This window comes from Pseudomonas sp. 06C 126 (assembly GCF_001855215.1).
Taxonomy (GTDB): Bacteria; Pseudomonadota; Gammaproteobacteria; order Pseudomonadales; family Pseudomonadaceae; genus Aquipseudomonas; species Aquipseudomonas proteolytica.
This window is the reverse complement of the sequence record NZ_MIFU01000072.1, coordinates 57,672-113,845: the sequence shown is the minus strand read 5'-3', so window position 1 is coordinate 113,845 and position 56,174 is coordinate 57,672. Positions and strand designations below refer to the sequence as shown.

At 59.7% G+C, this 56,174-nt stretch carries 46 protein-coding genes, 1 other RNA gene and 2 pseudogenes (1 of these 49 only partly in view); 18 read left to right on the top strand and 31 right to left on the bottom strand.

Annotated features, from left to right (window positions below; translation table 11 throughout):
* Positions 1 to 52: 52 nt before the first annotated feature.
* Positions 53 to 1,513, bottom strand: coding sequence for a D-alanyl-D-alanine carboxypeptidase/D-alanyl-D-alanine-endopeptidase (gene dacB, locus BHC62_RS08355; RefSeq protein WP_029298225.1), 1,461 nt, complete (start codon positions 1,511 to 1,513; stop codon positions 53 to 55).
* A 237-nt stretch (positions 1,514 to 1,750) separates the two neighbouring features.
* On the opposite strand from dacB, the gene BHC62_RS08350 reads away from it, so the two are divergent.
* Positions 1,751 to 2,095 carry a YggL family protein gene (locus BHC62_RS08350; protein WP_003219101.1) on the top strand — a complete coding sequence of 115 codons (345 nt, stop codon included), beginning with the start codon at positions 1,751 to 1,753 and terminating at the stop codon, positions 2,093 to 2,095.
* 51 nt (positions 2,096 to 2,146) lie between these two features.
* On the opposite strand, the gene BHC62_RS08345 is transcribed toward BHC62_RS08350, so the two are convergent.
* Entirely contained in the window at positions 2,147 to 3,337 is a 1,191-nt protein-coding gene (locus BHC62_RS08345; RefSeq protein WP_029298221.1) for a benzoate/H(+) symporter BenE family transporter, read from the bottom strand.
* A 354-nt stretch (positions 3,338 to 3,691) separates the two neighbouring features.
* On the opposite strand from BHC62_RS08345, the gene BHC62_RS08340 reads away from it, so the two are divergent.
* Positions 3,692 to 4,456, top strand: coding sequence for a GntR family transcriptional regulator (locus BHC62_RS08340; RefSeq protein ID WP_029298219.1), 765 nt, complete (start codon positions 3,692 to 3,694; stop codon positions 4,454 to 4,456).
* A gap of 64 nt (positions 4,457 to 4,520) precedes the next feature.
* Here BHC62_RS08340 and guaD read toward each other — a convergent pair whose 3' ends face one another.
* The 4 genes from guaD to xdhA form a co-directional block, all read right to left on the bottom strand.
* On the bottom strand, positions 4,521 to 5,825 hold the full coding sequence (gene guaD, locus BHC62_RS08335; RefSeq protein WP_070994728.1) for a guanine deaminase: 1,305 nt from the start codon (positions 5,823 to 5,825) through the stop codon (positions 4,521 to 4,523).
* Positions 5,826 to 5,832: 7 nt separating this feature from the next.
* Positions 5,833 to 6,675 (bottom strand): xanthine dehydrogenase accessory protein XdhC, encoded by an 843-nt coding sequence (gene xdhC, locus BHC62_RS08330; RefSeq protein WP_070994727.1) that lies wholly within the window; start codon positions 6,673 to 6,675, stop codon positions 5,833 to 5,835.
* 115 nt (positions 6,676 to 6,790) lie between these two features.
* Positions 6,791 to 9,190, bottom strand: a complete 2,400-nt coding sequence (xdhB, locus tag BHC62_RS08325; protein WP_070994726.1) for a xanthine dehydrogenase molybdopterin binding subunit — start codon at positions 9,188 to 9,190, stop codon at positions 6,791 to 6,793.
* Positions 9,183 to 10,631: a xanthine dehydrogenase small subunit gene (gene xdhA / locus BHC62_RS08320; RefSeq protein WP_070994725.1), complete on the bottom strand. Its 1,449-nt coding sequence runs from the start codon at positions 10,629 to 10,631 to the stop codon at positions 9,183 to 9,185. Before xdhA ends, xdhB begins: the two co-directional genes overlap by 8 nt.
* Positions 10,632 to 10,898: 267 nt before the next feature.
* On the opposite strand from xdhA, the gene BHC62_RS08315 reads away from it, so the two are divergent.
* From BHC62_RS08315 to ffs, 6 genes are all read left to right on the top strand, one after another.
* Positions 10,899 to 11,558 carry a GntR family transcriptional regulator gene (locus BHC62_RS08315; protein WP_070994724.1) on the top strand — a complete coding sequence of 220 codons (660 nt, stop codon included), beginning with the start codon at positions 10,899 to 10,901 and terminating at the stop codon, positions 11,556 to 11,558.
* A 2-nt stretch (positions 11,559 to 11,560) separates the two neighbouring features.
* Complete coding sequence (gene smc, locus BHC62_RS08310) at positions 11,561 to 15,049, top strand: chromosome segregation protein SMC (protein ID WP_029298206.1); 3,489 nt, start codon at positions 11,561 to 11,563, stop codon at positions 15,047 to 15,049.
* Positions 15,050 to 15,302: 253 nt separating this feature from the next.
* Positions 15,303 to 16,166, top strand: a complete 864-nt coding sequence (gene zipA / locus BHC62_RS08305) for a cell division protein ZipA (protein ID WP_029298204.1) — start codon at positions 15,303 to 15,305, stop codon at positions 16,164 to 16,166.
* Positions 16,167 to 16,254: 88 nt separating this feature from the next.
* Complete coding sequence (gene ligA / locus BHC62_RS08300) at positions 16,255 to 18,612, top strand: NAD-dependent DNA ligase LigA (protein WP_070994723.1); 2,358 nt, start codon at positions 16,255 to 16,257, stop codon at positions 18,610 to 18,612.
* 192 nt (positions 18,613 to 18,804) lie between these two features.
* Positions 18,805 to 19,968 (top strand): putative zinc-binding metallopeptidase, encoded by a 1,164-nt coding sequence (locus BHC62_RS08295; protein ID WP_070994722.1) that lies wholly within the window; start codon positions 18,805 to 18,807, stop codon positions 19,966 to 19,968.
* Positions 19,969 to 20,196: 228 nt separating this feature from the next.
* Positions 20,197 to 20,293, top strand: an RNA gene (gene ffs, locus BHC62_RS08290) — signal recognition particle sRNA small type.
* 131 nt (positions 20,294 to 20,424) lie between these two features.
* Here ffs and BHC62_RS08285 read toward each other — a convergent pair.
* The gene (locus BHC62_RS08285; RefSeq protein WP_029298197.1) at positions 20,425 to 21,327 is read right to left on the bottom strand and encodes a DUF2167 domain-containing protein; all 903 of its coding nucleotides are present in this window, start codon (positions 21,325 to 21,327) and stop codon (positions 20,425 to 20,427) included.
* Between the two features lie 190 nt (positions 21,328 to 21,517).
* Positions 21,518 to 21,832, bottom strand: a complete 315-nt coding sequence (locus tag BHC62_RS08280) for a helix-turn-helix domain-containing protein (protein ID WP_029298195.1) — start codon at positions 21,830 to 21,832, stop codon at positions 21,518 to 21,520.
* A 458-nt stretch (positions 21,833 to 22,290) separates the two neighbouring features.
* Here BHC62_RS08280 and BHC62_RS29290 point away from each other — a divergent pair.
* The 3 genes and pseudogenes from BHC62_RS29290 to BHC62_RS08270 form a co-directional block, all read left to right on the top strand.
* Positions 22,291 to 22,572, top strand: a pseudogene (locus tag BHC62_RS29290) (PAS domain-containing protein); the annotation flags it as partial.
* A gap of 792 nt (positions 22,573 to 23,364) precedes the next feature.
* Positions 23,365 to 23,856 (top strand): annotated as a pseudogene (locus BHC62_RS29285) (methyl-accepting chemotaxis protein); the annotation flags it as partial.
* A gap of 18 nt (positions 23,857 to 23,874) precedes the next feature.
* Entirely contained in the window at positions 23,875 to 25,572 is a 1,698-nt protein-coding gene (locus BHC62_RS08270) for a bifunctional diguanylate cyclase/phosphodiesterase (protein ID WP_050492965.1), read from the top strand.
* Here BHC62_RS08270 and BHC62_RS08265 read toward each other — a convergent pair.
* Positions 25,545 to 26,312 carry an ABC transporter substrate-binding protein gene (locus BHC62_RS08265; protein WP_029298189.1) on the bottom strand — a complete coding sequence of 256 codons (768 nt, stop codon included), beginning with the start codon at positions 26,310 to 26,312 and terminating at the stop codon, positions 25,545 to 25,547. The genes BHC62_RS08270 and BHC62_RS08265 overlap by 28 nt on opposite strands.
* A 134-nt stretch (positions 26,313 to 26,446) precedes the next feature.
* Between BHC62_RS08265 and dnaX the strand changes: the two genes are divergently transcribed.
* The 5 genes from dnaX to BHC62_RS08240 all read left to right on the top strand — a co-directional run bounded on the left by dnaX (position 26,447) and on the right by BHC62_RS08240 (position 32,074).
* Positions 26,447 to 28,486, top strand: a complete 2,040-nt coding sequence (gene dnaX / locus BHC62_RS08260; protein WP_070994720.1) for a DNA polymerase III subunit gamma/tau — start codon at positions 26,447 to 26,449, stop codon at positions 28,484 to 28,486.
* Positions 28,487 to 28,552: 66 nt separating this feature from the next.
* Entirely contained in the window at positions 28,553 to 28,891 is a 339-nt protein-coding gene (locus tag BHC62_RS08255; RefSeq protein WP_003193199.1) for a YbaB/EbfC family nucleoid-associated protein, read from the top strand.
* Between the two features lie 139 nt (positions 28,892 to 29,030).
* Positions 29,031 to 30,056 (top strand): NADP-dependent oxidoreductase, encoded by a 1,026-nt coding sequence (locus BHC62_RS08250; protein WP_070994719.1) that lies wholly within the window; start codon positions 29,031 to 29,033, stop codon positions 30,054 to 30,056.
* Positions 30,057 to 30,115: 59 nt separating this feature from the next.
* Entirely contained in the window at positions 30,116 to 30,718 is a 603-nt protein-coding gene (gene recR / locus BHC62_RS08245) for a recombination mediator RecR (RefSeq protein ID WP_070994718.1), read from the top strand.
* Positions 30,719 to 30,925: 207 nt separating this feature from the next.
* Complete coding sequence (locus tag BHC62_RS08240) at positions 30,926 to 32,074, top strand: acyl-CoA dehydrogenase family protein (protein WP_070994717.1); 1,149 nt, start codon at positions 30,926 to 30,928, stop codon at positions 32,072 to 32,074.
* 104 nt (positions 32,075 to 32,178) lie between these two features.
* Here BHC62_RS08240 and BHC62_RS08235 read toward each other — a convergent pair whose 3' ends face one another.
* Together BHC62_RS08235 and fnr are read right to left on the bottom strand one after the other, a co-directional pair.
* A complete protein-coding gene (locus BHC62_RS08235; protein WP_029298174.1) occupies positions 32,179 to 32,727 on the bottom strand; it encodes an adenine phosphoribosyltransferase in 549 nt (182 codons plus the stop codon).
* Positions 32,728 to 32,817: 90 nt separating this feature from the next.
* Positions 32,818 to 33,552, bottom strand: coding sequence for a fumarate/nitrate reduction transcriptional regulator Fnr (fnr, locus tag BHC62_RS08230; protein ID WP_029298173.1), 735 nt, complete (start codon positions 33,550 to 33,552; stop codon positions 32,818 to 32,820).
* A 154-nt stretch (positions 33,553 to 33,706) separates the two neighbouring features.
* On the opposite strand from fnr, the gene BHC62_RS08225 reads away from it, so the two are divergent.
* The gene (locus BHC62_RS08225; protein WP_029298171.1) at positions 33,707 to 34,177 is read left to right on the top strand and encodes a hypothetical protein; all 471 of its coding nucleotides are present in this window, start codon (positions 33,707 to 33,709) and stop codon (positions 34,175 to 34,177) included.
* A gap of 6 nt (positions 34,178 to 34,183) precedes the next feature.
* Here the strand turns inward: BHC62_RS08225 and hemN are convergent, their stop codons facing one another.
* The 16 genes from hemN to ccoN (BHC62_RS08145) form a co-directional block, all read right to left on the bottom strand.
* Positions 34,184 to 35,566: an oxygen-independent coproporphyrinogen III oxidase gene (gene hemN, locus BHC62_RS08220; RefSeq protein ID WP_029298169.1), complete on the bottom strand. Its 1,383-nt coding sequence runs from the start codon at positions 35,564 to 35,566 to the stop codon at positions 34,184 to 34,186.
* Positions 35,567 to 35,668: 102 nt separating this feature from the next.
* Positions 35,669 to 36,352, bottom strand: coding sequence for a sulfite exporter TauE/SafE family protein (locus BHC62_RS08215; RefSeq protein ID WP_070994716.1), 684 nt, complete (start codon positions 36,350 to 36,352; stop codon positions 35,669 to 35,671).
* Positions 36,345 to 36,572, bottom strand: coding sequence for a cbb3-type cytochrome oxidase assembly protein CcoS (ccoS, locus tag BHC62_RS08210; protein WP_070994715.1), 228 nt, complete (start codon positions 36,570 to 36,572; stop codon positions 36,345 to 36,347). Before ccoS ends, BHC62_RS08215 begins: the two co-directional genes overlap by 8 nt.
* A 22-nt stretch (positions 36,573 to 36,594) precedes the next feature.
* Complete coding sequence (locus BHC62_RS08205; RefSeq protein ID WP_070994714.1) at positions 36,595 to 39,045, bottom strand: heavy metal translocating P-type ATPase; 2,451 nt, start codon at positions 39,043 to 39,045, stop codon at positions 36,595 to 36,597.
* Between the two features lie 114 nt (positions 39,046 to 39,159).
* Entirely contained in the window at positions 39,160 to 39,699 is a 540-nt protein-coding gene (locus BHC62_RS08200; protein WP_029300032.1) for a FixH family protein, read from the bottom strand.
* Positions 39,700 to 39,713: 14 nt separating this feature from the next.
* A complete protein-coding gene (ccoG, locus tag BHC62_RS08195) occupies positions 39,714 to 41,129 on the bottom strand; it encodes a cytochrome c oxidase accessory protein CcoG (protein WP_070994713.1) in 1,416 nt (471 codons plus the stop codon).
* Positions 41,130 to 41,336: 207 nt separating this feature from the next.
* On the bottom strand, positions 41,337 to 41,747 hold the full coding sequence (locus tag BHC62_RS08190) for a type II toxin-antitoxin system VapC family toxin (RefSeq protein WP_070994712.1): 411 nt from the start codon (positions 41,745 to 41,747) through the stop codon (positions 41,337 to 41,339).
* On the bottom strand, positions 41,747 to 42,001 hold the full coding sequence (locus tag BHC62_RS08185) for a type II toxin-antitoxin system Phd/YefM family antitoxin (RefSeq protein WP_029300038.1): 255 nt from the start codon (positions 41,999 to 42,001) through the stop codon (positions 41,747 to 41,749). The genes BHC62_RS08190 and BHC62_RS08185 overlap by 1 nt, the downstream gene beginning before the upstream one ends.
* A 157-nt stretch (positions 42,002 to 42,158) precedes the next feature.
* Entirely contained in the window at positions 42,159 to 43,142 is a 984-nt protein-coding gene (gene ccoP, locus BHC62_RS08180; RefSeq protein WP_070994711.1) for a cytochrome-c oxidase, cbb3-type subunit III, read from the bottom strand.
* The gene (locus BHC62_RS08175) at positions 43,139 to 43,324 is read right to left on the bottom strand and encodes a CcoQ/FixQ family Cbb3-type cytochrome c oxidase assembly chaperone (protein ID WP_003175465.1); all 186 of its coding nucleotides are present in this window, start codon (positions 43,322 to 43,324) and stop codon (positions 43,139 to 43,141) included. Before BHC62_RS08175 ends, ccoP (BHC62_RS08180) begins: the two co-directional genes overlap by 4 nt.
* 5 nt (positions 43,325 to 43,329) lie before the next feature.
* Positions 43,330 to 43,938: a cytochrome-c oxidase, cbb3-type subunit II gene (gene ccoO / locus BHC62_RS08170; protein ID WP_029300047.1), complete on the bottom strand. Its 609-nt coding sequence runs from the start codon at positions 43,936 to 43,938 to the stop codon at positions 43,330 to 43,332.
* Positions 43,938 to 45,380, bottom strand: coding sequence for a cytochrome-c oxidase, cbb3-type subunit I (gene ccoN / locus BHC62_RS08165; protein ID WP_057439486.1), 1,443 nt, complete (start codon positions 45,378 to 45,380; stop codon positions 43,938 to 43,940). Before ccoN (BHC62_RS08165) ends, ccoO (BHC62_RS08170) begins: the two co-directional genes overlap by 1 nt.
* 545 nt (positions 45,381 to 45,925) lie before the next feature.
* Positions 45,926 to 46,849, bottom strand: coding sequence for a cytochrome-c oxidase, cbb3-type subunit III (gene ccoP / locus BHC62_RS08160; protein WP_029300050.1), 924 nt, complete (start codon positions 46,847 to 46,849; stop codon positions 45,926 to 45,928).
* Complete coding sequence (locus BHC62_RS08155) at positions 46,846 to 47,064, bottom strand: cbb3-type cytochrome c oxidase subunit 3 (RefSeq protein WP_029300053.1); 219 nt, start codon at positions 47,062 to 47,064, stop codon at positions 46,846 to 46,848. The genes ccoP (BHC62_RS08160) and BHC62_RS08155 overlap by 4 nt, the downstream gene beginning before the upstream one ends.
* A 3-nt stretch (positions 47,065 to 47,067) precedes the next feature.
* The gene (gene ccoO / locus BHC62_RS08150) at positions 47,068 to 47,676 is read right to left on the bottom strand and encodes a cytochrome-c oxidase, cbb3-type subunit II (RefSeq protein ID WP_029300055.1); all 609 of its coding nucleotides are present in this window, start codon (positions 47,674 to 47,676) and stop codon (positions 47,068 to 47,070) included.
* 10 nt (positions 47,677 to 47,686) lie between these two features.
* Positions 47,687 to 49,111: a cytochrome-c oxidase, cbb3-type subunit I gene (gene ccoN, locus BHC62_RS08145; RefSeq protein WP_070994710.1), complete on the bottom strand. Its 1,425-nt coding sequence runs from the start codon at positions 49,109 to 49,111 to the stop codon at positions 47,687 to 47,689.
* 79 nt (positions 49,112 to 49,190) lie between these two features.
* Here ccoN (BHC62_RS08145) and BHC62_RS08140 point away from each other — a divergent pair, with 79 nt between their 5' ends.
* Positions 49,191 to 49,886, top strand: a complete 696-nt coding sequence (locus BHC62_RS08140) for an alpha/beta family hydrolase (protein ID WP_070994709.1) — start codon at positions 49,191 to 49,193, stop codon at positions 49,884 to 49,886.
* An 80-nt stretch (positions 49,887 to 49,966) separates the two neighbouring features.
* Here the strand turns inward: BHC62_RS08140 and BHC62_RS27310 are convergent, their stop codons facing one another.
* The 4 genes from BHC62_RS27310 to BHC62_RS08125 all read right to left on the bottom strand — a co-directional run.
* Positions 49,967 to 50,992, bottom strand: a complete 1,026-nt coding sequence (locus BHC62_RS27310; RefSeq protein WP_256324291.1) for an acyltransferase — start codon at positions 50,990 to 50,992, stop codon at positions 49,967 to 49,969.
* Positions 50,993 to 51,152: 160 nt separating this feature from the next.
* Positions 51,153 to 53,315 (bottom strand): hypothetical protein, encoded by a 2,163-nt coding sequence (locus tag BHC62_RS08135; RefSeq protein ID WP_143007512.1) that lies wholly within the window; start codon positions 53,313 to 53,315, stop codon positions 51,153 to 51,155.
* A gap of 663 nt (positions 53,316 to 53,978) precedes the next feature.
* Entirely contained in the window at positions 53,979 to 55,544 is a 1,566-nt protein-coding gene (locus tag BHC62_RS08130) for a PAS domain-containing methyl-accepting chemotaxis protein (RefSeq protein WP_070994707.1), read from the bottom strand.
* A 114-nt stretch (positions 55,545 to 55,658) separates the two neighbouring features.
* Positions 55,659 to 56,174 carry the 3' end of a glycosyltransferase family 4 protein gene (locus tag BHC62_RS08125; RefSeq protein WP_083335423.1) on the bottom strand. Its footprint extends 792 nt past the window's final position, so 516 of the gene's 1,308 nt are visible here — the last part of the coding sequence; the start codon falls outside the window, past its right edge — the gene reads right to left on this strand; it ends in the stop codon at positions 55,659 to 55,661.

Sequence of the window (56,174 nt, the reverse complement as noted above, 5' to 3'; positions counted from 1 at the left end):
GCCTGCTTGCCACAGTAAGCCCGCTGGCAAAGCCACAATCACAACAGGCTGTTTATAGGCCTGGCGCGGCAGCCGCCAGCTTCGGCTGGCGATACAGGTCCAGCAATACCTGGTCCAGCACCGATGATGCACCCCACGGCTTCGGATCGTTGAGGATCGCCACCACTGCCCAGGTATTGCCATTGTTGTCGCGGCTGAAGCCGGCAATGGCGCGCACGGTGTTCAGGGTGCCGGTCTTGACGTGGGCTTCGCCGCGCAGGGCCGTGGTTTTCAGGCGCTTGCGCATGGTGCCGTCACTGCCGGCAATCGGCATCGAGCTGATGAATTCTGCCGCGTACGGGCTTCTCCAGGCGGCTTGCAGCATGGTCGCCATTTCCCGGGCGCTCACGCGTTCGGCACGGGACAGGCCGGAGCCGTTTTCCATCACCAGGTGCGGTGCCGTTATGCCTTTTTTCGCCAGCCACTGACGGACCACGCGTTGCGCCGCCTTGGCATCGTCGCCGTCGGCATCGTTGCGGTATTGCGCGCCGAGGCTGAGGAACAGTTGCTGGGCCATGGTGTTGTTACTGTATTTATTGATGTCGCGAATGATCTCTGCCAGGTCCGGGGAGAACGCACGGGCCAGGACCTTGGCGGTTTTCGGCACCGGGGCCAGTACGTCGCGGCCCTGGATAGTGCCGCCCAGCTCTTTCCAGATCGCCCGCACGGCACCGGCGGTGTAGGTGGCATGGTCGAGCAGCGACAGATACGTCTGCGAGCTGCAGCCGTCGCCCAACTGGCCGCTGACCGTCACGGTGACGCTGCCATCGGCGGCGGTGACCGGGTTGTAGCGCACGTCACCGGTGCACTGCTTGGCGTTGGTGGCCTTGACCTGATTGTCGATCTGGATGCTGGCAATCGGCGGTTCGACCGAAACCAGCACCCGGCCCGAGTCATTGCGGGTGACGAAACGCAGGGCCTTGAGGTTGACCAGCAGGGCGTCCGGCTTGACCAGGAATGGTTTGTTGGCATCGTTGCCGTCGTCGTTGAATTCCGGCAATTGCGGCTGGATGAAGAAACCACGATCCAGTACCAGGTCGCCGGTCACTTGCTGTACGCCATTGGCGCGCAGGTCGCGCATCAGCAGCCAGAGTTTCTCCATGTTCAACTTGGGATCGCCACCGCCCTTGAGGTACAGGTTGCCCCGCAGGACGCCGCCGCTCAGGGTGCCGTCGGTATAGAACTCGGTCTTCCACTGATGGTTGGGGCCGAGCATTTCCAGGGCGGCATAGGTGGTGACCAGCTTCATGGTGGATGCCGGGTTGACCGAAACGTCAGCGTTGAACACCGTGGCGGTCCCGGGGCCATTGAGCGGAATCATCACCAGGGACAGCGCATTGTTCTGCAGCTTGGCTTTCTGCAGGGCTTCCTGGACTTTAGGTGGCAAGGTGGTATTGATCGGTGCGGCGGTGACGGAGAGGGCCAGGGGCAAGAGGAAACTGGCGAGTAACAATGGACGCAAGGATTTGATCATAAGAAGTAAGACCCTACTGCATAGGAGGGTGAATGTAGCGGGGGCTATGTAAGAAAATCCCCCAGTGGTCATGAAAGTGTCGGCATTATGCCCCAAGGTGGGGCTACTTGTGCCTCAACGATAGCTGCAAATGGCGGTTTTTTTTAGCCCTGACGTGCCACCCGTCTTGGATTGCCGGGCATTCAGCGCCTTAAACTGGTAGAGTGCCGGCCGTTAATACTTAAGAGGATTGTTCCAATGGCGACTAACCGTTCCCGGCGTCTGCGCAAAAAACTGTGCGTTGATGAATTTCAAGAGCTGGGTTTCGAACTGAACCTGGACTTCAAAGAAGGTTTGGACGATGAAGCGGTTGACGCTTTCCTCGAAGCATTCCTGACTGAAGCGATGGACGGCAATGGCCTGGACTACGTTGGCGGTGATGACTTCGGTCTGGTCTGCAAAGCCACCCGTGGTTCGGTCAACGAAGAACAGCGTGCCGCTGTTGAAGCGTGGTTGAAGGCTCGTCCAGAGCTGACCCGCGTTGAAGTCAGCGCACTGCTGGACGCCTGGCACCCAGAAAAGCCGATCAACCCGGCTGTCTGATGGCATGAAAAAGCGACCCGCCCGGGTCGCTTTTTCGTTTCAGGGTAATTATCAGGCCTTGCGCCAGTTCAGAATCACCAGCGTCAACACCCCCGCCACAATCCCCCAGAATGCCGAACCGATGGAGAACAGCGTCAGCCCCGACGCCGTGACCATAAAGGTGATCAGCGCTGCTTCCCGTTCCTTGGGCTCATTCATGGCAACGCTCAGGCCATTGATGATCGAGCCAAACAGCGCCAACGCCGCGATCGACAGCACCAGCTCCTTTGGCAGTGCGGCGAACAAGGCCGCCAACGTGGCGCCAAATACCCCGGCGACCCCGTAGAAAATCCCGCACCACACGGCGGCGGTGTAGCGCTTGTTGCGATCCTCATGGGCGTGGGGCCCGGTGCAGATGGCCGCACTGATGGCGGCCAGGTTGATACCGTGGGAACCAAACGGGGCCAGCACCAGCGAGGCCAGGCCGGTGGTGGTGATCAGCGGTGAGGCCGGCACGTCGTAGCCATCGGCACGCAGGACCGCGACCCCCGGCATGTTCTGCGAGGTCATCGCCACCACGAACAGCGGAATTCCGATGCTGATGGTCGCCGCCAGGGAGAAGTGCGGCGTGGTCCATACCGGCGTCGCTACTTCCAGGCTGAACCCGCTGAAGTCCAGCAGCCCCATCAGCCCGGACAAGGCAGTGCCGATCAACAGCGCGGCCAGCACCGCATAACGGGGCGACAGGCGCTTGATGATCAAGTAGGTAAAGAACATGCCCAGCACCAGGGCGGTGCGGTGCTGCGCGGCGACGAAAATTTCGCTGCCGATCTTGAACAGAATCCCGGCCAGCAGCGCGGCGGCCAGCGAAGCGGGAATCTTCTTGACCAGCTTTTCAAAGCTGCCGGTGAGGCCGCAGATCGTCACCAGCACCGCGCAGGTGATGTAGGCGCCGATAGCCTCGCCGTAACTGACCCCGCCCAGGCTGGTGATTAAAAGTGCCGCGCCGGGGGTCGACCAGGCGATGGTGATGGGCGTGCGGTAACGCAGGGACAAGCCGATGCTGCACACCGCCATGCCGATGGAGATCGCCCAGATCCATGAGGAGATTTGCCCGGTGGTCAGGCCGGCAGCCTGGCCGGCCTGGAACATCAGCACCAGCGAGCTGGTGTAGCCGGTCATCATGGCGATAAAGCCGGCAACGATGGCCGAGGGCGAAGTGTCGGCCAGTGGGCGCAGGGGCGCCTGGGTCGCGTCGGTCATGGAAAAGTCTTCCTTGTACCCGGCAACTTGTAGGCGCCGGCTTGCGGGCGAAGATCTTCAGGGATGGCGCGGGCATTCTGGTGGAAGGCGGCGCTCTTAGGTTCTTCGCGAGCAAGCTCGCTCCTACAGGGGCATCGGGGCAGCATTGATGGGTGGGGAAATCGTGGAATCAAGCCTAAACTCAAACGTAACTGACTGTTGCAATACAGCCGGCCGCGCAAACAGCCGTACAGTGTGTTGGCGCAACGGGTTGTGTACAATGTGCGCTGTTTTTACGCGATACTTGCCAGCGACCCGCTGTACCTTTATTACAGTCAACGTCAATTCGCCGCCGTTCTCCCGACCCGAGTGCCCATGAACGAACAGTTGCAGCCCCTCAAGAAACAGCCGCGAGCCGGTAAGGCCGGTCGCAGTGGAACCCAGGACGATATCGTTTACGCGCATATCTTCGAGGCCATCCTCGAACAACGCCTGGCGCCCGGTACCAAATTGAGTGAAGAAGCACTGGGCGAGATCTTTGGCGTCAGCCGCACCATCATCCGCCGCGCCTTGTCGCGCCTGGCCCATGAAGGCGTGGTGTTGCTGCGCCCCAATCGTGGTGCGGTCGTGGCAAGCCCTAGTGTCGAGGAAGCCCGCCAGGTGTTCCTGGCCCGGCGTCTGGTGGAGCGGGCAATCACCGAACTGGCGGTGCAGCATGCATCGACCGAAGAGCTGGCCGAACTGCGCCAGATGGTCAACGACGAGCGCGACAGCTTCTCCCGCGGGGACCGCGGCGCGGGTATCCGGCTATCCGGCGAGTTCCACCTGAAACTGGCCGAGGCGGCAAAGAATGCCCCGCTGATCAGCTTCCAGCGCAGCCTGGTGTCCCAGACCTCGCTGATCATCGCCCAGTATGAAAGCGGCAACCGCTCGCACTGTTCCTATGACGAACACACCCAGTTGATCGACGCGATCGAGGCCCGGGACTCGGCGTTGGCGGTGAACCTGATGATGCATCACATGGATCACATCGACAGCAAGCTCAACCTCGATGAGGAAAGCGCGTCGGATGATTTGCATGCGGTGTTCTCGCATCTGCTGCAAACCAAGAAGCCGGGCCGCTCCTCGATCAAGCTGTAAACCCGATCAAACTGTGTAGGCGCTGGCAAGCCAGCTCCTACAGGGTTTTGTGGTGTTCTTTGGGTCAGCGTTGGTGCACCAGATTGCCCGCTGCATAGGTCTGCATCACCGCCCGATCATCCCCCAGCGTCATCAGTACAAACAACGTCTCGGCAATGTTATTGGCCTGCTTCAAGCGATAGCTGAGCAGGGGCGTGGCGTTGTAGTCCAGTACCAGGAAATCTGCATCGGTGCCCGGCTGCAAGCTGCCGATCTTGTCTTCCAGGCGCAGCGCTTTTGCACCGCCCAAGGTCGCCAGGTACAGCGATTTGAACGGGCTCAACCGTGCGCCCTGCAATTGCATGACCTTGTAGGCTTCGTTCAGCGTCTGCAGCAGCGAGAAGCTGGTGCCGCCCCCTACATCTGTGCCCAGGCCTACGTTGAGTTTGTGCTTCTCGGCCATCGGCAGGTTGAACAAGCCGCTGCCCAGGAAGAAGTTCGACGTCGGGCAGAACGCCACGGCTGAACCGGCTTCGGCCAGCCGCGCGCACTCGTCGTCGCACAGGTGCACGCCGTGGGCGAATACCGAGCGTTCCCCCAGCAGCTTGTAGTGGTCGTACACATCCAGGTAGCCACTGCGCTCTGGGAACAACTCCTTGACCCATTGCACTTCCTGCAGGTTTTCACTGATGTGAGTCTGCATGTACAGGTCCGGGTATTCCCCCAGCAATTGGCCGGCGAGGGTCAGTTGTTCCGGTGTGCTGGTGGGGGCGAAGCGCGGTGTTACGGCGTAGTGCAAGCGGCCCTTGCCGTGCCAGCGCTCGATCAGCGCCTTGCTTTCCTGGTAGCCGGACTCGGCGGTGTCGGTCAGGTAGTCCGGTGCATTGCGGTCCATCATCACCTTGCCGGCGATCATGCGCAGGTCGAGCTTCTCGGCGGCTTCAAAGAATGAGTTCACCGATTGCGGATGCACGCTGCCGAACACCAGGGCAGTGGTGGTGCCGTTGCGCAGCAGTTCCTTGATAAAGATATCCGCGACTTCTTCGGCGTGGGCCTTGTCGGCGAACTGGCTTTCGCAAGGGAAGGTGTAGGTGTTCAGCCAATCCAGCAGTTGTTCGCCGTAGGCACCGACCATGCCGGTTTGCGGCAGGTGGATGTGGGTGTCGATCAGGCCGGGAGTGATCAGCGCATCCTGGTAATGGGTGATTTCGATGTCGGCGGGCAGCGTCGGCAGCAGGTCGCTGGCGTGCCCGAGGGCACTGATCTGGCCGTTGTCGATCACCAGCAGGCCGTCTTCGAAATACTCATAGGAGGCTTCGATCCCGACGATGGCCGGGTCGGCGAGGCTGTGCAGGATGGCGGCACGGTAGGCTTTGCGAGTCAAAGGCATGGTCGTCTCAATTGATAGCTTGGCTGCGGCGCGAAACCGGCAGCAGTTTGGCAATGGGTTCGGCACTCGCGGTGTGCTGGCCGAAGTTGGCGTTATAGGTGGCGATGATCTCGCCGGCGATGGAGATGGCGATTTCCACCGGCAGTTTGCCCTTCACCTCGGTGAGGCCCATGGGGCAGCGCATGCGTTGCAACTGTGTGGCCTCGAAGCCGCGCTCACGCAGGCGGTGTTCGAACTTGACGCGCTTGGTCTGCGAGCCGATCAGGCCAAAGTAGGCAAAGTCATTGCGCTTGAGCAGGGCGGCGGTCAGTTCCAGGTCTAGCTGATGATTGTGGGTCATGACGATGCAATAACTGCCGGCGGGCAGGTCGGAAATTTCATCCACCGGCTCTTCGCTGACGATTTTACGCACGCCCTGGGGGATATGCTCCGGGAATTCCTGCTCCCGCGAATCGATCCAGCGCACCCGGCACGGGAGGCTGGCCAGCAGCGGCACCAGCGCGCGGCCGACATGGCCGGCGCCGAATACGGCAATCTGCGCCTGCACCTGGCCCATGGGTTCGAACAGCAGCACGGTCACGCCGCCACAGCACTGGCCGAGGCTGGCGCCCAGACTGAAGCGCTCCAGGTGGGTGTTGTGCTGGCCACGCACGAGCATGTCGCGGGCGATCTGCATGGCCTTGTATTCCAGGTGGCCGCCGCCGATGGTGTCGAAGGTGTGGGTGGCGCTGACGACCATCTTGGAGCCTGAGTTGCGTGGCGTGGAGCCCAGCTCTTCGATGATGGTTACCAGCACGCAGGGCTCGCCCTGGGTTTGCAGGTTGGCGAGGGCACTGATCCAGTTGTTCATGTCTACCTCAACATTTCTGTTGTCAGTTCGGCCGTCATCGCGGGCAAGCCCGCTCCCACAGGGGAATGCATTCCAAATGTGGGAGCTGGCTTGCCTGCGATGGCAGCACCTCGGTCTAGAGCGAAGCCATCTCGGCCTGTGCCTCAACCGCCTTCGCCGCCTGCAACTGCCGCATCTGCTCACAGCCCCACAACACCCGCTCCGGCGTGGCCGGTGCATCGATCTTGGGTTGATGGCGATAGTCACCCAGGCTCGCTACGGCATCCTTGATCGCGCACCACGAGGCAATCCCGAGCATGAACGGCGGTTCACCCACGGCCTTGGAGTGGAACACCGTGTCTTCCGGGTTCTTGCGGTTTTCCACCAACTTCACCCGCAAATCCAGGGGCATGTCCGCCACTGCCGGGATCTTGTAGCTGGCCGGGCCATTGGTCATCAGCTTGCCCTTGTTGTTCCACACCAGCTCTTCCATGGTCAGCCAGCCCATGCCCTGGATAAAACCGCCCTCGACCTGGCCGATATCGATGGCCGGGTTCAGCGAGGCGCCCACATCGTGGAGGATGTCGGTGCGCAGCATCTTGTATTCGCCGGTCAGGGTATCGACGATCACTTCGCAGCAAGCCGCGCCGAAGGCGAAGTAGTAGAACGGTCGGCCCCGTGCCTGGCTGCGGTCGTAGAAGATTTTCGGGGTCTTGTAGAACCCGGTACTCGACAGCGAGACCTGGGCGAAATACGCCTGCTGGATCAGCTCCTCAAAGGTCAGGATCTGCTCGCGCACCCGCACATGGCCGTTGTGGAACTCAACGTCGGCCTCGCTGACGTCGTATTTGCGCGCGGCAAATTCCACCAGGCGTTGCTTGATGGTCTCGGCGGCGTTCTGCGCGGCCTTGCCGTTAAGGTCGGCACCGCTGGAGGCGGCGGTCGGCGAGGTGTTGGGCACCTTGTCGGTATTGGTCGCGGTGATCTGCACCCGGTCGATTTCCACCTGGAAAATCTCGGCCACCACCTGCGCGACCTTGATGTTCAAGCCCTGGCCCATTTCGGTGCCGCCGTGGTTCAGGTGGATGCTGCCGTCGGTGTAGATATGGATCAACGCGCCGGCCTGGTTGAGGAAGCTGGCGGTGAACGAAATGCCGAACTTGACCGGGGTCAGCGCCAGGCCTTTTTTCAGGATCGGGCTGTTGGCGTTATAGCGGCGAATGGCTTCGCGGCGCTCGGCGTATTGGCTGCTGGCTTCCAGTTCGGCGGTCATCTCTTCGAGCATGTTGTGCTCGACGGTCTGGTAGTAATGGGTGACGTTGCGCTCGGTCTTGCCATAGTAGTTGGCCTTGCGCACGGCCAGCGGGTCCAGCGCCAGATGGCGGGCGATGGCGTCCATCACTTCCTCGATCGCTACCATGCCTTGGGGGCCACCGAAGCCACGGTACGCGGTATTGGACGCGGTGTTGGTCTTGCAGCGATGGCCGTTGACCGTGGCGTCGCCCAGGTAATACGAATTGTCGGAGTGGAACATCGCACGGTCGACAATCGAGTTGGACAGGTCCGGTGAGCAACCACAGTTACCGGCCAGGTCCAGGTTGATCCCGTGCAGGCGCCCGGTGTCGTCGAAGCCCACGTCGTATTCGATATAGAAGGGGTGGCGCTTGCCGGTCATCAGCATGTCTTCGACACGCGGCAGGCGCATCTTGGTCGGCTGGCCGGTCAGGCGCGCAACCACCGCACACAGGCATGCCGGGCTGGCGGCCTGGGTTTCCTTGCCGCCGAAACCACCGCCCATGCGGCGCATATCGACGACGATCTTGTTCATCGACACGTCCAGCACTTCGGCCACCAGCTTCTGCACTTCGGTGGGGTTCTGGGTGGAGCAGTAGACGATCATGCCGCCGTCTTCGGTGGGCATCACCGAGGAGATCTGGGTTTCCAGGTAGAAGTGTTCCTGACCACCGATATGCAGGGTGCCCTGGATACGGTTTTTCGCGCTCGCCAGGGCGCCTGCCGAATCACCGCGCTGGTGGGTGTGGCTGTCCAGCACGAAGTGTTTTTTGCGAAAGGCCTCGACCACATCCAGCACCGGCTCCAGGTCTTCGTATTCGATCACCGCCGCCATGGCGGCCTTGCGCGCGGTCTCCAGGTCGCGGGCGGCGACGGCCAGCACCACCTGGCCGACAAACTGCACGGTATCGATGGCCAGCAACGGGTCGCCGGGCATCAGCGGGCCGATGTCTTTCAGGCCCGGCACGTCTTCGTGGGTGATGACGATCCGCACACCCTCGAAGGCGTAGCACGGCGCGGTGTCGATACTGAGAATACGGGCGTGGGCGCGGTCGGACATGCGCGCATACAGGTGCAACTGGTTGGGGAATTCCAGGCGGTCATCGATGTACTGCGCTTCGCCCGACACATGCTTGGCGGCGCTGTCATGCTTGACGCTACGCCCGACCCCGGACGTCAGGTCCTGAGCAAACAGCGTGGCCATTTCGGCTTGGGTTTTTACCACGGCGTGATGATTAGACATAAGCGGTCACCCGAGTCTCGATGTGCGGTGTTTGCAGCTCGATGAAGTATTTACGCAGCAGGTTCTGCGCGCTGAGCAGGCGGTATTCCTTGCTCGCACGGAAGTCCGACAGCGGGGTGAAATCTTCGGCCAGGGCGGCGCAGGCTTTCTCCACCGTGGCGCTGTTCCAGGTGGCGCCGATCAGTACCGCTTCGCAGTGTTGCGCACGTTTGGGCGTGGCGGCCATGCCGCCGAAAGCCACGCGGGCATCGCTGATCACGCCGTTGTCGAGCTTCAGGTTGAAGGCCGCGCATACCGCGGAAATGTCATCGTCCAGGCGCTTGGAAACCTTGTAGGCGCGGAACAGCGCATGGCCCTTGGGCACGATGATTTTCTCGATGAACTCGCTGTCCTGGCGGGCGGTGACGCGGTAGTCGATGAAATAGTCTTCCAGGGCCAGGGTACGGCGCACGTTGCCCTTGCATAGCACGATCTGCGCGCCAAGGGCGATCAGCAGCGGCGGCGAGTCACCGATGGGCGAGGCGTTGCCGATATTGCCACCGAGGGTGCCCTGGTTGCGGATTTGCAGAGACGCGAAGCGGTGCAGCAGGTCGCCGAAATCGGGGTATTCGTGGTGCAACGCGCTGTAGCAGTCGGAGAGGGCGGTGGCGGCGCCGATTTCCAGGCGGTCGTCAAAGGTCTCGATGCGTTTCATGGCTTCGATGTTGCCGACGTAAATCATCACCGGCAGTGTGCGGTGGAACTGGGTGACTTCCAGCGCCAGGTCGGTGCCGCCGGCCAGCAGTCGGGCTTGGGGATAGGCGTCGTAGAGGTCGGCCAGGTCGGCGACGGTCAAGGGCACCAGGCAGCGCTTGTCGCCGCTGTTCAGCTCGCCGGTTTGCGTCGGTGCGATGGACTTGAGGCGGGCAATGGTTTGCGCCTCACGGCTGTCGAACTGGTCCTGGGGCTTGTTGCAACAGGCTTGTTCGGCGGCGGCCAGGATCGGGCGGTAGCCGGTGCAGCGGCACAGGTTGCCGGCCAGGGCTTCGTGGGCCTTGGCGCTGTCCGGGGCGTCGCTGTTTTTTTGCAGGGCAAACAGCGACATCACAAAACCTGGGGTGCAAAAGCCGCATTGCGAGCCATGGCATTCGACCATCGCCTGTTGCACGCTGTGCAGTTGGCCCTGGTGCTTGAGGTCTTCGACAGTGATCAGTTGCTTGCCGTGCAGGGACGAGACAAAGGTCAGGCACGAATTGAGGCTGCGATAGCGAACCTGTTCGGCGCCTTGCTCGTCGGTCTGCAGCTCACCCACCACCACAGTGCAGGCGCCACAGTCGCCGCTGGCGCAGCCTTCCTTGGTTCCGGATTTGCCCAGGTGCTCACGCAGATAGTTGAGCACAGTCAGGTTCGGGTCCAGGGCATGCTCGCTACGGAGCTCCTGGTTTAGTAAAAACTGGATCACGGAAGGCCTCGCAGACTCATTATTGTTGTTAACCGCTTTGCGCCGAATCTAGTCATGTCTGACTTTTCGGTCAACGATTTTCTGACCGAAAGGTCAAGAAAGTGCGATTGCAACACCTTTGATTATGGTTCAGATCCTTGTAACCGCCGTTTCAAGCGGTGCCTGGGCTTTATCGTCTGCTTATTTCATGCCAAATTCGGCGTTGTCGGCCCAGCGATTGCGCTACACTGCCGCCCTTGTACCGATAGAAGATTTTGAAGGGAAAACATGACGTTCAAGGCGCCGGACAGTCTCGCCGAGCAAATCGCTCACCACCTTGCCGAGCGCATTATTCGCGGCGATCTCAAGCCTGGGGAGCGGATCCAGGAACAGAAAGTCACGCTGGCACTCAATGTCAGTCGTGGCTCAGTGCGCGAAGCGTTGCTGATCCTCGAGCGCCGGCACCTTATCGCCATCTTGCCGCGCCGTGGTGCACACGTCACCGAGCTCACCGCGCACAAGGTGCAGAGCCTGTGCACGCTGATGAGCGAGCTGTACATCCTGCTGGGCAACGCGGTCGCCGAAGGCTGGCAGACCCAGGCCGACATGGCGCCCTTCGTGCAGATCCAGCAACGGCTGGTGAGCAATTTCGAGCGCGAGGACATCCGCGCCTTCGTCGAAGAATGCTTCAACGTGATGCGCGCCGCGTACCCCTTCGCCCATAACCCGTACCTGCAGGAAACCGTCGAGAACCTGCAGCCGGCGATGAACCGCGCCTATTACCTGGCCCTGGATCAGCGCAAGGCCTCCATGAGCGAGTACCTGGCGCTGTTCGAGCAACTGCTCGCCGCCGTACTGGCCCGTGACCTGCCGCAAATTCGCCAGGTGCTGTCGGCCTACTGCCAGCGCAGCAGCTCGTTGGTTATCGCAGCCCTGGCGGACGCCTAAGCGTGCGGCTCAAGTGCATCAAACTGGCGGGGTTCAAATCCTTCGTCGACCCGACCACGGTGAACTTCCCCAGTAATATGGCGGCAGTGGTCGGGCCCAATGGTTGCGGCAAGTCGAACATCATCGACGCCGTCCGTTGGGTGATGGGCGAGAGCTCGGCAAAGAACCTGCGTGGCGAGTCGATGACCGATGTCATCTTCAACGGTTCCACCAGCCGCAAGCCGGTGAGCCAGGCCAGCATCGAACTGGTGTTCGACAACTCCGACGGCACGCTGATTGGCGAGTACGCGGCGTATGCGGAAATTTCCATCCGCCGCAAAGTCACGCGCGACAGCCAGAACAGTTACTTCCTCAATGGCACCAAGTGCCGGCGCCGGGACATTACCGATATTTTCCTCGGCACCGGCCTGGGCCCGCGCAGCTACTCGATCATCGAGCAGGGCATGATCTCCAAGCTGATCGAAGCCAAGCCCGAGGACCTGCGCAACTTTATCGAGGAAGCGGCCGGCATCTCCAAGTACAAGGAGCGCCGTCGCGAGACCGAAAACCGTATCCGCCGCACCCACGAAAACCTGGCACGCCTGACTGACCTGCGCGAAGAGCTGGAGCGCCAGTTGGAGCGCCTGCACCGCCAGGCCCAGGCTGCCGAGAAATACCAGGAATACAAAGGCGAAGAACGCCAGCTCAAGGCGCAACTCTCGGCGCTGCGCTGGCAGGCCTTGAATGACCAGGTGGGCCAGCGCGAAGCGATCATCGGCACCCAGGAAATCAGCTTCGAAGCCCTGGTGGCCGAACAACGCAACGCCGATGCGAGCATCGAACGCCTGCGCGACGGTCACCATGACCTGTCCGAGCGCTTCAACCTGGTGCAGGGCCGCTTCTATTCGGTGGGCGGCGACATTGCGCGGGTCGAGCAGAGCATCCAGCACGGCCAGCAGCGCTTGCGCCAGTTGCAGGATGACCTCAAGGAAGCGGAGCGGGCGCGGCTGGAAACCGAATCCCACCTGGGCCATGACCGCACCTTGCTGCTGACCCTCGGGGAGGAGCTGGACATGCTCACCCCCGAGCAGGAAATCACCAGCGCCGCCGCCGAAGAAGCCGCCGCCGCCCTGGAAGAATCCGAAACTACCATGCACGGCTGGCAGGAGCAGTGGGACGCTTTCAACCTGCGCTCCGCCGAACCGCGTCGCCAGGCTGAGGTGCAGCAATCACGCATCCAGCAACTGGAAACCAGCATGGAACGCTTGGCCGAGCGCCAGCGCCGGGTCCTGGAGGAGCGCGCGTTGCTCGCCTCTGCTCCGGAAGACGCGGCGATCATGGCGCTGAGCGAGCAGTTGGCCGAAAGCGAAATGACCCTGGAAGAGCTGGAGGCCAGCGAAGAACAGCAAGTTGAGCGCCTGGAACAATTGCGCCAGGAGCTGCAACAGGCGACCCAGGCGCAGCAGCAGGCCCAAGGTGATTTGCAGCGCCTCAATGGGCGCCTGGCCTCCCTCGAGGCCTTGCAGCAAGCCGCATTGGACCCAGGCACCGGCACCGCCGAATGGCTGCGCGACCAGCACTTGGCCGAGCGCCCGCGCCTGGCTGAAGGCTTGAAGGTTGAAGCCGGTTGGGAACTGGCCGTGGAAACCGTGCTGGGTGCGGACTTGCAGGCCGTGTTGGTGGACGATTTCGGCAGTTTTGATCTGGCGGGCTTTGCTCAAGGCGATTTGCGCCTGCTCAGCCCCGCAGCCGATGGCACCCGCGTGCCGGGCAGCCTGTTGGATAAAGTCGAGGCGCAGATTGATCTGTCGCCATGGCTGGGCCTGGTAAAACCGGTGGATTCCCTGGAGCAGGCCTTGGCGTTGCGAGGCCAATTGGCCTCTGGCGAAAGCCTGATCAGCCGCGACGGCTACTGGGTTGGCCGGCACTTTTTGCGGGTGCGTCGCGCCAGTGAAGCCGAAAGTGGCGTATTGGCCCGTGGCCAGGAAATCGTCAACCTGAGTGCCGAGCGCGAAGAGCGCGAGGCCACTCTTGAGGCCTTGGAAACCCAACTGCAAACCCTGCGCGCCACCCAGCGCCAACAAGAGACCGGCCGCGAACATTTGCGTCGCCTGTTGCAGGACGAAGCGCGCCAGCAGGGCGAATTGAAAGCCCAGCTTTCCGCCAGCAAGGCCAAGGCCGAACAATTGACCCTGCGTCGTACCCGGCTCGATGAAGAAGTGGCCGAGATGGGCGAGCAGCGCGCCCTTGAACACGAGCAAGTCGGTGAAGCGCGCCTGCAGTTGCAGGAGGCCCTCGACAGCATGGCCCTCGACACCGAGCAGCGCGAGCTGTTGCTGGCCCAGCGTGACAGCCTGCGCGAGCGCCTCGACCGGGTACGCCAGGAAGCGCGCCAGCACAAGGACCACGCCCATCAGTTGGCCGTGCGCCTCGGCTCGTTGCGCGCCCAGCACGACTCCACGCGCCAGGCTCTGGAACGCCTGGAGATGCAATCCGAACGGCTGACGGAAAAACGCGAGCAACTGAGCCTCAACCTGGAGGAGGGTGAAGCGCCGCTGGAAGAGCTGCGCTTGAAGCTCGAAGAGTTGCTCGACAAACGCATGAGCGTCGACGAAGAACTCAAGACTGCACAAATCGCCATGGAAGACGCCGACCGCGAACTGCGCGATGCAGAAAAGCGCCGGACCCAGGCCGAGCAGCAATCGCAATTGATCCGCGGCCAACTCGAGCAGCAGCGCATGGAATGGCAAGCCCTCACGGTGCGCCGCAAAACCTTGCAGGACCAATTGCTGGAAGATGGCTATGACCTGCACGGCGTACTCAATACCTTGACCGCCCAGGCCAACGAGAAAGAAGCCGAAGAAGAACTTGAGCGCATTGCTGCACGTATCCAACGACTCGGCGCGATCAACCTCGCGGCCATCGATGAATACCAGCAGCAGTCCGAGCGTAAACGTTATCTGGATGCCCAGGACGCCGATCTGGTGGAAGCCCTGGACACTTTGGAAAACGTCATTCGCAAGATCGACAAGGAAACCCGTAACCGCTTCAAAGATACCTTTGATCAGATTAATAGCGGTTTACAGGCCTTATTCCCAAAAGTTTTCGGTGGTGGCAGCGCTTACTTGGAACTGACGGGCGAAGATCTACTCGATACAGGGGTAACGATCATGGCGCGGCCTCCGGGCAAGAAGAACAGCACCATCCATTTGTTGTCCGGCGGCGAGAAGGCCCTGACTGCATTGGCGTTGGTATTTGCCATCTTCAAGTTGAACCCGGCGCCGTTCTGCATGCTCGATGAAGTTGACGCGCCGCTGGATGACGCTAACGTTGGACGGTATGCCCGCCTGGTTAAAGAGATGTCCCAGACGGTGCAGTTCATCTATATCACCCACAACAAGATCGCCATGGAAATGGCCGATCAATTGATGGGGGTGACCATGCATGAGCCGGGCTGTTCGAGACTGGTGGCAGTGGATGTCGAAGAGGCGATGGCGATGGTGGAAAGTTAGCCGCAAGTTGCTAGCTTCAAACGGCAATAGCGTCGGCTTGAAGCTTATGGTTTGTAGCTTAATTCCTGCGTCAGCCGACACATTTTGCGCCAACTGTGTAAAGTTATCTTTGGTCGTGCTAGTTTAATGTCAATTTTTCGTATGCGTGGGCAAAACGTCAGTCAGAACATAGAGTTGGCGCCACGTTTTAAAGCGGTTTGCACGGTGCTAAACCCCTTATTTTTCAGCATTTTTTATAGAGGCAAGGGATTACATGGAAATCGGTCTGCGCGAGTGGCTGATCGTCATCGGCATTATTGTAATAGCCGGTATTCTTTTTGATGGCTGGCGCCGTATGCGCGGCGGCAAGGGCAAGCTGAAATTTCGCCTGGACCGTAACCTGTCGAATTTGCCCGACGACGACGGCGCTGCCGAGCTGCTAGGGCCACCCCGTGTCCTGGATACCCATAAAGAGCCACAGCTTGACGAGCATGACTTGCCGTCGATGAGCGCGCCGGTGCGTGAAGCCCGCGAGCCGTCGTCCAAGCGCGGCAAGCGTGGCAGCGCTGCCGTGGCCGAGCCCCATCAGGGTGACCTGAACCTCGACGTCGACGAAGGCCCGAGCTTCAGCAGCCGTGACGGCGACTTCCCGGATGAAAGCCCGGCCAAGAGCGCGCCGCGTGAGTCCACCAAGGATCAGCCGGCAGCTGAAGAAGTGCTGGTAATCAGCGTGATCTGCCGCGACTCGGCCGGTTTCAAGGGCCCGGCGTTGTTGCAGAACATCCTGGAAAGCGGCCTGCGTTTTGGCGAGATGGATATTTTCCACCGTCATGAAAGCATGGCGGGCAATGGCGAAGTGCTGTTCTCCATGGCCAATGCGGTCAAGCCGGGCACCTTCGACCTGGACGATATCGACCTGTTCAGCACTCCGGCGGTGAGCTTCTTCCTTGGCCTGCCAGGCCCGCGTCATCCGAAACAGGCGTTCGACGTCATGGTCGCCGCAGCCCGCAAGCTGTCCCAGGAGCTCAACGGCGAGCTCAAGGACGACCAGCGCAGCGTGCTGACCGCCCAGACCATCGAGCACTACCGTCAGCGCATCGTCGAGTTCGAGCGTCGTGCTCTGACACAGAAACGCTGAGGATTGGTCTTCAGCGTTGTCAGTAGAATTAAGCGCACTAACATATTGAGCAGCTTCGGCTGCTCTTTTGCTTTCTGAGAGAACACCCATGACCGCCGCCCATACCCGCATCCTCGAACTGCGCGCTGAACTGGATCAGCACAACTACCGTTACCACGTACTCGACGAACCGAGCATCCCGGACGCCGAGTACGATCGGTTGTTCCACGAACTCAAGGCGCTGGAAGCCGAGCATCCGGACCTGGTGACCCGCGACTCGCCCACGCAGCGGGTCGGTAGCGCGGCGTTGTCTGCGTTTACCCAGGTGCGCCACGAGATCCCGATGCTCAGCCTGGGCAACGCCTTTGATGAAACCACCATGCTGGAGTTTGATCGCCGGGTCACCGAGGGCCTCGACCTGCCGGTGGGCGATCTGTTTGGCGGTGGGGCGGCGGTGGAATACAGTTGTGAGCCCAAGCTTGATGGCCTGGCGGTCAGCCTGCTGTATCAGGACGGCGAACTGGTGCGCGGCGCGACCCGCGGCGATGGCACCACCGGCGAAGACATCAGCGTGAATGTGCGCACCGTGCGCAATATCCCGTTGAAGCTACACGGCACAGGTTGGCCGGCGACCCTGGAAGTGCGCGGTGAAGTATTCATGTCCAAGGCCGGTTTCGAGCGCTTGAATGCCACGCAACTGGAAGTCGGCGGCAAGACCTTCGCCAACCCGCGTAACGCGGCGGCGGGCAGCCTGCGCCAACTCGATTCGAAGATTACCGCCAGCCGGCCCTTGGAGTTCTGCTGCTACGGCGTGACCACGGATATCAGCGACACCCATATCGGCAACCTGCAGCAGTTGCAGAAGTGGGGCATGCCTATCAGCCATGAGCTGAAGCTGGCCAAGGGCATCGAGGATTGCCTGGAGTACTACCGCGATATCGGTGAGCGGCGTAACAGCCTGCCCTATGAAATCGACGGGGTTGTGTTCAAGGTCAACAGCATTGCCTATCAGCGTGAACTGGGCTTCCGCGCCCGCGAGCCGCGCTGGGCCATCGCCCATAAGTTTCCGGCAATGGAAGAACTGACCGAGTTGCTGGACGTTGAATTCCAGGTCGGCCGCACCGGCGCCGTGACGCCGGTAGCGCGCTTGAAACCGGTCAAGGTGGCTGGCGTCACCGTGTCCAATGCGACGTTGCACAACATGGACGAAGTGGCGCGCCTGGGCCTGATGATCGGTGACACCGTGATCATCCGCCGCGCGGGGGATGTGATCCCACAAGTCGTGTCGGTGGTTGCCGAGCGTCGCCCGGAAAACGCCCGCGCCGTGCAGATCCCACACAATTGCCCGGTGTGTGGATCCCACGTGGAGCGCACGCAACTGGTCAAGCGCAGCAAGGGCAAGGAAACCGTCAGCGAAGGCGCGGTGTATCGCTGTGTCGGGCGCCTGGCCTGTGGTGCGCAGCTCAAGCAGGCGATTATCCATTTCGTTTCGCGACGGGCGATGGATATCGATGGCTTGGGCGACAAGACCATCGAGCAGTTGGTCGATGAAAAGCTTATTGGCTCGCCGGCTGACCTGTACAAGCTCAAGTACGAGCAGATCATCGACCTGGAAGGCTTTGCCGATGTTTCCAGCAAGAAGCTGATCGCCGCCATTGAAAACAGCAAGACCCCGACCCTGGCCCGGTTTATCTACGCCTTGGGCATTCCCGATGTAGGTGAGGAAACCGCCAAGGTACTGGCGCGCTCCCTGGCGTCCCTTGAGCGCGTGCAGCAAGCCTTGCCGGAAGTGCTGACGTACTTGCCGGATGTGGGCCTGGAAGTGGCTCACGAGATCCACAGCTTCTTTGAAGACAGTCACAACCAGCAGGTGATTGGCGCGCTGCTGTCGCCGGACGAATGCGCGCTGGTGTTGCAGGATCAGGGCGAACTGAGCGCCGAGTTTGCCGCCAGCACCACCTTGGGCGGCTTTCTTGACAAGTTGCATGTGCCTTCCGTGGGGCCGGGGGCAGCGCAGAAACTGGCGGACAAGTTCGGCTCCCTGGAGGGCGTTATCCAGGCCGACTGGCTGGACATGCGCCAGGCGCTGCCGGAGAAGCAGGCCAAGGCGGTGCGGGAGTTCTTCGATAATCCGGAGAATGCCCGCCGCGCGTTGGCCATCGAGCAGCAGCTCAAGGACTTCGGCATGCACTGGCAGAGCGAGAAGAGGGTGGTCGAGGGCTTGCCTGAGGCGGGTCATACCTGGGTGCTGACGGGCTCGCTGGAGTTGATGAGCCGCGACGTGGCCAAGGAAAAGCTCGAAAGCCTGGGCGCCAAGGTGGCGGGTTCGGTCTCGGCGAAAACCCATTGCGTGGTCGCAGGGCCGGGCGCCGGGTCGAAGCTGGCCAAGGCCAGTGAGCTGGGGTTGAAGGTCTTGGACGAGGAGGCTTTCGTCGCCTTCCTGGCCAAGCACCACATCACTGTCTGATACCGGCCCGATCTTGTAGGAGCGAGCTTGCTCGCGAAAAACCTCAACGATAACGCGGGGTATCTGGTTCCCCGTGGCGGTCTCAGGTTCTTCGCGAGCCAGCTCGCTCCTACAAGGGACTGATTGCATCCACTTTGAACGATCTTGCGTGGGGAATGATCTAGTCTTGGGCACGCCCCTGGAGAGATCGCCATGTTCCGCTACTTCGAGCAACTCAGTTCGCGCATTGCTGCGCCGTTCACGGCGGGCCCGTCGCGCAACAGCAAGGTGTGGCAGTGCCGTTGCGGGCAGTCGCTGTTCTTTCGCAACAGCCAGTGCCTGGCCTGCTCGGCGCTGCTGGGCTACTTGCCCCAGCAAAGCCGGCTGTCGTCCCTGCAGCCGGGGCCCGTCGTCGATACTTGGCTCCAGGACGACAACCTCGACGCCGGTGCCTTTCGCCGCTGCGCCAACCTCGACACCCCGGCCGCCTGTAACTGGTTGATCCCGGCGTACACTACCGCGCCGCTGTGTGTGGCGTGCAGCCTCAATCGCACCATCCCCGACCTGTCGATCCCGGAAAACCACGAGCGTTGGCGCAAAGTCGAAACCGCCAAGCGCCGGCTGGTGGCGCAACTGATCAGCCTGGGGTTGCAAGTCATCCCCAAAACGGTTGATGAAGACAGCGGCCTGGCATTTGACTTCGTGGGCATCGACCTGGAAGGCAAGGCTCCCACAACAGGGCACGCCAATGGCCTCATCACTCTGGATATCAAGGAAGCCGACGACGAGCATCGTGAGAAAATCCGGGTGCAGATGCGGGAGCCGTACCGCACCTTGCTCGGCCATTTCCGGCATGAGGTGGGCCATTATTACTGGGATCGCCTGATCGCCGGCAGCCACTGGCTTGAGCCCTTTCGCAACCTGTTCGGCGATGAGCGCGCCAGCTATGCCGACGCCCTCGACCAGCACTACCAGAACGGCCCGCGCCCAGACTGGCAGCAAACCTGCGTCAGCGCCTATGCCACCATGCACCCATGGGAGGACTGGGCGGAAACCTGGGCCCACTACCTGCACATGATGGACGCGGTCGACACGGCCCTGGGTTTTGGCATGAGTGCGCGGGAAATGGACCTGGACTATCAGCCGTTTCCCCTCACGACCCTCTATGACCCTGAGCATCCTGGCGGGGCGGCGTTCCTGTCATTCGTCAACGCCTGGATCGAGCTGGCTGGCATGCTCAACGAACTGTCGCGCAGCATGGGGCAGCCGGATTTCTACCCGTTCGTGCTGCCGCCGGCGGTGATCGCCAAGCTGCACTTCATTCACCTGGTGATCCAGGAAGAGGGCGGCCGGGCCGACGAAGCCGTTAATCTGTAGGCGCGAGCTTGCTCGCGAAGATCGTTAACGATAACGCGGGCATTCTGGATGAATGTGGAGCACCCGGATTCTTCGCGAGCAAGCTCGCTGCTACAGGGCTTCTGCGAAACCAGTGGGCAAGTACTTGAACCTCATAAGATTTTTAATCCTGAACTGACGGTTGTAACTTCCGATGAGATCGGTACAATGGCCCCGCTTGCCGAGAGGCCAGCGTCGTTATGGTGACCCCATCGGTCCCCCCGCAACGATTACCCGTGAACCTGGTCAGATCCGGAAGGAAGCAGCCACAGCGGGAACATTGTGTGCCGGGGTGTGGCTGGTGGGGTTGCCTCCATAACGCTCTCCTGTTTGCATCCATTTTCAATCCGATAGAATTTTTCGCCTGTCCCAGCCTGTTCTGCCAGGGGCAAGGTAGCCGTACGCCGCGATTTCTCGCGGCGTTTTCGTATCTGGCAATCAGCCCTTGTTGCGATTGAAGAACTTGCGCGCGCCAGCCAGCAACGCCACCACACCAATCACCAGAAATTTCTTCGCCGCCAGCAGGAAGATGCCGATCTTGGCAAACAGCCCGGCTTTGCCGGCTATGCCGCCTGCGACCAGCGCTGCCAGGCCGTAAGAGGCCAGTTTGTCAGTGCTGGGGTTGTAGTCGGTGTAAAGATTGCCGTCGGTGAAGTTGGTGAAAGCCAGGACTTTGGGCAGCTCCTGTTTGATGGTAGGCAGGTCGGCCATGGCGGCGACGGCGTTGAGTTCCAGCACGCCCTCGCGGCCCAGCACGCGGATGCTGTAGTTGAGGGTGTTCTGGTCGGCGTCGTCGGCTTTCAGTTCGCGGGCCCAGTACATTTTGTGGGACTGTTGGTCGTAGTGCGGCGGTTCGGCCCAGCCCAGCAGGTGCAGGCCGGCGTAGCCCTGTTTCTGGCGTTCCTGATTGTCTTGGGCATCGTCTTCCTGCATTTGCTTGAGCAGTTCGGCGTAGTCGATTTTTGCCGCGTCTTCGTCGGAAATATGCCCGTCGTCCTTGTAGCTGACGATGACGCCCCAGCCGCGTGCCGACAGCGGGCTGACGGCCTTGGGTACGATCATGCCCAAGGTGTTGAAGCCTGGAGGGTTGCCCCAGCCATCGGTGAGCAGGCGTTCGGTGTCCTTGGGGTCGAGGTAGTAGAACTCGTCGTTGAGCTTGAGCGTGGCGATGCCGCCGGGCAGGGTGACGGTGCCGGTCTGCTGCTTGAGGGAGGCGAGGAAGTGTTCGGCGGTTTCGGCAGGTGCGCTGGCTTCGACCGGCGCTGGCGCTGTGGTGGCGTAGATCGGCGCGCCAGGCAGGCTCAAGGCGGCAGCCACCACCAGTAGACGGAGGTAGTTCATGGTAGTCCCTTACATTTTGAAATAATTGCGCGGAAGGATACCGAATCCGCCTGTGCCGCGCGAGCAGGCTGGCAAAAGGCGTGGCCCAGCGCCTGCCAGGAGAGGGGCTGTCCGGTCGGATCATGTCAGTAGGCAAAGAGCAAAGAACAGGTTGCATCAGCGACCTGCTCTCTTTTATGTCGTACGAGCTCTAAGGCTTGGACAAGGCCTGGTCTACCGCCGCTATCAGCTTTCCCAGATCCTTCGGGGTGGCCTTATGAATGACACCGAACAGATAAGCGCGCTGTTCTTCCTCATCGCCCAGATCGGCAAAAAAGACTTTCAGCTTCACTCCCAGAGCCTCTGCAAACAAGAAGAGAGCGTCAACGCTGGGTGTATAGGTGCCGGTTTCGAAGCGGCTAATGGTTTTAGGGTCAAAACCGGTTTTCTCACCTAGTTCAGCCTGAGTAAGCCCCGCTACCTTTCGATAGCGTCTGATGGCTGGACCCAAACTTGAAATTTGCATCGCTCAATTCCCATTTAGAATCAAGAACTTAACGATAAATATTGGCATTAGACAACGGCACGCACCATCACCTTTTCTTGCAAAATGTGATGTAATTCGTAGAATCGGCGTTTAGGACAAGTATTTGGCGGTGTCGTTTCACAGGGCATCTTTATGAAACAGGAAATCATTGCTTTCTCCTCACTTTCATAAAGGTAGTTGCAAAACAGTGGCTTGGCCCCAGCGCCAGGCTCCCTTTTGCGCGCCCATGCAGCCCCCGCCTCTCACACCAGACGCTCGAATTAAAGCCTAGTTGATCTTCGTCAAGTCGAAGGTCAGGAGCTGGGCAAAACCTGGTTTGGCCGCCGAATGGGGCCAGCCAGCCGATTGACGGTTTACCCGTCTGGAAATACCCCTCTACCTGCCGGATCTACCCGATCCCGGGCCGGTAGATCGAATGCTGTCCATGGAGCTTTAAAGTGCGCGTCAATTTGCCGGTCACCACAGTTGAACAGACTTTCGGGGAGCAGCAACGGCTCATTTCCGCTACTGATATCAATAGCCACATTACCTACTGCAATGCCGAGTTTGCTGCCATGAGCGGCTTCACCCAGGCTGAACTGATCGGCAGCACCCACAACCTGGTACGCCACCCAGACATGCCGCCTGCGGTCTTCGAACTGATGTGGCGCTACCTCAAGGCCGGCCAGAGCTGGATGGGCGTGGTCAAGAATCGCTGCAAGAATGGCAACTTCTATTGGGTCAGCGCCTATGTGACGCCGATCCTCGAAGATGGCCGGTTGGTGGGCTACGAGTCGGTACGGGTCAAGCCAACGCGTGAGCAGGTCAAGCGGGCCGAAGCGCTCTACGCCCGCTTGCGTGCCGGGCGTTCGGCGGTTTCGCTGCAGCAACGCCTGGGCCAGGTCGGCAATGCCCTGGCCATGCCCGCCCTGGCAGCGGTGGTCGCTGGCGGTGCGGTGCAATGGCTGCCCGCTGGTTGGGCGCAGGCATCCACCGCACTGCTGTTTCTCGGCCTGGGCGCTTGGGCTCACCTGCGTCTGGGGCGACAGCTCAGCCAGATCGTCGAGCATACCCCCAACACCTTTTCCGATCCCATTAGCGCCATGACCTACAGCGATGCGCTGGGTCCGGCCGCGCAATTGGAGATGATCCTGATCAGCGAAGAGGCGCGTTTGAAAACCGCCCTCACGCGCCTCAGTGACCTTGCCACCCAGATGGCCGAGGCGGCGACCGATTCCAGTGTGTTGTCGGGCAATACCGAGTCGGCGCTCCTGGAACAGCGCGCCGAAACCGATATGACTGCCGCCGCCATGACCGAAATGGCCGCGTCCATCGCCGAAGTGGCGACGCATGTACAGCAGACTGCCAGCGAAGCCCGCACCGCCAATGACCTGGCCGGGCAGGGCAGCCATGTCGTCGGTACCACACGCGAGGCGATCCAGCTGTTGGCGGCCACCGTCACCCAGATCAACCAGGCGGTGGGCCATCTGGCCGGCCAGACCCAGGAAATCCGCGTGGCGGCGAGCATGATCCAGGCCATTGCCGACCAGACCAACCTGCTGGCGCTGAATGCCGCCATCGAAGCGGCGCGGGCCGGTGAGCAGGGGCGTGGCTTTGCCGTGGTGGCCGATGAGGTGCGGGCACTGGCGGGCAAGACGCGGGAGTCGACCGAGCAGATTCAGGGCATCATCCAGAATCTGCGCGCTGGCGCCGAAGAAGCAGTGGAAATTGCCAGCACCGGCATTCACGAAGCCGAGCAGGGCGTGCAACAAGTGTTGCAAGCGCAACAGGCACTGCTGGGTATTCGCCAGGCGGTGGAGCGCATTAGCGGCATGAGTCAGCAAATGGCTGCAGCCTCACAGGAACAATCCCACGTCGCAGAGGATGTTTCACAACAGATCAATAACGTCGCGGCCACGGTACAAAAGACAGCGGGCAATGCCAACGCTGCAGTCATCCGTGGCCGCGAACTTGAAAGCATCTCTTCCGGGTTGCGTGCCCTGGTCGAGCGGTTCAACCGCTAGCCACCTAGAGCCTCATTCATGGATGAGAAATACCGCAGGGCCGTGGATGCCGCCGCCATTTTCTCCGAGACAGACCTCACCGGCCGCATCACCTACGTCAACGACCAATTCTGCGGCATGTCCGGCTACAGCCGCGACGAGTTGCTGGGGCGCAACCACCGGATCCTCAGTTCCGGGTTGCACCCTGCCGGGTTTTTCCAGGGTATGTGGCGCACCATCACCGAGGGCAAGGTCTGGCGCGGGGAGATCTGCAACCGCGCCAAGGATGGTTCGCTGTATTGGGTCGACAGCACCATGGTGCCGTTGGTCGATGAGCGTACCGGCAAGGTGCAGAAGTTCGTGTCGATTCGTTTTGATGTCAGCGAAAAGCGCCAGCTGTTGCAGACTCTGCAATGGCGGGTCGGTCACGATGTGCTGACCGGCCTGCCCAACCGCGCCTATCTTTCCGAATTACTCGTGCAGTCTTTGGAGTTCTCCCGCAGCGAGCACATTCCCCTGGCGGTGTGCATGCTCGACCTGGACGGCTTCAAGGCGGTCAACGATGGCTATGGCCATGCCTCTGGCGACCTGTTGCTGGTGGAGGTCGCCAGCCGCCTGCGTGACATCATTCGTGGTGAAGATGTGGTCGCCAGGCTCGCCGGTGACGAATTCGTATTGATCCTGCGCTACGTGCGCGACGCCGAAGAGTTGAACCGCGCATTGCGGCGCATCCTCACGGCCATTTCCGAGCCGTACTCGATCCTGGGCGCGCAGATCAACGTGTTTGCCAGCATCGGCGTCACGCTGTTCCCGTTGGATGACGAGGATGCCGATACGCTGCTGCGCCACGCCGACCAGGCCATGTATGTGGCCAAGCAAAGTGGCCGTAACCGCTACCAGTTGTTTGACGTGTCCCTGGAGCAGGAGGTCAAGGCCACCCACCAGACCGTGCAGCAGATTCGCCAGGCCCTGGCGGCGGGGGAGTTGTGCCTGCACTTCCATCCCAAGATCAACTTGCGCCACGGCCAGGTCGTGGGGTTCGAGGCATTGCTGCGCTGGCAGCACCCGATACGCGGGCTGGTATCGCCCAAGGATTTCCTGTCGTTGATCGAGCAGACCGACTTGATCGTCGATGTCGGCGAATGGGTCATGGACCAGGTGCTTGCCCAAATGCGCCAGTGGCAGGAAGCCGGACATCGCTGGCCGGTCAGCGTGAATATCTCGGCGCGGCATTTCCAGCGCGCGGATTTTGTCGAGCGCCTGCAACAACTGCTGGCCCAGCACCCCGACGTGGCGCCACACATGCTGGACCTGGAGATTGCCGAATCGGTGGCCATCGATCACATCCAGCGGGTCACCGAGCACCTTGCGGCCTGCCAGGCGCTGGGGGTGCGTTTTTCCCTGGATGATTTCGGCACCGGCTATTCGTCCCTCAGCTACCTCAAGCGCCTCCCGACGCAGACCATCAAGATCGACAAGTCGTTTGTACGCGATATCCTCCATGACAAGGACGATTTGGCCCTGACCCAGGCTGTGATCGGCCTGGCCCGGGCATTTGGTCGCGAGGTGATTGCCGAGGGCCTGGAAACCCTGGAGCACGGCCAACTGCTGCTGCGCATGGGCTGTGAAGTGGCCCAGGGTTACTACTTCGCCCAGCCGATGCCGGCTGCCGAGGTGCCGGCTTGGGCGGCGGGGTTTGATCTGCTCAACTATGGCGCCGGCGCAGGTGAAAGCTGACGTCCACCGTCGCCGGTATAGAGCTTGATGATTTCGTCAATCTCCCCTGACATCTTCATGCGCAGCAGCGTGCGCAAAATCCGTTGCACGGGCAGGGCTGGGTCGTTACGCACGTAGCAACCCAGGCTTTGCTCCTCGACCACCGCCACCACGTGCAGCCTCCGGCCTGGCGGCAACTGCTGATTAAAACGCTCCAGGGTCCACTCGTTGGTGACCGCGTACTTGAAGCGGCCCGCCACCAGCTTGTGCAGCACTTGCTCCTCGCTGCGGGCGTCGTCGCGCTTGAGTTGGCCCTTGGCGAACAGCGGTTCAAGGGTTGGGTAGGTGTAGTTGAGCACTGTGCCGATATTCTGTGTTACCAGCTTCGTCACATTCACCGACAGCGGCGGGACATGGGCGCTGACCATCACATTGCGCTGGACCCATAACGGAATGCTCCAGACATAATCGCCAGACAGGTTGTTGAGCCACGCCTGTGCGACGTAGCAGCGCACATCGACCTCGCCGCGTTCCATGGCCGGGGCGATGCGGGCCCGGGCCAATACCTGGAATTGGGCCGGGTGGCCCACCTGGTTTGCCAGGCTCAACATCAGGTCATGCAAAATGCCTTGGGTCGGCTGGCCCCCGTCGATCTGCACCATGGGCATGGCCCAGCTGTCGGAAATGGCAAAGCGCAACGGGGCGGGCGCCGCCAGGCTCAGTGAGGTGATCATCCATAAAGCGCCCAGGACTACGCGCATAAACTCTCCGGGATCAGCCCTTTGCAGGGCATGCCACTACCAGCTTAGTCAGATTAGGCGAGCGTGCCGGATGCAATTTCCCCCCTGCTCCGCTAGCATTACCGGCTCCCGCTTCCCAGTTGCGACGGTTTTCGATGAGTTATCAGGTTCTTGCACGTAAATGGCGTCCGCGCTCGTTCCGCGAAATGGTCGGCCAGACCCATGTGCTCAAGGCTCTGATCAATGCCTTGGACAGCCAACGGCTGCACCACGCCTACCTGTTCACCGGCACGCGCGGGGTGGGCAAGACCACCATTGCGCGGATCATTGCCAAATGCCTGAACTGTGAAACGGGCATCACTTCGACCCCCTGCGGTACCTGCTCGGTATGCCGGGAGATTGACGAAGGGCGCTTTGTCGACCTGATCGAGATCGACGCCGCAAGCCGCACCAAGGTCGAGGACACCCGCGAACTGCTGGACAACGTGCAGTACGCCCCCAGCCGCGGGCGCTTCAAGGTCTACCTGATCGACGAAGTGCACATGCTCTCCAGCCATTCCTTCAACGCCCTGTTGAAGACTCTGGAGGAGCCGCCGCCCTACGTTAAGTTCATCCTGGCCACCACCGACCCGCAGAAACTTCCTGCAACGATCTTGTCGCGGTGCCTGCAGTTCTCTCTCAAGAACATGACCCCCGAGCGTGTGGTCGAGCATTTGACCCACGTGCTGGGTGTGGAGAACGTGCCGTTCGAAGACGACGCGCTGTGGCTGCTGGGCCGCGCCGCCGATGGCTCGATGCGTGACGCCATGAGCCTGACCGACCAGGCCATTGCCTTCGGTGAAGGCAAGGTAATGGCCGCCGACGTGCGCGCCATGCTCGGCACCCTCGACCACGGGCAAGTGTTTGACGTGCTCCATGCGTTGATCGAAGGCGATGCCAAGGCATTGCTTGAAGCCGTGCGCCATCTGTCGGAGCAGGGTCCGGACTGGAATGGGGTACTTTCGGAAATTCTCAACGTGCTGCACCGCGTCGCTATCGCCCAGGCGCTGCCTGAAGGGGTCGATAACGGCCACGGTGACCGCGACCGCGTGCTGGCCCTGGCTCAGGCATTGCCAGCCGAAGATGTGCAATTCTACTACCAGATGGGCCTGATCGGGCGCCGTGACCTGCCGTTGGCACCCGATCCGCGCGGCGGGTTTGAAATGGTCATGCTGCGCATGTTGGCGTTTCGCCCCGCAGACACCGCCGACGCGCCGAGACAGCCGCTAAAGCCAGTGGGGATCAGCCAGGCCACAGTTGATTCCGCCAAATCAGTGGCTGGCGCGGCGGTCGTCGCGCCAGAACCTGTGGCAGTCGCCCCAGCCCCGGTCGCGGTCGAGCCTGTGGCGCCTGTAGTGGCGCCTGCGCCGGTTGCCGAGCCTGCGCCCGCGCCGGTGGTCGACCTGCCCTGGAATGAGCCGGTAGAGACCGTGGTCGAGCAGGCACCTGCCGAAGAGCCTGTCCTGGAAACCATCGCCGAGCAGCCCGAACTGACGCCGATGCCCACGCCAACCCCCGACAGCGTGGTGCCGGACGCGCCGGAGTGGGTCTCGGCACCGGTACCCGAGCCAACGATTGCCGACGTGGACGCCGCCACCCCGGGCATCGACCTGGATGACGAACCGCCGCTGGATGAAGACTACATCGAGCCGGACGTGGATTCGGCCTACAGCTACCTGGACGACCTGGCCAGCGAGCACACCGCCGAGCCTGCGCCCGAGCCCGAGGCGGAACCTGCCGCCATGCCGGCCACCGGCCTGGCCCTGCAATGGTTGGAGCTGTTCCCGAAATTGCCGATTTCCGGGATGACCGGGAGCATCGCCGCCAACTGCACGCTGATTGCCGTCGATGGCGATCACTGGCTGTTGCACCTGGACCCCGCCCACAGTGCCCTGTTCAACGCGACCCAGCAGCGCCGGCTCAACGATGCCCTGAACCAGTTCCACGAACGCACCCTGACGGTGACCATCGAGCTGATCAAGCCCGAGCAGGAAACCCCGGCCCAGGCCGCCACCCGTCGCCGGCTCAACCGCCAGCGCGAGGCCGAGGAGTCGATCCAGGCCGATCCGCTCATCCAACAGATGATGGAGCAGTTTGGCGCGGTGGTGCGACACGATACTATTGAGCCCGTCGAAGCCCAGGCCGCAGCGGGCTGATAATTGAAGGCGTCGTGCCCCGAGGCACGGCGCCGTATTGATCCACGTACTTTTGAGGTGATTCCCATGATGAAAGGTGGCATGGCCGGCCTGATGAAGCAGGCGCAGCAGATGCAGGAAAAAATGGCCAAGATGCAGGAAGAACTGGCCAACGCCGAAGTCACCGGTAAAGCCGGTGGCGATATGGTCAGCGTGGTGATGACCGGTCGTCACGACATCAAGCGCGTGAGCATCGACCCAAGCGTATTGCCGGGCGTTGGCGAAGACGACCTGGAAATGCTCGAGGCCCTGTTCGCCGCGGCCGTCAACGACGCCGTGCGTAAGATCGAAGCCAACAGCCAGGACAAAATGTCCGGTGTGACCGCGGGCATGCAACTGCCGCCGGGCATGAAGCTGCCGTTCTGATCGGTGACATGCAACAAAAAATGCCAGGCCTCGTGCCTGGCATTTTTGTTTGTGTCGGTCAAAATCGAACGTCAGTATTGCAACAGCTGTCTGCACCCTATACCGCTGAATTCAATCACCGATAAAAGGAGCCTTGCTGATGACTCAAGCCATGACCCTTAACCAGCGCATCGTCCTGGTATCCCGCCCGCAGGGTGCACCCGTGCCAGAGAACTTCCGCTTGGAGCGCGTGGCGCTGCCTGACCTGGCAGACGGCCAGGTCCTGCTCAAGACCCTGTTCCTGTCCCTTGACCCCTACATGCGTGGGCGTATGAGCGACGCACCGTCCTACGCCGCACCGGTAGAAATCGGCGAGGTAATGACCGGCGGTGCTGTCAGTCGCATCGAACAGTCGCGCAACCCCAAGTTCGAGGTGGGCGACCTGGTGGTCGGCGCCACGGGTTGGCAAAGTCACAGCATCAGTGACGGCCGCAACCTGATCCCCGTGCCCAAGGGCTTGCCAAGCCCGTCCATGGCTCTTGGCGTACTGGGCATGCCTGGCATGACCGCCTACATGGGCCTGATGGATATTGGCCAACCGAAGGCCGGGGAAACCCTGGTGGTAGCGGCTGCCTCGGGCGCGGTGGGCTCGGTGGTCGGCCAGGTGGCCAAGCTCAAGGGGCTGCGCGTGGTGGGCATCGCGGGCGGCGCCGACAAGTGCCGCTATGTGGTGGAGGAGCTGGGTTTTGACGCGTGCATCGATCACAAGAGCGCAGATTTCGCCGATGAGCTGGCCCAGGCCTGTTTCAACGGGGTGGACATCTATTACGAGAACGTCGGCGGCAAGGTATTCGACGCCGTACTGCCTTTGCTCAACCCCAAGGCGCGGATCCCGCTGTGCGGCCTGATTGCCGGTTACAACGCCCACGAAGCCCCCACCGGGCCCGATCGGCTGCCGGCGTTGCAACGGACCTTGCTGACCAAGCGCGTGCGCATCCAGGGCTTTATCGTGTTCGACGACTATGGCGACCGCCATCCGGAATTTATCAGCGCCATGGCGCCCTGGGTGCGTGACGGCAAGGTCAAGTTCCGCGAAGACGTGGTCGATGGCCTGGAGCAGGCACCCGAGGCATTTATCGGGCTGTTGGAAGGACGTAACTTCGGCAAGTTGGTCGTGCGTATTTGACGCTTATCCGAGGCGCGGGTATAAACCGCGTCTCGTTGTTTTGTCGGACCTCTGCCCCCATGAGCTTCAGCCCCCTGATTCGCCAACTGATCGACGCCCTGCGCACCTTGCCGGGCGTGGGCCAGAAAACCGCCCAGCGCATGGCGCTGCAACTGCTGGAGCGTGACCGCAGCGGTGGCTCGCGGCTGGCCCAGGCCTTGAGCCAGGCCATGGAAGGCGTGGGCCATTGCCGCCAGTGCCGCACCCTGACCGAAGAAGAACTGTGCCCGCAATGCGCCGATCCTCGTCGTGATGACACGCTGCTGTGCGTGGTCGAAGGCCCGATGGACGTGTACGCGGTGGAACAGACCGGCTATCGCGGGCGCTACTTTGTGCTCAAGGGCCACCTTTCGCCCCTCGACGGCCTGGGGCCGGAGGCGATTGGCATCCCGCAACTGGTGGCGCGCATTGAAGAGCAGGGCACCTTCACCGAAGTGATCCTGGCTACCAACCCGACGGTGGAAGGCGAAGCCACTGCGCATTACATCGCGCAACTGCTGACCAACAAAGGCTTGATCACTTCGCGCATCGCCCACGGCGTTCCACTGGGTGGCGAGCTGGAGTTGGTGGACGGCGGCACCCTGGCGCACTCGTTTGCCGGTCGCAAACCTATCGCCCTCTAAGCCAAATCTTCCCGTGGAACCCAGTCCCGTGTAGGAGCTGGCTTGCCTGCGATAGCATCACCTCAGTCTTGCTGATACACCGAGGTGCCTGCATCGCAGGCAAGCCAGCTCCTACATGGATTGTGTGTTGTCGGCCAGTTCTGTGTTTGGCTTGATAGCCAAGCAAGCGCTTGGTAAGTTCGCTCCACCTCTCCGTGGAGCTTGCCGATGCCTGCCTATCAGGAATACTTCGATCCCAGCCACCAATTGGTCCGCGACAGCGTGCGCCGTTTTGTCGAGCGCGAGATTCTGCCGGGCATCGAGCAATGGGAGGAGGCCGAGCACTTCCCGCGCGAGTTGTACCTCAAGGCCGGTGCGGCGGGGATTCTGGGCATCGGTTACGCCGAAGCCCTGGGCGGTAGCCACGAGGGCGACCTGTTCGCCAAGGTCGCCGCCAGCGAAGAGTTGATGCGTTGTGGTTCCGCAGGCGTGGTGGCGGGGCTGGGCTCGCTGGATATCGGCCTGCCGCCCATCGTCAAATGGGCCCGCCCCGAGATCCGCGCGCGTGTCGCTCCCCAGGTCTTGTCTGGCGAGAAGATCATGGCCTTGGCCGTCACTGAGCCGGGGGGTGGTTCTGACGTGGCCAGCCTGCAAACCCGAGCCGTGCGTGAGGGCGACTGTTATCGGGTCAGTGGCAGCAAAACCTTTATCACCAGCGGCGTGCGCGCCGACTACTACACCGTGGCTGTACGTACCGGCGGGCCGGGCTTTGGCGGCATCAGCCTGTTGCTGATCGAGAAGGGCATGCCAGGCTTCACCGTCGGCCAACCGTTGAAGAAAATGGGCTGGTGGGCGTCGGATACTGCCGAATTGTTCTTCGACGATTGCCAGGTGCCGGTAGACAACCTGATCGGCAGCGAGAACATGGGCTTTGCCTGCATCATGGGCAATTTCCAGAGCGAACGCCTGGCCCTGGCGTTGATGGCCAACATGACGGCGCAGATGGCGCTGGAAGAGAGCTTGAAGTGGGCCGCCCAGCGGGAGGCCTTTGGCAAACCGATCGGCAAGTTCCAGGTGCTCAAGCACCGCCTGGCGGAGATGGCCACGGCGGTCGAGGTTTCCCGGGAGTTCACTTACCGCCAGGCGGCGAAGATGGCCGCGGGCAAGAGTGTGATCAAGGAGATTTCCATGGCCAAGAATCTTGCCACCGACACGGCTGACCGGGTGACGTATGACGCGGTGCAGATTCTTGGCGGGCTGGGTTATATGCGCGGCAGCCTGGTGGAGCGGCTGTACCGGGACAATCGGATTTTGTCGATTGGTGGCGGCACTCGGGAGGTGATGAACGAGATCATCAGTAAGCAGATGGGGTTGTGATTGATAAGGTTCTCAGGGGCCTCATCGCGGGCATTCAAAAGTTGGAACTCGGTCCAATGTGTGTGTGGGCTTGCCCGCGATGAGGCCCGCCCAGACACAGCAAATCAGCGCTCAGTCAATCCGAACTGGGTCAAACAGAACGTCGGGACCCCCATATCCTCCAACCGCTGCGAGCCACCCAGTTCCGGCAAGTCAATGATCGCTGCGGCTTCAAAAATCCGTGCACCCATGCGCCGTGCCAGGTTGGCCGCAGCAATCAAGGTGCCACCTGTGGCGATCAGGTCATCGAACATCAGCACCGAATCCCCTTCACACAGGCTGTCGGCGTGCACTTCGAGGAAGGCTTCACCGTATTCGGTCTGATAGCCCTCGGACAGCACGTCCGCTGGCAGCTTGCCCTGTTTGCGGAACAGGATCAGTGGTTTGTTCAGTTGATAGGCAATCACCGAACCGATCAAAAAGCCCCGGGCATCCATCGCGCCGATGTGCGTGAACTCGGCTTCGACGTAGCGATGGATAAAAGTGTCAGCCACCAGGCGCATGGCCTTGGGCGACTGGAACAGCGGCGTGATATCGCGAAAGATCACCCCAGGCTTGGGGAAGTCGATGACGGGGCGGATCAGGGATTTGATGTCGAAGGAGTCGAAAGCCATCGTCGGGAGTCCTGGGGGCAAAGACTCGCCAGTATACCTGCGGCCTGGCCGGTTGGCTTGGCCGCAAGTGTCGCATCCCGCGTGCGGCGGTCAGCCGTCGAGGGAGCCGCCGGCCAGTGCGCAGAGCTGGATCGGGTCGAGGATATGAACTTCCTTGCCCTCGGCGGCAATCAGTTCGTTTTGCTGGAAGCGGGTGAACACCCGGGAGACGGTTTCCACCGCCAGGCCCAGGTAATTGCCGATTTCGTTGCGCGACATGCTCAGACGGAACTGGTTGGCCGAGAAACCACGGGCGCGGAAACGTGCCGACAGGTTGACCAGGAAGGTGGCAATCCGTTCGTCGGCGGTTTTTTTCGACAACAGCAGCATCATTTGCTGGTCATCCCGGATTTCCCGGCTCATCACGCGCATCAACTGGCGGCGCAACTGTGGCAGTTGCAGGGCCAGTTCATCCAGGCGTTCGAACGGAATCTCGCACACCGACGTGGTTTCCAGGGCCTGGGCCGACACCGGGTGGATCTCGGTGTCCATGCCCGACAGGCCTACCAGTTCGCTGGGCAGGTGGAAACCGGTGATCTGCTCTTCGCCGCTATCGCTCAAGCTGAACGTTTTCAAGGCGCCCGAGCGTACTGCATAGACGGAATCGAACTGATCACCCTGGCGAAACAGAAACTCGCCTTTCTTCAGTGGGCGACCACGTTTAACGATTTCGTCCAGCGCATCCATGTCTTCCAGATTCAGCGAAAGTGGCAAGCAGAGGGGCGCCAGGCTGCAATCCTTGCAGTGAGCCTGGCTGTGAGCGCGCAGTTTAACTGGCTCGGACATTTCTTAAATCCTTGTGGGAAAACACACATAAGACGTAAGGGTACCGCACTGAGGGACTATCAGGCCAGCCTGTACAAAAAACCGGCAGGGGTATAAAGAATTTTGCACAGCGGCCGATGGACTGCTAACGACCAAGAGCTTGGAGGCTCCCGATATGCTTTCCATTGACGGCAATCTTCCGTCCCGCACCATGGTGCCGACTTTGCTTGAGCCGAAAAAAGCCAGCGCTGTTGGCGCTGAGGCCCAAACGCCAGCGCTCGGTGAAACCAAGCCTGCCGAAGGCGTAAGCGTGACCTTTTCCGGTGCGTCGCTCAAAGCCGCCAACGCCGAGAAAGCGGCCAACAACGATATCGAAGAAAGCGGGCTGGACGAGAACGTGCAGAAGCTGCTGAAGATGATTCGCCAGTTGAAGCAGCAGATCGCAGAAAAGATGGCTGAGATGTCGTCGATCATGGCCGACAAGCGCCTGAGCCCGGATCAGGCCCAGGCGAAACTGGGTGGCGTGCAAGCGGCATTGGGCGGCCTGCAAGCTGCGCTGACCTCCGCCTATGCATCCTTGAACGAAGCGATGAAGAACCTGAGTGCCGAGGATGCGGTGAAGGCCGCCGCGTTGGTGGCCAAGTAACCCGGCTCAGATCACCCGGGAAAATCGTTGCCTATTCTGTTGCTCCAGATAGGCATCGAACACCATGCACACCGAGCGCACCAGCAGGCGTCCGGCCGGCAGTACGCGAATGCCCTCGGCGTCCAGTTCGATCAGGCCGTCATTGGCCATCGCTTCCAGTTGCGGCCAGAGTTCGGCGAAATAGCCGCGAAAATCCACGGTAAATGCCTGCTCGATGCTTTCGAAGTCCAGGCTGAAGTGACAGATCAACTGCTGGATCACCGCGCGCCGCAAACGATCGTCGGCCGTGCAGAGCAGGCCGCGACTGGTGGCCAATTGCGCCCCAGCCAGGGCGTTCTGGTAATGACTCAGGTCGCTGCTGTTCTGGCAGTACAAGTCACCAATCTGACTGATGGCCGATACCCCAAGCCCGATCAAATCACAGTGCCCATGGGTGGTATAGCCCTGGAAATTGCGCTGTAGGGTGGCCTCTTCCTGGGCAATGGCCAGTTCGTCATCGGGCAGGGCGAAGTGGTCCATGCCGATGTAGTTGTAGCCGGCCGCCGTCAACTGTTCGATGGTTTCCTGCAGCATCTGCAACTTGACGGCGGGGGCCGGCAGGTCGTCGCTGTTGATCCGCCGCTGGGGCAGGAAACGTTCCGGCAGGTGGGCGTAATTGAACACGGAGAGCCGGTCGGGTTGCAGGCTGATGACCTCGGCCACGGTGCTGGCGAAATGCTCCGGTGTCTGCTTGGGCAGGCCGTAGATCAAGTCGATATTGATCGAGCGAAACTGCAGGGTGCGCGCGGCATCGATCACCGCGCGGGTTTCTTCCAGGCTTTGCAGGCGATTGACCGCCCGTTGCACCTCGGGGTCCAGGTCTTGCACGCCGATGCTCACGCGGTTGAAGCCCAGTTCACGCAGCAGACCCATGGTGGCCCAATCGGCTTCCCGTGGGTCTATCTCGATGCCGTAGTCGCCGGAGTCGTCATCCAGCAAGTTGAAGTGCTGGCGCAGTTGCGCCATCAACTGGCGCAACTCGTCGTGGCTGAGAAAGGTCGGCGTGCCGCCGCCAAAATGCAGCTGCTGTACTCGCTGGTTGGGGTCCAGGTGGCAGGCGACCAGTTGAATCTCTTGCTCCAGGCGCTGCAGGTAGGCCTGGGCGCGACCGCGGTCCTTGGTGATGACTTTGTTGCAGGCGCAGTAGTAGCAAATGTTCGCGCAGAACGGCACGTGCACATACAGCGACAGCGGGCGCACGGCCTTGCGGCTGTCGCGCAGGGCGTGCAGCAGGTCGAAGGTGCCGACCTGGCTGGTGAACTGTACGGCGGTGGGGTAGGAGGTGTAGCGCGGCCCCGCGAGGTCGTAGCGATGAATCAGATCTGTGTCCCAACGAATGGCGTCGAGCATGCGGGCATTCCCCGGATTGGCTAGTGGGCCGAGTCTAGGGGCATGGCTGGGCGGTCATCTTGATTTGTATCAACGGGGAGCGGCGCTATGCCACATGGCCTTTTAGTGGCCCATAAGCCAGTGCTGATGGGGGCCGGGTAGGGTCCAGATACCGAACACAATCACCAACAGGCCACCGGCCATGCGCACACTGCGCTTGCGCAACAGCGCGGTGACGCGTTCTGCCGCCAGCCCGGTGGCGAGCAATACCGGCCAGGTGCCGAGCCCGAAGGCCAGCATCAACAGCCCGCTATCCAAGGCGTTGCCCTGGCTGGCAGCCCACAGCAATGTGCTGTAGACCAGGCCGCAGGGCAGCCACCCCCACAGCGCGCCCAGCAGCAAGGCGCGGGGCAGGCTGGACACCGGCAGTAAACGGTTGGCAAACGGCTGGATATGGCGCCACAGGCCGCGCCCGAGGCTTTCGATACGGGTCAGGCCGCTCCACCAGCCGGCCAGGTACAGGCCCATGCTGATCAACAGCAGGCCGGCAAGGATGCGCATGAACATCGCCGCCGGGCTGTTGGCCACCGCCCAGCCGGCCAGGCCGATCAATACGCCGGCGCAGGAATAGCTAAGGATGCGTCCCAGGTTGTAGGCCAGCAGCAGGCGAAAACGCCGGCTGCGCTGCTCCGGCGGGATCGCCAGGGTCAGTGCGCCCATCAGGCCACCACACATGCCCAGGCAATGGCCGCCGCCCAACAGGCCCAGGATCAGCGCGGAAACCAGCAGCGGCGCGAGGTCAAGCATGGGGCGATGCCGGCTCGTCAGGCTTGCTCGGTGGCTGCGCATGGCTGCTGGCCTCGTCGACAGCGGCCAGGTGCTTGGGGTCCTGGTCGTCGAACAGCACGCTGTGGGCCGGCCCGTCGAGGTCGTCATACTGGCCGCTGTCCACCGCCCAGAAGAAGATGTAGATGGCGATGGCGACGATCAGCAGCGCCGCTGGAATCATTACGTAAAGAGCTGGCATCGCTACTCCATGCCCGTGCGGCTCAAGCCGGCAGCGGACGGGACTGTGGGGTGGCGCTCGCAGCGCTGGTGCGCGGCAGGCGAGTCAGGCGCAGGGCATTGAGCACCACGGTCAACGAGCTGAGGGACATGCCGATCGCAGCCCAGATCGGCGTGATCCAACCGAGGGCGGCGAACGGCAACATCAGGCCATTGTATAGCCCGGCCCACAGCAGGTTTTCAATGATTACGCGGCGCGTGCGCCGTGCCAGGCTGAAAGCTTGTACCAGGGCGTCGAGGCGGTTGGACAACAGCACCGCGTCGGCGCTGGTTTTCGCCAGGTCAGTGGCCGAACCCATGGCCACGCTGATATCAGCGGCGGCCAGTACCGGCACGTCATTCACGCCATCACCGAGCATCAACACCTTGCGGCCTTCCTTGTGCAACTGTTGCAGCACCAGCAGCTTGTCATCGGGGCGCAGGCCGCCATGGGCTTCGTCGATGCCCAGTTCGGCGGCGACGCTGGCGACCATCGGCGAGCTATCACCCGATAGCAGCAAGGTACGCCAACCCCGCGCCTTGCACGCAGCCAGCAGCGCCGGTGCATCGCTGCGCAGGCGATCATCCAGGACAAGCCAGGCCAGGGCGCCGCTGGTATCGCCCAGCAGCAACCATTGGCCAGCGTCTTGCGGCGATTGAGGAATCGCGCAGCCACTCAATTCACAGACAAAGCCGGGCTGGCCGATGCGCAGCAGGTGTTCGCCGACGCGGCCCTCGAGTCCCAGGCCCGGGGTGCTGAGCACTTCGTCAGCCGCCAGTGGGGCGCGGCCAAAGGCCCGGGCAATCGGGTGTTCGGAGCGGTTTTCGAGGGCGGCGGCCAGGGCCAGGGCCAGATCGCTGCTCATGCTGCCCAACGGCCGGATGGCACGCAGGGCCAGGCGGCCTTCGGTGAGGGTACCGGTCTTGTCGAAAATCACCGTGTCGATCTGATTGAGGCCTTCGAGCACATGGCCGCGGGTCAGCAGCAGGCCGAGTTTGTGCAGGGTGCCGGTGGCGGCAGTCAAGGCGGTGGGGGTTGCCAGCGACAAGGCGCAGGGGCAGGTGGCAACCAGCATCGCCAGGACAATCCAGAACGCCCGAGAAGAATCCAGCTCCCACCACAGCAGGCCAATCAGCGCGGCGGCGATCAGCGAGCAGAGCAGGAACCATTGGGCGGCGCGGTCGGCGATTTGCGCCAGGCGCGGTTTTTCTGCCTGGGCCCGCTCCAGCAGGCGCACGATGGCCGACAAGCGGGTGTCATGGCCCAGGGCGCGTACTTCAACGGTCAACGCGCCTTCGACGTTGAGGGTGCCCGCGGTGACGGTGTCGCCGGCCTGTCGTGGTTGTGGCAGATATTCGCCGGTAAGCAGCGACTCATCGATACTCGACTGGCCATCGAGGATCACCCCGTCTGCGGGCAGAATCGCGCCCGGGTGCACCAGCACTCGGTCGCCCAGGGCCAGTTCGGTGAGCAGGATACGATCGCTCTGGCCATCGGCTTTGAGGCGCAGGCACGAGGCCGGCAGCAGGTTGACCAGTTGGGCGGTGGCGGCAGCCGTGCGTTCCCGGGCGCGACGCTCCAGGTAGCGCCCGGCCAGCAGGAACAGCGCGAACATGCCCACGGCATCGAAATACAGCTCGCCCACCCCGGTGATCGCGGTCCAGATCCCCGCCAGGTAGGCGCCGCCAATGGCCAGCGAGACCGACACATCCATGGTCAGGTGGCGGGTGCGCAGGTCACGCATGGCGCCCTTGAAAAACGGTGCGCAACTGTAGAACACGATGGGGGTGGTCAGAAACAGCGCAACCCAGCGCAGGATCTCGTGTAACTCTGGGCTCAGGTCGATATTGAACTCCGGCCAGGTGGCCATCGTCGCCATCATCGCCTGGAACCATAGCAGGCCGGCCACGCCCAGTTGGCGCAAGGCCAAGCGGTTTTCACTGGCCAACTGTTCAGCGGCACGGTCGGCTTGATAAGGGTGGGCAGCGTAGCCGATATGGCGTAGCTCGCTGAGCACCTGGCTCAACGGCAATTGCCCATCGGCCCAGCGCACATGCAGGCGATGGTTGGACAGGTTCAGCCGCGCCTCGGCCACGGCCGGTAGGCTGCGCAGGTGTTTCTCGATCAACCAGCCACAGGCGGCGCAACTGATGCCTTCCATCAGCAACGTGGCTTCGGCCAGGTCGCCGTCGTGGCGTACGAAAGGCTTTTGCACGTCGGCGCGGTCGTACAGCGCCAGTTCGTCGACCAATTGCACGGGCAAGGCTTGCGGGTTGGCCGAGGCCTCGCTGCGGTGTTGGTAATAGCTTTCCAGCCCACCTGCGACAATTGCTTCGGCCACCGCCTGACAGCCCGGGCAGCAGAGCTCGCGGGGCTCGCCGAGGATCACCGCAGTGAAGCGGCTGCCGGGCGGGACGGGGAGGGCGCAGTGGTAGCAGGGGATTGGGGTGGTCATGGTTTTGGATCTGTGTGGGCGGGGAGGGCCTCATCGCGGGCAAGCCCGCTCCTACAAGGTTATCGCACACTCCCTGTAGGAGCCGGCTTGCCGGCGATGCGCGAAGCGCGGCTGTCAGTTCTTCAGGTCTTCAGCACCCTGCAACGGCTCGTCACCCAACTTCAGGTCGGTGCCATGGCTGACTTCTTCCTCTTCAAACATGCGCCAGGTCCTGTCGCCTTCCACCCCCAGCAGCTCGACGAAGCGCCGGCCTTCGACCTTGTCAGTGACCTGGCCGATATAGCGACCCGGCTCGCTCTCGCTGCGGGTGAGCATGACCTTGCGGTCTTTCTCCGGCTGGGTCGGCGAAATCAGGTTCAATTCCAGTGTGGTCGGCCCGCTGTTGCCGGTGAGGTGCAACTCGACTTCGCCGGTCAACTCATCCAGGTGCATCGTGGCGCGCATTTGCAGGGTCTGGGCCAGCAGTTCGCGGTCCAGGGAGCGGTTGATGCCCTTGCCCGCCTCGTAGTAGTTGTCGTTGACCAGGTTGTCCGGGTTGTTCACCGCGATGGTCACCATGGACAAGGTCAGCGTCACCGAGCAGGCCAGGATGGCAATGATGATCCAGGGCCAGAGGTGCTTGTACCAGGGGCTTGCGGCAGTTGCTACGGGCATTGTTCTGCTCTCTTTTAACGAATTTGTGGGCCGATGAACCGGCTCTTGGCTTCAACGTGGACGCTGTCATCATCAGCATCCTTGAGGATGAATTTCACCTCGTTGGTGGTCGACGGCATTTGTTCCGGCGCGCTCGACAGTTCCACCGGCATGGTGAAGATTTCCCCGGCGGCGACCTTGATCTCGCGCTTGCCTTGCAGCTTGAGGTCCGGCAGGCCCGTGGCGTCCAGCACGTAGGTGTGGTCGTGCTGGTCCTTGTTCATGATCTTCAGGCTGTAGACGTTCTCGATCCGCCCTTCGGCGTTTTCGCGGTACAGCACGCGGTCCTTGCTGACGTCGAAACCCACCAGCGAGCGCATGAAGAACGCCGCGGCCAGCAGGCTGATCATCGCCAGCAGCACCAGCGCGTAGCCGATCAGGCGCGGGCGCAGCTTGTGGGTCTTTTGCCCCGACAGGTTATGTTCGGTGGTGTAGCTGATCAACCCGCGAGGGTAATCCATCTTGTCCATGATGGTGTCGCAGGCGTCGATGCAGGCGGCGCAGCCAATGCACTCGATTTGCAGGCCGTCGCGGATATCGATGCCGGTAGGGCAGACCTGCACGCACATCGTGCAGTCGATGCAATCCCCCAGGCCCTGGGCCTTGTAATCGACACCTTTCTTGCGCGGGCCACGCACTTCGCCGCGGCGCGGGTCGTAGGACACGATCAGGGTGTCCTTGTCGAACATCACGCTCTGGAAGCGCGCATACGGACACATGTAGATGCACACCTGCTCACGCAGCCAGCCGGCGTTGCCATAGGTGGCGAGGGTGAAGAAGCCGACCCAGAAGTACGACCAGCCATCGGCCTGGCCGGTGAAGAACTCGAACACCAGTTCGCGGATCGGCGAGAAGTAGCCGACAAAGGTCATGCCGGTAACAAAGCCGATCAGCAGCCATAGCGTGTGCTTGCTGAATTTACGCAGGAACTTGTTGGCGCTCATCGGCGCCTTGTCCAGCTTGATCCGCTGGTTGCGGTCGCCTTCGGTGATCTTCTCGCACCACATGTAGATCCAGGTCCACACGCTTTGCGGGCAGGTGTAGCCGCACCAGATACGCCCGGCGTAGACGGTGATAAAGAACAGGCCAAAGGCCGAAATGATCAGGATCCCCGACAGCAGGATGAAATCCTGGGGCCAGAATGTCGCACCGAAAATGAAGAATTTGCGCTCTGGCAGGTTCCACCAGACGGCCTGGTGCCCGCCCCAGTTCAGCCACACCGTACCGAAGTACAGCAGGAACAAGCCGGCACCGCCGAGCATCCGCAGGTTGCGGAACATCCCGGTGAAGGCGCGGGTGTAGATTTTCTCCCGCGAGGCGTAGAGATCGACGGTGTCGCTGGTTTTTTTGGCAGGCGGGGTAACGTCATGTACCGGAATCTGGTTGCTCATCATTGCATCCCACGGCAGTGGAGATTTGCCTCGGCCAGTACGTGCCAGCCGGGGTCAAAATAGGGGTCTTGCAGTGGCGTAATGATACGCCTGTAGCACCGGTGAACGGGTGCGACCTTTGGTCGCGTTGGGGGAAATCAATTGATGGTGTACGTGACTTGAATCAATTGACAGCGTGAGTATGGACAGTTTTTCAGGGCCTGTAGGTCATTCGTCCCATGGGTTGATCAATGTCACACCGCTGCTTTGGAAGTCGGTGACATTGCGGGTGACCACGGTCAGGCCGTGAACCAGAGCGGTTGCGGCGATCAGCGCGTCACCCTCGTTAGCACGATCCGGTACATGCAGGCTGGCGCAGCGTAATGCCACGGCAGCGTCAATTGGCAGGATTCTGGCATCGAAGGCCGGCATGACATGGCGTTTGAGCCAGGTGCGCAAGACCTTGCCCTGCGCGGGGTCACGGCGCTCCATTCGCTGCACCCCAGTCTCCAGTTCTTTCAAGGTAATCGCCGAAATATACATGCGCGGTGCGGCGACGGTTTTGGCCCAGGCCACCACATTTTTGTCGGCCTGGGGTTTGCGTAACTCGGAAATGACATTGGTATCGAGCAGATACATCAAGAGAGGTCCACGGGTCGATGGATAATCACGGCACGCTCGGTTTCAAACTCGATGTCCGCCGCTTCGGGCATCACCAACAGGTCAACGATATCGGCGTTGATGCCTGTCAATTTTTGGTAGTCCTCAATACTTAGCAGGACATGGGCAGGCTTGCCTCGGTCGGTGATAAAAACCGGTCCTTGGCGCGCGGCTTTTTTGGCACCGCTTGTGTCTTGGTTGAATTCGCGACTGGAGATGGTCGTAATTGTCATGGGGCGCCTCCCGGTAGGGTGGGTGAATGTAGTTACGTTACTACGTCGCACTGAAACGCTACAAGCTTCAAGCTACAAGCGGTCGATGTGTTTCACCGGCAATAAAAAGCCCCTGTCACCGCTAGGGTGACAGGGGCTTTTTATTGCGGCTTGCCGCTTACTTCTGCTCTTGCTGCTCTTGCTGCTCTTTGTGCGACAGGCTGTAAACATACGCCGCCAGCAAGTGCACCTTGTCATTACCCTGCAGTTGCTCCTGCGCAGGCATCTGGCCCTGGCGGCCGTAACGGATGGTCTGCTGCAGTTGGGCGAAGCTGGAGCCGTAGATGAACGCGCCCGGGTGGGTCAGGTCAGGTGCGCCCATCGCTGGCGTACCTTTGCCGGCCGGGCCGTGGCAGGCCACGCAGTTGGCGGCGAACAGCTTCTCGCCGTTGGCTACGTCGGCCTTGGCGCCTTCCGGCAGCTTGCGGCCATCGAGGTTGGTCAGCACGAAACCGGCGACGTCAGCTACGCCTTGTTCACCGATCACTTCAGCCCAGCCCGGCATCACCGCGTGACGGCCCGCCATGATGGTGGCCTTGATGGTTTCCGGCTCGCCGCCCCAGCGCCAGTCGGCGTCGGTCAGGTTGGGGAAGCCATAGGCACCCTTGGCGTCGGAACCGTGGCATACCGAACAGTTGGAGGCGAACAGGCGGCCACCCATCTTCAGGGCTTGTGGATCTTTGGCCACTTCCTCAATGGGCATGGCGGCAAACTTGGCGAAGATCGGTCCGAACTTGGCGTCGGAGCGGGCCATTTCCTTTTCCCACTCGTGCACACCGGTCCAGCCGCTCTGGCCGTTGGCGAACGGGGTTTGCTTCTCGTTGTCGAGGTAGGCATAACCCGGCAGCAGGCCCTTCCAGTTACCCAGGCCCGGGTACAGCACCAGGTAGCCCAGGGCGAAGATGATGGTGCCGACGAACAGCATGAACCACCACTTAGGCAGTGGGTTGTCGTATTCCTCGATGCCATCGAACGAGTGGCCAACCGTCTCGTCCGTTTGCTCGGCGCGCTGGCCCTTGCGGGTCGACAGCAACAGCCAGGTCAGGGCAAAAATGGTACCCAGACTGAGGACTGTGACGTACAGACTCCAGAACGTAGTCATTCTTTGTTACTCCTAGAAGCTTGCTCGACGTGCTTGATGGCTTCGGGATCATCCGCAAAAGGCAGCAAGGTCGCGTCTTCAAACTCTGACTTGCGCTTGGGGCTGAACACCCACAACGCCAGGCCGATAAAGGCCACCATCACGACAACGGTGCCCAGGCCTCGAATCATCCCGATATCCATTCAGATCACCGTTTGCTTTTGATGATGGTGCCCAGGCCTTGCAGATAGGCCACCAGCGCGTCCATTTCGGTCTTGCCCTTGACGGCTGCCTGGGCACCGGCGATGTCTTCGTCGGTGTAAGGCACGCCTAAGGTGCGCAAGACTTCCATTTTCTTGGCAGTGTCTTTGCCGTCGAGCTTGTTTTCCACGAGGAACGGGTACGCCGGCATTTTCGACTCGGGCACCACGTTGCGCGGGTTGTACAAGTGCGCACGCTGCCAGTCATCGGAGTAACGCCCACCCACACGGGCCAGGTCCGGACCGGTACGCTTGGAACCCCACAGGAACGGGTGGTCCCACACGCTTTCACCGGCAACCGAGTAGTGGCCATAGCGTTCGGTTTCAGCACGGAACGGACGGATCATCTGCGAGTGGCAGCCGACACAGCCGTTGGCGATGTACACGTCGCGGCCTTCCAGTTCAAGGGCGGTGCGCGGCTTCATGCCTTCGACCGGCTTGTTGGTCACGTCCTGGAAAAACAGCGGAACGATCTGGGTCAGGCCGCCGATACTCACGGCGATGACCATGAAGAAGGCCAGCAGGCCGATATTCTTCTCGACTACTTCATGCTTCATCAGTGAGCTCCCACGACGGCGATCTTGGTGGCGGCTTCAGCCTCTACAGGGTTGGAGGCACGCACGGTGCGCCACACGTTGTAGGCCATGAACAGCATGCCGCTGGCGAAGAACGCACCACCGAGGGCACGTACGATGAAGCCAGGATGGCTGGCTTGCAGCGCTTCAACGAAGGAGTAGGTGAGGGTGCCGTCATCGTTGATTGCACGCCACATCAGGCCCTGGGTGATGCCGTTGACCCACATCGAAGCGATGTAGAGCACGGTGCCGATAGTGGCCAGCCAGAAGTGGGTGTTGATCAGGCTGGTGCTGTGCATCTGCGCCCGGCCATAGAGCTTGGGAATCATGTGGTACAGCGCGCCGATGGAGATCATCGCGACCCAGCCCAGAGCGCCGGCGTGTACGTGGCCGATGGTCCAGTCGGTGTAGTGGGACAGCGAGTTGACGGTCTTGATCGCCATCATCGGCCCTTCAAAGGTCGACATGCCGTAGAACGCCAGCGATACCACCAAAAAGCGCAGGATCGGGTCGGTGCGCAGCTTATGCCAGGCGCCCGAGAGGGTCATCATGCCGTTGATCATGCCGCCCCAGCTCGGAGCCAGCAGGATGATCGACATGGCCATGCCCAGGGACTGTGCCCAATCCGGCAGTGCGGTGTAGTGCAAGTGGTGAGGACCGGCCCAGATATACAGGGTGATCAGCGCCCAGAAGTGCACGATGGACAGGCGATAGGAGTAGATCGGACGCTCGGCCTGTTTCGGCACGAAGTAGTACATCATCCCCAAAAAGCCGGTGGTCAGGAAGAACCCTACGGCGTTGTGGCCGTACCACCACTGGATCATCGCATCGGTTGCACCGGCGTAGGCCGAGTAGGACTTGAAGAAACTCACCGGCAGGGACGCGTGGTTGACGATGTGCAGCATCGCCGTCACCACGATGAAGGCACCGTAGAACCAGTTGCCGACGTAGATGTGCTTGGTCTTGCGCTTGACGATGGTGCCAAAGAACACGATGCCGTAGGTCACCCAGACGATCGCCAGAAGGATGGCAAGGGGCCATTCCAATTCCGCGTATTCCTTGGTGGTGGTGAAGCCCATTGGCAGGGTGATGATGGCGCCGACGATTACTGCTTGCCAGCCCCAGAAGGTGAAGGCGGCGAGGCCGTCGGAAATCAGTCGCGTCTGGCAGGTTCGCTGCACGACATAGTAGGAAGTGGCAAACAGTGCACATCCGCCGAAGGCGAAGATCACCAGGTTGGTGTGCAGTGGGCGTAGGCGTCCAAACGTCGTCCATGGCAAGTCGAAGTTCAACTCCGGCCAGACCAGTTGCGAGGCGATGAAGACACCGAGCCCCATGCCAAGGATCCCCCAGACCACCGTCATGATGGCGAACTGGCGGACTACCTTATAGTTATAAGCAGTCGGACTGATTGCTGTGCTCATTCTAAGGTTCCACGGTTTAGGTGTTTTATTAGGATAAAAATCGGCCGCAAGTATGGACAATGCGAAGTGCCATTGCAACGTAACGCTGACCTGCGTCAATGCGTTTCAAGCCAGATTCTGCGCCCTTTCCCTATTTGGCGTAAGGACAAAATCAAAAATGAAAAGCTGACGGGTTGGACAGGAATTTTGAGGGGGCGCAGGTACTTGCAACGCGATGCGTAGGGACACGTTGCCAAGGTGACGAATGGTCGGTGGCGCGACAGCCGGTAACTGTCAGCCCTTGCGCCTGTCACCCTGCTGGAATGTCTGACTCATCGAGTGCAAGTCGAGCTGCGGCCGATCAACGCCGGCCCACTGTCGAAACAAGCGTAGACCCGATTGGCGAGAGGGGAAAGGTGTGCTTTAGAAGGGTGTGACAATCTGGCGCAGGGCGCAGCGGTTAATAGCGAGCTGCAAGCGGCAAGTTTGAAGCGGGGAGGGAGAGGGTTGAAAAGGCTGCAAGAGCCGAGTTGAGAACTCTTCTCTTGCAGCTTATTGCGTGAAGCTTACTTCTGATCTTTCTGCGACAGGCTGTAGACGTAGGCCGCCAGCAGGTGGACCTTGTCGTTGCCTTGCAGCGCTTCCTGCGCCGGCATCTGGCCTTGGCGGCCATGGCGGATAGTCTGTTGCAACTGCGCAAGGCTAGTGCCGTAGATGAAGCCGGCAGGCTGCGTCAGGTTCGGCGCGCCCATGGCTTCAACACCGTGGCCTTCTGGGCCGTGGCATGCCACGCAGGTGGTGTCGAACGCTTGCTTGCCGGCAGCCAGGTCGACCTTGCTGTCAGCCGGCAGCGGCAACTTGGCCAGGTCGTGACGCACATAAGCGGCGACGTTTTTCACCCCGTCTTCACCCAGCACTTCACCCCAGGCCGGCATCGCGGCATGGCGACCGTTCATGATGGTCAGCTTGATTGCATCAGCCGAACCACCCCAGCGCCAGTTGTCGTCCGCCAGGTTCGGGAAGCCGTAGGCGCCCTTGGCGTCGGAGCCGTGGCACACCGCGCAGTTGGAGGCAAACAGGCGACCGCCCATTTTCAACGCTTGCGGGTCCTTGGCCACTTCTTCCACGGGCATGGCGGCGAATTTGGCGAAGATCGGCCCAAACTTGGCGTCGGCCTTGGCCATTTCCTTGTCCCATTCCTTGGTCTGGGTCCAGCCGTCTTCATAGCCCGGCAATACGCCTTTCCAGTTGCCCAGGCCCGGATAGAGGATCAGGTAGCCGACGGCAAACACCAGGGTGCCGGCGAACAACATGAACCACCATTGGGGCAGGGGGTTGTCGTACTCCTCAATCCCGTCGAACGCGTGGCCCATGGTCTGGTCGACGCTGCCCTTGGTCTCGCCCTTGCGGGTGCCGAACAACAGCCAGGTCAGGCCGATCAGGCTGCCCAGGGTCAGTACACAGATCCATGTACTCCAAAAGGTAGTCATGGCCGAATGCTCCTTGTTACAGGCTCTTCTTGAGCGTCGGATGGGGTGCCAATGGCGTCAGGCTTAGGCTCATCGGCAAATGGCAGCAGGCAGGCCTCGGCGAACTCCGGGTTGCGCTTGGAGTTGAACACCCACAGCGACAGGCCGATGAAGGCAATTGCCACCACCAGCGTGCCGAGGCCGCGGATCATTCCGGTATCCAGTTCAAAACCCATGGTTCACCTCTTGCTCTTGATTGCAGTGCCGAGCACTTGCAGATAGGAGACCAGGGCGTCCATTTCGGTCTTGCCCTTGAGGCTGTCCACGGCCGCGGTGATGTCCGCGTCGGTGTACGGCACGCCGAGGGTACGCATGACCTTGAGCTTGGTTTCGGTGTGGCTGCTGTCGACCTGCGCGGTGACCAGCCAAGGGTAGGCCGGCATCTTCGACTCAGGCACTACGTTGCGCGGGTTGTACAAGTGCGCGCGGTGCCAGTCGTCGGAGTAGCGGGCGCCAACCCGGGCCAGGTCCGGACCGGTACGCTTGGAACCCCACAGGAACGGGTGGTCCCAAACGCTTTCGCCGGCGACCGAGTAGTGGCCATAGCGTTCGGTCTCGGCGCGGAACGGCCGGATCATTTGCGAGTGGCACTGTACGCAGCCTTCGCGGATGTAGATGTCACGGCCTTCCAGTTGCAGCGCGGTATAGGGCTTCATGCCTTCCACCGGCTTGTTGGTCACGTCCTGGAAGAACAGCGGGACGATCTGTGTCAGGCCGCCGATACTCACGGCCAGCACCATCAGCAGCATCAGCAGGCCGACGTTCTTTTCAATCGTTTCGTGTTTCATCATCGACTCCTCAGGCCATCCGCGCCGCAGCGGCTACTTCGGCAGGTTGTGCCGAACGCACGGTGCGCCAAGTGTTGTAAGCCATCAGGAACATGCCGCTGAGGAAGATCGCACCGCCCACCAACCGCACGATGAAGCCTGGGTGGCTAGCCACCAGGGTTTCGACGAAGGAGTAGGTCAAGGTGCCGTCTTCGTTGACCGCACGCCACATCAGGCCCTGGGCAATGCCGTTGACCCACATCGAAGCGATGTAGAGCACGGTGCCGATGGTAGCCAGCCAGAAGTGCGCGTTGATCAGGCCGAGGCTGTACATCTGCTCGCGACCGAAGACTTTCGGGATCATGTGGTACAGCGCGCCGATGGAAATCATCGCCACCCAACCCAGAGCGCCGGCGTGTACGTGGCCGATGGTCCAGTCGGTGTAGTGGGACAGGGCGTTGACCGTCTTGATCGCCATCATCGGACCTTCAAAGGTCGACATGCCGTAGAACGCCAGCGATACCACCAGAAAGCGCAGGATCGGGTCGCTGCGCAGCTTATGCCAGGCGCCCGAGAGGGTCATCATGCCGTTGATCATGCCGCCCCAGCTTGGCGCCAGCAGTACCAGCGACATCACCATGCCCAGGGACTGTGCCCAGTCCGGCAGCGCGGTGTAGTGCAAGTGGTGAGGACCGGCCCAGATGTACAGGGTGATCAATGCCCAGAAGTGCACGATGGACAAGCGATAGGAGTAGACCGGACGCTCGGCTTGTTTCGGCACGAAGTAGTACATCATCCCCAGGAAGCCCGCAGTGAGGAAGAAACCTACGGCGTTATGGCCGTACCACCACTGCACCATGGCATCCGTCGCACCACCGTAGAGGGAGTAGGACTTGGTCAGGCTGACCGGGATTTCCAGGTTGTTGACGATATGCAGGATCGCCACGGTGATGATGAACGCACCGAAGAACCAGTTACCGACGTAGATGTGCTTGGTGTTGCGCTTGGCCACGGTGCCGAAGAACACGATGGCGTAGGCGACCCAGACGATGGTGATCAGGATGTCGATCGGCCATTCCAGCTCGGCGTATTCCTTGGAGCTGGTGTAGCCCAATGGCAAGCTGATTGCCGCCAGCAGGATCACCAATTGCCAGCCCCAGAAGCAGAACGCCGCGACTTTCGGCGCGAACAGCTGGGTCTGGCAGGTGCGTTGCACCGCGTAGAAGGAGCTGGCAAACAGCGCACAGCCACCAAACGCGAAAATCACCGCGTTGGTGTGCAGTGGGCGCAATCGACCGAAACTGGTCCAAGGCAGGTTGAAGTTGAGTTCGGGCCATACCAACTGGGCAGCGAGAAAAACCCCGAGCCCCATGCCGACGATGCCCCACACCACCGTCATAATGGCGAATTGGCGGACCACCTTGTAGTTATAGGCGGTACTTAAAGTAGTGTTCATGGTTCCCCATCCACGGTTCAACCCAAGCAGATGCGGCACTTGGGCTGGAGTTATAGGCAGACTAAAAAGCGAGGCAAGCATGGGCAAAGAGCACAAGGCCAGTATTGACGGGGATCAATGGGCGCAGTGTGTGCGTGAACAGGGTTGGTTATGGAATGCGGCCACGCGCGTTGGCGCAGGCCCCTCACCGACGCTGATCCTCGCCCACGGAGCCGGCGCGCCGATGGACTCGGGCTTTATGGACGACATGGCTGCACGCCTTGCCGGGCATGGCGTGAACGTGTTGCGCTTCGAGTTCCCGTACATGGCCCAGCGCCGTGTGGACGGCGGCAAACGCCCGCCGAATCCGGCGCCGAAACTGCTGGAATGCTGGCGTGAGGTATATGCCCAGGTGCGACGTCATGTCGCTGGGCCTTTGGCTATTGGCGGCAAGTCCATGGGCGGGCGCATGGCCAGTTTATTGGCCGATGAATTGGTGGCTGATGCACTGGTGTGCCTGGGGTATCCGTTCTATGCGGTGGGCAAGCCAGAAAAGCCACGGGTCGAGCATCTGGCCGGGCTGAAGACCCCGACCTTGATTGTGCAGGGCGAGCGCGATGCGCTGGGCAATCGGGCGGCGGTGGAGGGTTATGTGCTGTCGCCGAGCATCGAGGTGATGTGGCTGGTGGCAGGGGATCATGATTTGAAGCCGTTGAAGGCTTCTGGGGTTAGTCATGAGGAGCATTTGGAGGCGGCGGCGGTGAGCATCGCGAGGTTGTTATTAACTGTGGAGTGACTAAAGTTTCAAAAGCTCTATGTCACTCCATGAACGGTGTTGCCTAATGGTGGCTCATCGCAGTTATACATTTTAGGAGATTATACCGTTCTTCTCAAGAAAGGTATTTTGCTTAAAATCCATACAGTTGTATAAGATAAGAAAAATACTAAAAAGGCTGTAATAGGTATCCATATAGCAGGGTTGCCTGATAGCGCGGATACTTTGAAGCCAAAAGCTCCAGATTTTAATGCAGTTAAATATAGTGCGTGCACAAGGTAGATGCCAAAACTTAACGAGCTTAGTGACGTGATTGATTTTTCTATGTGTGTATTTATTGAAAGTCCTTTGTCTTGGAAGATGTATTTAAATAATATAAGCCAGGCTGCTGCAGATAGTATTATTGCGGGTGAGAGGTAGCCATAAAACTTATCAACAAATGATCCTTTTTCTAAAGTGAGGAAATATGTGCCAAGTGCGGTGATTAATAAGCCTGCTATAATAGTAGCAACAGAAATTATTGCGTGAAAAGATTTATAGGTGAAGCGGCCGAGAAATAAGCCAAGTATAAGATATCCTGCATATCCGGTGAAAATACCTATGTCATATTTTGCTTTTGTTCCGAGTGTTTTTTCAATTAGAGGGAGTATGGCTACGCAAAAAAACCAAATGGATAAAAAATATATAATATTTGAGTTGGTTGCATTGGTAACAAACTTTCTCAATATTGGGATGGCAAGATACAATCCGATTGTTGCATATACAAACCATAGGTGATAGTAGCTTGGGGAAATTAGCGCCGTAAGGAGGCTGTGGCCTAAATCCAGTTTCTGTTTTTCGTAGAGTATTTTCCAAGTAAGATAAATTAAAGTCCAGAATAAAGTCGGGATGACGATTTTCTTTAGACGTTTATTAATGAAGCTGCTAGTGCTCTCCGTTTTGTCTAAAAGTAGAAAGCCTGAGATCATGAAGAATAGTGGTACGCAAACACGTACAAATGAATCATAAAAATTACCGGTCATCCAGTCGGTATCAGATGGGCCTTTGAATCGATAAAGAGTAGGGGCTGCAGAATGAAGGACAACAACCATCAGCATTGCACAGACTCTTAAGCAATGAATCCACATTAGGTTGGGCATATTTGTACCATTATTTTTTTGTGAAGAGTTTGAATGGACATTTGGTTGTGGGTAGTTTAATAGCATGGCAGCGCTAATTTTTGTGCTGGATTTAAGTCTTGCCTCTTAGCGTTAGCGTAGAGGCAAGAGCAGTATTGCTATGAAGTTATTAAGAGCGCGAAATCTTTATTTGATAGGCAATCGACATTATTTTTGTGTAGAGGTTTTGAAATTGGGTTCCACTGCTCTTACCTTTAAAATTAGCTTTTGCAAAGAAATAAATAGGTGCTGCAACCTCAGTGAAAAGTTCTTCGTCGGTGCCGCATATCAAGGTTAATGCGGACGTCAAGCGTTGTAGCCGGCTTTCAAGTAGACTCTGATGTTGCGCTTTGTATTCGGCATAATTGTCTGATTTTAATGTTCTTTTTGAGAGCTTGTTTTTTCTGGCGCTTTCCCAAGCAGTGTGGTCGGCTACAGCTGGTGGTCGAAGGTTTTCGATGTAGCTTTTAGGTTGAGTTTGCGTCAGATTTATGCTCTTTTGTGCCTGGTTATCCATGTCGCTTTCATAAGGGTATGTTGCCAGAAAAGGATTGAGTGCAGACATTAAATCAAGCTGTAGTTTTACACTTTTATGTTGAGTGAAGCAGCGTTTTTTTAGTTCGAAAGATGATTTGGATTGCAGTATTGCAAACTCTGCTCCGGAAATATCTACGCGCCAGCTATCGCTGCAATGTAGTCCGTTTCTATAGAATAAATAGTGCCAGTCGAACTTTTCAAGGGCACTTGATCCAGGCATTATGTCGAGTTCTTGCTTGAATAGGCGCTTTGTCGCTTCGGTAAATCTGCTGTTTTTGTCAAAGCGAGACAGGTAGCCATACTTTTCAAAGTACAGGGAGATAAATTTTGATACGTCAGAAACATCTAATTCTGTATTAAAGTGTAAGCGTGAAAAATAAGGGCGAACAGCAATTTCACCACCAAATCCGGTAAGTCTTATCGCTTGATTTTCAGATATTTTAGTCTGTGGATAATTATAAGAGTAGTATGTTCCTAAGTAGTAGCTGGAAATGCCATCGACCAATTGTGCTGGAGGAGGTGAAATGATAGTTTCTGCGCTCTCATTGTATGGGTAGTTATAGCAAGAATTTATTGCAATAGCCACGTTTAGCTCTTCAGGAGCATCGCGTGTTTCTTGGCTATTTAAGGTGATTTTTTCTCTGTATTCAGGGAAATTGGTGGCAGCGCAAAAAACTAAGCGAGAGTCCATACCTCCAGATACGTCGATTATTATCTCTTTGAAGCGAGGGCTCTTTGCAATGCAAGCAAAGTTTTCTAGTATTTCATTTTTGGCTTTGCCTAAAAGCTCAATGTACTCTGCCTCGGAGGGGATATCTTCTTTTTGTAGCGTCTCGGCAATTTCTTTATTTTGAATTGTAATGCCCATGTCTGAGATAACGAACATCTTATCTATAGGCAAGCAATGCGTACCTTGAATGTCCATGCGCCTTGAAAAATTTTGGTAAAAAGGCTGGAGTCCAACAAATGTCAGCTTGGATAGCGCTACATCTAAATCAATTTCCAACTCAATCCCAGAGGAACGAAGTGCAATAAGTAGTAGGTGATAACTGTTGGAGATGACGACGCTCTCGGGGGATTTATAATAATAAAGCTTTCCAAACCCGAAATAGTCTGTGCTGATCGTGATTTCATTGTTTTGCAAAACTGCGGTCGTAAAATTTCCTATTGACCCAAGAAGGTTAGTTAAGTTTTGCTCTTTTGAGATGTCCTCGGAACCAAAAATTAGTCGCGAATCTGAAATCGATGTTCCGGAAAAGTGCAGGACGCTGTCATTGTTACAAGGATTGTTGAATGTAAAAATATTTGTTTGATATGTGTGTGTTTTTTTACTGTGGCTTAGTTTTAGGTCTTTATCAATTTTTTCAGGAGATAAGGTGGTGCCTGATATTGGTCCGTGATGAAGTACAAAGTCACTAAAAGGTTTCGCTAGTTTGTATAGCGCTATTTCTTCAATAGGGAGTTGAGTGTCTTTCCATAGGGATCGTAATTCATTCAAGCCCTCTTCTGTGCTGTGGAAGATGCTCTCAGATCTTTTTAATGTGTTGGACTCGCCTCTTTTTAAATGCGCTTGTACGTGATAATTCCCTGTTTCAGTTAGTTTTTTTGTATAGGTTGGAGAGTCAGACCAACCAAGACGATCTATGATGGCGCCGTCTTTCAGCAGGTAAAAATAAAAGCGGTCGCCTTTCTGCTTTACGGTGTTTACCGTGCAAGAACAAACTCCATTTAAGAGATCTATCTTTATGGAAAACAATTTACCCTCCTGGATTATTAAGTAAGCTCGGATTAAAAATATTCTGTAACATTTTTTGGTGCTGTATGCGAATCGGTGATTGTAAACCTTGCACAACTCGATATCTAGATTTAGGTTGAGTTGAAAGTCGAAAAATGTACTCGCTAGATAAATTTTTGCTTGAAAGGTTGGGTAATAGAGTCTGCGCAATCACGTGATGGGGTGGGTTGTTAGCGCATATCACGCAAAGATTGAGAATTCCTCGACCTGCGTGTCGACACGAAATACCTTTCAGTTATCCAAGCATTTGTTCGATCATCTCGTGTTTTCGATATTTGGGCGAAGGAACAGCTTAGGGACCCATTTGGGGCAGGGGGGGTTATATATTTGGATCTGGTTTGGATACGAAAGATCACGGTAGTGAGTGAGGGACTTGGCACCAAGGATTTTATTGGCCTGTGCCCATGACGGTTTCAATAGGGACAGTCCCTGGGGCCGCGTATGGGCTGAAATGCTCTGGGAAAAGCGAAAAGGTGTGAGGTCAGTATTCCAACTGGTTTGTAGAAACCCACGGTGACACAAATGGTGGTGCTCTGGTTTACATAAGAGGGAGCCAATCTTAAACAAACCCCACACAGAGTTGTGGGGCTGCGCAGTCTATCAGAGCCGTTCCAGTGTCTATTACTACCGATTAAACCGCTCCACCAACGAATACTGCGTATTCGCCGTATGCGTCAACTCCTCACTCAACTGCGCCGAATTCAACGCCTGCTCCGACGTCTGGTCCGCCAACAGCGCAATGGTGCTGATATTGCGGCTGATCTCTTCGGCCACCGAGCTTTGCTCCTCGGTCGCGGCGGCGATCTGGGTGGTCATGTCGGTAATATGCGCCACCGCCTCGCTGATTCCCACCAGCGCAGCGTCCGCTTCCATTACCCGCGCCACACCTTCTTCAGCCTGGCGATGCCCGGCGTCCATGGTCTGCACGGCGGTGCTGGCGGTCTGTTGTAGCTTGGCGATCAGGGCATGGATCTGCCCGGTGGACTCGCTGGTGCGTTGCGCCAGTTGCCGCACTTCATCGGCCACCACCGCAAACCCGCGACCCATTTCACCGGCACGGGCCGCTTCGATGGCTGCGTTCAGGGCCAGCAGGTTGGTCTGGTCGGCAATACCCTTGATCACATCCACCACGCCGCCGATCTCGTCGCTGTCCTTGGCCAGTTGGGTCACCGTCACACCGGTTTCCCCGACCACCACCGACAGGCGCTGGATGGCTTCACGGGTTTCGCCGGCGATATCACGCCCGCGCCCGGTCAGGCGATTGGCTTCCTGGGTCGCATCGGCCGTGCGCTGTACATGGCTGGCGACTTCCTGGGTGGTGGCGGCCATCTGATTGACGGCGGTGGCGACCTGCTCGGTCTCCACGCGCTGGCGTTCCAGGCCGGTCGAACTGTTGTGGGCCAGGGTGTTGGATTGACGCGCCTGCTCGTTGAGGTGCTCGGCGGTGTCCTGCAGACGGGTCAGGCAGGTCTTCAGGCGGGCTTCCTGGCTGAGGATCGACATCTCCAGGCGTGCTTGTGCGCCACGGCTGTCGGTGTACATCTGTGCGATCAGCGGGTCGGAAGTGGTTTGTTCGGCCAGGCGCAGCAGGCGCTTGAGGCCCCGCTGTTGCCAGCTCAGGCCGAGCAGGCCCAGTGGCACTGACAAGGCAGCGGCCAAGGCAAAGCCCCAATGGGAATTGAGCCAGATGCCAATCAGGAAACTCAGTTGGCTGACCATGATAAACGGCAGCCAGTCCTGCAACACCGGCAGCCATTTATCACTGCGCGGGATGGCCGACTTGCCTTGGTTGATACGCTGGTACAGCGCTTCGGCACGGCGGATCTGCTCGGCGGTCGGCTTGACTCGTACCGATTCGTAGCCGATCACCTGTTCGCCGTCGAATACCGGGGTCACATAGGCGTTGACCCAGTAGTGATCGCCGGTCTTGCAGCGGTTCTTGACGATGCCCATCCATGGCAAGCCTTGTTTGAGCGTGGCCCACATATGCGCGAACACGGCCGCCGGCACATCCGGGTGACGAACCAGGTTGTGCGGGGCGCGCATCAGTTCATCCCGGGAAAACCCACTGATTTCGACAAACGCATCGTTGCAGTAAGTGATCACGCCTTTGGCATCGGTCGTGGAGATCAACCGTTGTTGAGCGGGGAAGGTACGTTCGCGCTGGGTAACGGGTTGGTTGTTACGCATATTGATTCAATCCGCAAGGCTTTGTCAGGTTGTCGGCAGGCTGGGGCAATGGTTGAAGGGAATCTTTACTGAAACGTAAATAATGGTGCGCAACCGCTCTATGCCCGGTAGCTCTCAGCCCAGAAAGGACGCTGTCAATACTTCGGCAACAACCGGGTAGCGCGAGCCCGCACCGATCCAGTCGATCTGGATGAAGATCCAGCGTTTGAGGCGCAGATACCTGGTTGAGGGACCATTGCCCAATTCCGGTGTGCCCAATACATCCAACGCCATGCGCTGCTGAATAGAGACACGGGAGTAATCCTCGACAAAAACCGAACGGTTTATTGAAGTCAGTTCCAGGCGATTCAGTGCTTTCATCGCACCGTCGAGGTCGCCGGGTTCGAACACCGTGGCATTGGCAATCTTCGATTTGGTGAACTGTTTTGCATAACCCGCCAAACCCGCCAGGATGGGTTTGCCAGTCGCCGCATATTCAAACAGCTTGGAAGGCAAAACCCGTCGAAAGGATTTGAAGGTGTTGAGATGCAGGAAAAGTATGTCTGCTTCCCGGTAATGATCGACCAGATTCGAGCGTTTGGTCGGCGCTATCAGTGTCACGTTGCAGATGTTTTTACTGGCCAGCGCCTG

Coding starts and splice junctions, on each gene's coding strand:
- dacB (WP_029298225.1), bottom strand. CDS start 1,513: ATGATCAAATCCTTGCGTCCATTGTTACTCGCCAGTTTCCTCTTGCCC.
- BHC62_RS08350 (WP_003219101.1), top strand. CDS start 1,751: ATGGCGACTAACCGTTCCCGGCGTCTGCGCAAAAAACTGTGCGTTGAT.
- BHC62_RS08345 (WP_029298221.1), bottom strand. CDS start 3,337: ATGACCGACGCGACCCAGGCGCCCCTGCGCCCACTGGCCGACACTTCG.
- BHC62_RS08340 (WP_029298219.1), top strand. CDS start 3,692: ATGAACGAACAGTTGCAGCCCCTCAAGAAACAGCCGCGAGCCGGTAAG.
- guaD (WP_070994728.1), bottom strand. CDS start 5,825: ATGCCTTTGACTCGCAAAGCCTACCGTGCCGCCATCCTGCACAGCCTC.
- xdhC (WP_070994727.1), bottom strand. CDS start 6,675: ATGAACAACTGGATCAGTGCCCTCGCCAACCTGCAAACCCAGGGCGAG.
- xdhB (WP_070994726.1), bottom strand. CDS start 9,190: ATGTCTAATCATCACGCCGTGGTAAAAACCCAAGCCGAAATGGCCACG.
- BHC62_RS08315 (WP_070994724.1), top strand. CDS start 10,899: ATGACGTTCAAGGCGCCGGACAGTCTCGCCGAGCAAATCGCTCACCAC.
- zipA (WP_029298204.1), top strand. CDS start 15,303: ATGGAAATCGGTCTGCGCGAGTGGCTGATCGTCATCGGCATTATTGTA.
- ligA (WP_070994723.1), top strand. CDS start 16,255: ATGACCGCCGCCCATACCCGCATCCTCGAACTGCGCGCTGAACTGGAT.
- BHC62_RS08295 (WP_070994722.1), top strand. CDS start 18,805: ATGTTCCGCTACTTCGAGCAACTCAGTTCGCGCATTGCTGCGCCGTTC.
- BHC62_RS08285 (WP_029298197.1), bottom strand. CDS start 21,327: ATGAACTACCTCCGTCTACTGGTGGTGGCTGCCGCCTTGAGCCTGCCT.
- BHC62_RS08280 (WP_029298195.1), bottom strand. CDS start 21,832: ATGCAAATTTCAAGTTTGGGTCCAGCCATCAGACGCTATCGAAAGGTA.
- BHC62_RS08270 (WP_050492965.1), top strand. CDS start 23,875: ATGGATGAGAAATACCGCAGGGCCGTGGATGCCGCCGCCATTTTCTCC.
- BHC62_RS08265 (WP_029298189.1), bottom strand. CDS start 26,312: ATGCGCGTAGTCCTGGGCGCTTTATGGATGATCACCTCACTGAGCCTG.
- dnaX (WP_070994720.1), top strand. CDS start 26,447: ATGAGTTATCAGGTTCTTGCACGTAAATGGCGTCCGCGCTCGTTCCGC.
- BHC62_RS08255 (WP_003193199.1), top strand. CDS start 28,553: ATGATGAAAGGTGGCATGGCCGGCCTGATGAAGCAGGCGCAGCAGATG.
- BHC62_RS08250 (WP_070994719.1), top strand. CDS start 29,031: ATGACTCAAGCCATGACCCTTAACCAGCGCATCGTCCTGGTATCCCGC.
- recR (WP_070994718.1), top strand. CDS start 30,116: ATGAGCTTCAGCCCCCTGATTCGCCAACTGATCGACGCCCTGCGCACC.
- BHC62_RS08240 (WP_070994717.1), top strand. CDS start 30,926: ATGCCTGCCTATCAGGAATACTTCGATCCCAGCCACCAATTGGTCCGC.
- BHC62_RS08235 (WP_029298174.1), bottom strand. CDS start 32,727: ATGGCTTTCGACTCCTTCGACATCAAATCCCTGATCCGCCCCGTCATC.
- fnr (WP_029298173.1), bottom strand. CDS start 33,552: ATGTCCGAGCCAGTTAAACTGCGCGCTCACAGCCAGGCTCACTGCAAG.
- BHC62_RS08225 (WP_029298171.1), top strand. CDS start 33,707: ATGCTTTCCATTGACGGCAATCTTCCGTCCCGCACCATGGTGCCGACT.
- hemN (WP_029298169.1), bottom strand. CDS start 35,566: ATGCTCGACGCCATTCGTTGGGACACAGATCTGATTCATCGCTACGAC.
- BHC62_RS08215 (WP_070994716.1), bottom strand. CDS start 36,352: ATGCTTGACCTCGCGCCGCTGCTGGTTTCCGCGCTGATCCTGGGCCTG.
- ccoS (WP_070994715.1), bottom strand. CDS start 36,572: ATGCCAGCTCTTTACGTAATGATTCCAGCGGCGCTGCTGATCGTCGCC.
- BHC62_RS08205 (WP_070994714.1), bottom strand. CDS start 39,045: ATGACCACCCCAATCCCCTGCTACCACTGCGCCCTCCCCGTCCCGCCC.
- BHC62_RS08200 (WP_029300032.1), bottom strand. CDS start 39,699: ATGCCCGTAGCAACTGCCGCAAGCCCCTGGTACAAGCACCTCTGGCCC.
- ccoG (WP_070994713.1), bottom strand. CDS start 41,129: ATGAGCAACCAGATTCCGGTACATGACGTTACCCCGCCTGCCAAAAAA.
- BHC62_RS08190 (WP_070994712.1), bottom strand. CDS start 41,747: ATGTATCTGCTCGATACCAATGTCATTTCCGAGTTACGCAAACCCCAG.
- BHC62_RS08185 (WP_029300038.1), bottom strand. CDS start 42,001: ATGACAATTACGACCATCTCCAGTCGCGAATTCAACCAAGACACAAGC.
- ccoP (WP_070994711.1), bottom strand. CDS start 43,142: ATGACTACGTTCTGGAGTCTGTACGTCACAGTCCTCAGTCTGGGTACC.
- BHC62_RS08175 (WP_003175465.1), bottom strand. CDS start 43,324: ATGGATATCGGGATGATTCGAGGCCTGGGCACCGTTGTCGTGATGGTG.
- ccoO (WP_029300047.1), bottom strand. CDS start 43,938: ATGAAGCATGAAGTAGTCGAGAAGAATATCGGCCTGCTGGCCTTCTTC.
- ccoN (WP_057439486.1), bottom strand. CDS start 45,380: ATGAGCACAGCAATCAGTCCGACTGCTTATAACTATAAGGTAGTCCGC.
- ccoP (WP_029300050.1), bottom strand. CDS start 46,849: ATGACTACCTTTTGGAGTACATGGATCTGTGTACTGACCCTGGGCAGC.
- BHC62_RS08155 (WP_029300053.1), bottom strand. CDS start 47,064: ATGGGTTTTGAACTGGATACCGGAATGATCCGCGGCCTCGGCACGCTG.
- ccoO (WP_029300055.1), bottom strand. CDS start 47,676: ATGAAACACGAAACGATTGAAAAGAACGTCGGCCTGCTGATGCTGCTG.
- ccoN (WP_070994710.1), bottom strand. CDS start 49,111: ATGAACACTACTTTAAGTACCGCCTATAACTACAAGGTGGTCCGCCAA.
- BHC62_RS08140 (WP_070994709.1), top strand. CDS start 49,191: ATGGGCAAAGAGCACAAGGCCAGTATTGACGGGGATCAATGGGCGCAG.
- BHC62_RS27310 (WP_256324291.1), bottom strand. CDS start 50,992: ATGTGGATTCATTGCTTAAGAGTCTGTGCAATGCTGATGGTTGTTGTC.
- BHC62_RS08130 (WP_070994707.1), bottom strand. CDS start 55,544: ATGCGTAACAACCAACCCGTTACCCAGCGCGAACGTACCTTCCCCGCT.